Here is a 57,671-nt window from a genome sequence, read left to right as displayed (position 1 = left end):
CCGCCGTCGAGCTCATCATCTTCTGCTATTGCGCGCTCGCGCCGCGCTTTGGCATGCGCGGCAAGCAGTGGAGGGAAATGCAGCACCGGCTCGCCGTCGAGCAGAGCGAAAAAGACCGCTCGGCACAAATTGCAGGCGTTGTTGGCACGCAGGCCGCCGCGCGTCTGCTCAAGAACAGCGACAATGAGACCGCACGCAACCTGGGCGGTGCGGCAGAAGTCGCCGCTGCCGTAGGCGCCGTCGCCACCGCGGCAGACGTGCTTGCCGAAAGCTTTGCCAACGCAAAGGCCATGGCAGAGGCCTGTGGCGTGCCTATCCCCCGTGCAAAAAAGTGGATCGTCGCGCTTGTGGCACTGCCCCTCGCAATCGTGTGCGGTGCCTATATCCCGCAGCTGGCGCAGGGAAACATCGAGATGCAACAGAACGCCGCGGCCGCGGCCGAGCAGATCGCCATCGCCCGCAAGACGCTAGAGCCCGCATGCGAGTACGTATCCGCCGATGACCCTTACGAGCGATATCAAGATTACGGCTATCACGTCCGCGGCTACCTTCACGACGGCGACTCCGATACCCAGAAGACCTATACGTACCTGGATTTCGACAACAAGGGAACGCTCAAGGAAGTGAGTTACATAGCAGAGATCGACCCCGACGCGAGCCTTGAGGACAACCTCGCCCGCATCGAGCTCGACTTGGACGAACTTTCCTCTGTCGTCCAAACCGTAGACGTCAAGACCGTGAGTCCCGAGCTCCTAGCACCGCAAAAGCTCCCCGAAGAGTTTAGGCAGGCATTTTTGAACGGCTCACTCTACGAGAGAATCTCTATCAGGACGAGTGACGACCCCATCAAGGTGTATTACTCGTTTGATACGGATCCCGAGGACGAGTTTGACGAGTACACCCATCCAAGCATCCGTATCACGTTGATGGGCAAAACGAGCTAGGCGCCCAATGTGACAAAAGGACTGTCCCTTTGTCACATTCCATGAAAAAGGGCACCGGCGTTAGCCGATGCCCTAAAGCTGCTGCAGATTAACTCCTACAGCGTATGACTAAGACGAATCGAACTATTCGTCCCAAGAGAGGCTCTTACCAGTCTTCTTTGCCAGCAGCAAGAACAGACCGATGATGACGTTGCATGCAATACAGAAGATGAAAACGCCCTGGAAGGAGCCGACAAGCTCGTATACCTTCATCATGACGGGCATGCCAAAGGCGCCGACGATATAGCCCACGGAGCAGATGAGCGCGAAGATGCGACCAAAGTCACGGGAGCCAAAGACGTCCATCACCAAAACGGTCAGAGCGGTGCCGGCGATGACGTACATGACGTCGTTAACACCGGCAGCAAGAATGCTGAGCGTCGAGTTGCCGCTGCTCATCATGAGCATGACAAAGGAGAGAATCGAGACGGCGAGCCAGCTCAGAATGGCCTTGGTGCTGCCAAACTTATCGCAAGTGGTACCGACGATCGGGTTGAGGAACAGGTCGAACAGCGATGCGGCGGAAACCATGAAGCCACCCACCATGGGGCTAAAGCCGACCTCGGCGGCATAGGTGGGGAACAGCTGGTTCATGCAGCAAGTAAGCTGAACGAGGCAGAGGAAGCCGATGCAGAAAAAGAATGCAGGCGACTTAATAGCGCGTGCGTAGCTAACGCCACGTGCACTATCCTCGGTCGTCTCCTCGGTCTCGGCGACCGTCTCGCCTTCGACATAGCCATAGGGCAGCATGCCCTTGTCCTGGGGCTTATAGCGGATAATCAGGATGGAAGCGGGAAGAATGAGCACGGCGGAGACGCCAGCGAGCACCAGATAACCAGTCCTCCAGCCAGCAGCCTCAATGACAGAGGTGATGACGGGACTCATGATGAGCATGTAAATCGAGTTCACTGCCCAAGCGAGACCAATTGCCAGGCCGCCAGATTTTTTGAACCACTGGTCAATAACATCGGACATGGCGACACCGGTAGTGAAGGCGAAGCAAACGCCAATCAAAGCACCAGCTGCGATGAACATCCAGACTTCGGTGTAGAAGGCCATGCCTGCGCCAGCGGCGAGCAGAATAAGCTCGACGACGGGGAGCCAAAACTTGCCAACAACCTTGGGGATGAGTTTTCCGACAAACGGAAGAGCCGCTGCAAGACCAATGAGCGTTGCAGTGAAGTAATACGAGAAGATGGAGTAGTCAAATCCGAACTCCTCGCACACGGGCGCGACGAAGGAGCCAGCGATTACGCTATAGGATCCGGTCGTACCGGCAGACATGAGGCCGAGCGCGATCACGAGAACCCATGCGTAAACCTTGCTGCTCTTTAACTTTGCATTTTCCATTGATACAGCTCCTAGAGACCCAGAAGGGCGCACATAACGGCCTTGATGGTGTGCTGACGGTTCTCTGCCTCACGGAAGATGACCGACGCGTTGGCCTCAAAGCACTCGTCCGCAATCTCAAAGCCCTCGGTGATGATTTCACGATGCAGGTCGTTCTTGCACTGGTCGAGCAACATCTTGCCAACGCGGTGATTTGCGTTGTGAACAGAGGGGAGCTCGTGCATGCAGAAGATGTCGGGGTTGTTGGTGCGCTTGCACAGCTCACTGGTGACGCGATAGGGGTACAGGGACTCGGCGTCGCCAAGCCAAGAGTTGTAGTCGTCAGGGTCCAGAACCTCGTCGCCGCACTCGGGGTTGATGTAGCGCCACTCCTCGGTAACGATTACGTCGACACCGTCCAGAGCATCAAGGTCAGAGGTGATGGTGAAGGTCCTGTTAGGCGCGTACTTGGCGTAGCAGGCCTCAACCTCCTCGATCATTTCCTTGCACATCTGGTGACGGAGGTCGTCGGGGCCGATGGCGAGGAAGTCCATGTCGAGCATCGCGCACAGACGGCCATACCACACGGGGGCGCCGGCGCAGTTGCCAACGAAGGCCATCTTCTTGCCACGGCTCGTGCGCAGACCACCCCACTGCTCCTCCATCGTGAGAGCGTCAGCGAGCATCTGGGTCGGGTGATCGCCGAGGGTGAGGGCATTGATGACTGGAATATCGACCAAGTCGGCGACATCATAGAGGAACTGCTCGTCCTTTTGTGCACGATAGACAATGAGATCATACATGCCGTTGAAGACGCGCATGGCATCCTCGATGGTCTCGCAATCGCCCATGTGGGAGTTGGTCAGATAGGTGAAGCCCATGCCCAGGTCGTTGCAAGAGGTCTCAAAGGCGCAACGAGTGCGGGTCGAGCCCCACTCAAAGTTGGCGAGAACGTTCTTGCCGGGGAAGTAGCGCTGGTCGACACCGGACTTTTTCTGGGCCTTGAGGTTCCAGGCAAGATCGATGAGGTAACGGAAATCCTCAGAGGAAAGATCGTGGATGTTGAGGTAGTCGCGACCGCGAAGGCTGTTGTTCATGCCTATTTCCTTTCAATTGTTTGATGGGTAAGTGTCGAATGCGCCCCCGAGGGAAACACGGATATCCCTCGGGGACTGTAAGTGTGGCGCTTGGATCAGGCAGCGCAAGTTTAAGAACTTGCTAGCAGCTGGCGGCCACGTCCTTGGTCCAGCAGTGCACGCCGCCGCCGGACAGGTTAAGCGCGAGAGAGTCGATCATGATGACCTTGCGATCGGGGAAGCAGCTCTCAAGAACCGCCTTGGCCTGCTCGTCCTTCTCCTTCACGACTTCGCTCATGCCTTCGTGGTAATAACGCTGGCCAAGAACGACGCCGTTGCAGATGAGGAAGTTGCAGTAGCTTGCTGCGGCATAAAAGTGAACGGGGCCTTCGGGCCAAGGGGTGCCATCCATGAACTTGCCGCCCATTTCGTCGATGAAGCCCTTATACAGCTCGTAGTCCTCGTCGCCGGGAGCGATGACAACCTCGATCGGCTCGGCAGTGGGCATGCGGACGATTTCGAAGGGCTTGCCCTCCCAGTCCGTCTCGGCGCGTAGAATCTCGTAGGCGGCGTCGATGCGACGATGCGATTCCGCGCCCGCCTTGCTCGAGGCGGCCTCCTCATCGGATACCTCGGCAAGAAGAATCTTGTTCGGGGTGATAAAGCGGCACATCTCATCGATGTGGGCGGCGAAGCTCATGCCGAAGACAGGAGTTCCATCTTCCTTCTCGTCGAGGATGCCCAGTCGATAGTCGTCGTCCTCAAGCATAGGCTGCGGCAGCCAGATAACCTTGTTGAGGTTGTAGATGCGCTTGTACTCGGCCTCCACTTCCTCTTTTGAGAACTCGGGATTGCGCTTGCGGCATTCCGTGTCCTCGATGGCGATCAGGGTGCCGTGACCGTCAAACTCGCGGTCGCCGCCCTCCGAAACCATTTCGGAATTGACGATATCGAAGCACCCGAGCGCAACCGCCATGTGAACAGCTGCCCTGCGTGCGGACTGGCACTCTGGGGAGTTCTTGTCCCACACGCCATAATAGGTCCAAGCGGGGTTGACCATATAGGAATGGCCTTCGTCGTCGACCATGATGCTGGGGCCGTTGTCGCGAACGTAGAAGTTGGAGTCTTCGAACTGCGTAATCTGGATACGGTCGAGATCCACCCCTTCTTCTTTAAGGCGCGAGCAGGCTTCCTCGTAGGAGCCGGGGGTGCCACAGTTGAGATTGACCGTAACGTCGCCATACTCAAGCAAAGCTTTAATTACGTCAACGCAGGGCTGGCGATTATCGAAGCCCTCTGCGCGAATGTAATCGGGAAGCCATGTCACATAGACGTTGGAGCGCTTCTCAAACTCGCCCGGCATACGATAGTTCTCGTACATGGTTGGTCCTTCCGTCGGGTTTCCCGCAATGCTGTCCGGCCGCGACAATAGCGGGGTTGCACCAGCTATAGTACTACTATACCTACCGTTCGGTAGGTGTTTTTGTATAATTGCCATTCGCCTGTCGATACCTACCGTTCACCGTTTATAGTGGTCGTGTTTGGACACGAATTGATGTTCCGTTGCCATTCTTAATAATGTTGGCAATGCGGAAGTGATTTGCAATGGAGAAGTGAAGCGTGAGCACAAAGGGAAAAATATTGGACGCAATGTATGATCTTGTGGCAGAAGTCGGTTACGACAAGGCGTCCATTGGAAAAATCTGCGACCGTGTCGGTATATCCAAGCCATCGGTGTACTACTACTTTCCCTCTAAAGAGGATATTTTCACCACGCTCTTAGATAGTATGTTTCCGACTATCGACTATCAGCGCGACTACTCGCTAATAGTCGATAGGGACGGATTCAAGGCGGCGCTTATCGAGCTCGGCAATTCGGTTATAGGTGGCTATCGTAGTGATGAAAAGCGCCGTCGCGTGCTGGCCGAGGTCAGTATTCAGGCAAATCGAATCCCTGCAGTTCAGGAACGTCAGGCAACGGCGATCAACCGAACTATGGACGCGCTTAAAGACATCCTTCTCCATGGCCTAGAAATTGGCGCGTTTTCCGATGAAACAGACGTCATGCTGTACGTGCAGATTCTTTACACCGTACTTGAGGGAGCGAGCAATACCGTTGCTCAAGATGAAGACATCGATGAAAAGGCTGTTTGGGCAGGGATCGTCGAACTCATGTTTAAATAGGCGCGTAATAACAGAGGCACCTTGGCAAGCGCGATGCGACGACTTGCGGGGTCGCGGAATGGTTCGAAACCCGTGTTCGCGATGATTGCAAAAGTTGTTGAATAGAAATTGGGGCCGATTCCAGCTATGTTGGAATCGGCCCCAATTTCGTTTTAACTTGCGGAGACAAATGACAGGGCTGAAGGGCAGTTCGTTGGTCAGGTTATTTCGCGGTAGTCTTATTGAGGATACCGGAAACTAAAGCAAATGTCGCAATCAGAAGGTTGCAGATGATACAGAAGACGAATACTCCTTGGAAAGACCCTGCCATACCGTAAACCTTCATCATGACTGGCATTCCGAAAGCTCCGACAACATAGCCCGCTGAGCAAATAATCGAATAGATCCTTCCAAAATCGCGTGATCCGAAGAGCGAGAGGAGAATCATCGGCATTGCAGTTCCAACGATGGCGAACATGACGTCGTTTACGCCGGCCGCGATGATGGAAACGGTCTCGTTGCTTCCGCCAAAGATGAGAAGTAGGAATGAAAGAATGCTGACTCCCGTCCATGCGACCGTTGCTTTAATAGCACCGAGCTTGTCGCATGTTTTGCCTACGAAGGGATTTAGGAAAATATCGGAGAGCGAAGCCGCCGAAACCATTAGGCTTCCCACGATGGGATTGAAGCCGACCTCGCTTGCATAGGTCGGGAACAGCTGGTTCATGCAGCAGGTGAGTTGCGCCACGCAGAGCAGAAGGGCGCAGAGAATAAAAGATGGCGTTTTCGCGGCATCGCGGAGCGCCATGCCCGAAGAGACATCTTCCTTTTCATCGGCGCTGTAGCTCTCATGGGTTTCGGAGGTAGTCTCTCCGTACGGAAGCATATTGCGATCAGAAGGCTTAAGGCGAATGATAAATGCGCTTGTGGGCAATATCATGGCTGCAGAAACGGCCGCAAGTACGATGTAACCCGTACGCCAGCCTTGCTGCTCGATGACCAGTGTAATGACAGGACTCAATAGCAGCGTGCAGAGAGAATTAACGCCCCACGCAAGGCCGATGGCAAGACCAGACGATTTACTGAACCATTGGTCAATGACATCGGACATGCAGACACCCGTTGTGAACGAAAAGCAGATGCCGATCACTGCGGCGGAGACGATGAACATCCAGACCTCGGTGTAGAACGCCATTGCGGCGCCGGCGGCAATAAGGACGAGTTCAACGCAAATATGCCATGGTTTGCCGATTACTTTTGGAATGAAACGACTCAAAAGCGGAAGCCCAAGCGCAAGGCCAAGAAGAACCGCGGTGAAATAGAAAGAGAAAGAAGTGTAGTCAAAGCCCAGGTCTTCACATACAGGAGCGATGAATGAGCCGGCAATGATGCTGTAGGTGCCGGTTGTTCCCGCAGACATTAAACCGAGCGCAATAACGACAATCCAAGCAAATGCGCCGCTCTCACGGGGGCGGTCCTTTTCGGCTGGTGCGATAAGAGTCATGGTTACTCCGTTTCTATCGGCAATGCAACCTATATGCCTACCGATAGGTATATAAAGATGGAGATTCTTCGTCAAGTGTTAAGCGGGGAGCGGGGACCCTTAACGTGCCGAACGGTAATTGGGCCCCCAATGCGACAAAGGGACTGTCCCTTTGTCGCATTATTCGGAGCGCAGGGCCTCCACGGGATCCTTCTTGGATGCGCTGCGAGCCGGCAGCAGGCCGGCAACGACCGTCAGCAGCACCGAAATTACAATGAGCATCAGCGCGTCTTGAACGGGCAGGCTCATCAGGTTGGGCACCTGCTTGGCCGCAAGCGCCCAGGCATTAACCGGAAAGCTCACGGCCACCACGACGACAATGGCAAAGACGCCGGCAATGAGGCCTTCGATAAAGGTCTCGGCATTAAATACGTTTGCCACGTTGCGCTTTGACGCGCCGATCGCGCGCAGGATGCCAATCTCCTTTTTGCGCTCCAGCACGCTGATGTAGGTGATGATGCCGATCATGATGGAGCTCACCACCAAACTGATACTCACGAATGCGATGAGCACCAAGCTGATGGTGTTCACGATGTCGGTCACCGAGCCCATGATGATGCCCATGTAGTCGGTATACGAGATTGCCTGCTCATCGTGGCCGGCAGCTTTGACCTGCTTGTTGTACGCATCGATGTGATCGAGCGCACGCTCCTTGGCCTCAAAGTCGCGCGGGAAAATCTTAACCGAAATGGGGTCCGCCTCGTCCGCATAGCCCAACGTGGTCAGATTGTTGTCGTAGGTGAGCTTCGACGCCTTGGCATAGCTCATCATGAGCGAACTCAGGTCCTCAACGTCCATGTTAAAGTGGATAGCGCGAGCAAAGGCGTTCGCATCCACGCGCATGGCGCTCGCCAAGTTGGCAAAACTCGAAGACATCTGCGTCGCCATTTGGTCCGTGAGCCCTGCCGCACCCGCCTTGAGCTGGGTTGATACCGTCGTCGCAATCTGCTCGCTGACCGCCTTCATCACCTGATCCATAGACTGCTGCAAATACGGAGCCAGCTGCTTTTGCACATAGTCGCCCATCACCTGCTGCAGACGCTCGGCCAAGGCATCGCCGCCCAACGCCTTGAGCTGAGCCAGGCATTGCTGGGCTGCGGCATCATGCTCAAGATACGCCGAGAATGCGGCAGCAAGCTTTGACGCGTCCTTAAGATCTTCGGGCGACAGCGCCTTAAACTGATCAGACTGCAGAAAGCCCTCAAACAGCTGGTTGGCAAGCGTTCCTACCTGCTGCATCTGCTCGGGCGTGAGTTCCAGACCGTCAAAGATGCCCGAGAAATCTGGGGCCGGCGCTTTGGCCATGATGTCGCTGAAGTCGATGTCCTTCCCAACGCCCGAAAGGTCAAGGTCCAGCCCGGACAAATCAAGGCTAGAAAGGTCCATGCCGCCGGCCGCACCCGAGAGCGCAGACGAATCGAGAGAGAACGCGCTCTTCAGCGCCGCCTCGTCCACACTGAACATGCTGCTCAGATCCACGCCTTGCTTGGCCTCGCCCTGCAGCTCGTCGAAGGTTTTACCCGTAAAGACATCCGTCTCGGGGTGGGCAAGCTGCTCCTGCACGATCTGCGAATCGGCGGCGCGCTTCATAAGCTGGCAAGTCAGCGCATGCGTATAGGCAATGCCCGGAGTCAATGCGCTCGCGTTTGCCGCCTCGTTGGGTCGCACCACGCCCACAATGCGCACGTCAATACCGTCGGCAACCTTGGCTTTCATAAAGTCGGCGTCGCCAGACATGTCAGCCCACATGCCGGTCTCTTCGTTTTTGCGATAGGCATCGGCCGGCGACAACACCTTAAACATCGTGGACAGCGCATCGTCGTAGGTAAAGTCAGTGCCGGTCTTGGGCGTCTTGACCTTGCCGTCGGCCGTCATGGCACTGTTAACCAGGTCGTTGAGCTCATCGATATCCAGCGCACCGATGCTGTAGAGCGTGTAGTCGCCCACCGTTCCGCGGCTCGAAAGCACCATCACGGCCTCGTTGGCTGACGTAGGCCAATGGCCGGCAACGACATCGTACTGGCTGTCGAGCAGGCTCTGGTCGTCAATCATCTCGTTGAAGACCGACGTTCCCATAGATTCCATGCTCACCGTTGCCGCCGAGCTCGCGCCCCCGCTCATGGCCTCAGTCATAGCGTTGGGCACCAGCCGGACAGGCTTCCCATCGCCATTCCCGGCACGATAGACAACCGGCGTCACGCCATAGCCGTACTGGATGGCATTGACCTCTTTATCGATGCCATCGCCACCGGCATCGAGCCATGCCTTAAAGCTCGTCATGTCGTTGGACTTAACGCTCGCAAACATATCCTTTACGGCCGTGACCACGGGGATCTTATCGGTTCCCCGAGCCTTGCCGTCAGTGCTGCCGTCGGACGAGCCCTCGTTCTTGGACGTATCGTCATCCGTGGTCCCCTGTCCGCCCATCATGGACGACAGGTCGTAATCCTGCTTGGAAATGGTGAGCGGGTAGCTTGAGAGCGTGTCCTCCTCGACCTTTTTGATGTAGCCGTTTACGCCGTTGGAGAGCGCCAGAATCGCCGCGATGCCAATAATGCCAATCGAACCTGCAAAGGCCGTCATGGCCGTGCGGCCCTTCTTGGTCATGAGGTTTCGGGCAGAAAGCCCCAGGGCCGTCATAAAGCTCATCGAGGTTTTGCGCGTGGGCTTGGCCTCGCGACGCGCGGCCTCGGCAGCATCAAAGGGATCTGAATCGTCGGTGACCTTGCCGTCCGCCAGGTTGACAATGCGCGTGGCGTACTTGTACGCCAGCTCGGGATTGTGCGTGACCATGATGACCAGACGGTCGCGCGCAACGTCCTTGAGCAAATCCATGACCTGGACGGACGTCGTTGAGTCCAAGGCGCCGGTCGGCTCGTCAGCCAGCACAATCTCGGGGTCATTGATCAGGGCGCGGGCAATGGCCACGCGCTGCATCTGCCCGCCCGAAAGCTGGCTCGGGCGCTTGTCAACGTGCTCGCCCAGACCGACTGCCTCGAGCGCCTTGCGCGCACGTTGGCGGCGCTCGGCATGCCCCACGCCCGTGAGCGTAAGCGCCAACTCCACGTTTTCCAAAATGCTCTGGTGCGGAATGAGGTTATAGCTCTGGAACACAAAGCCGATGCGATTATTGCGATAGGCATCCCAATCGCGGTCGCTGAAGTCCTTGGTCGAGATGCCATCGATCAGCAGGTCGCCGGAATCGAAATGGTCGAGTCCACCAATGACGTTGAGCATCGTAGTTTTACCCGAGCCCGAAGGACCCAGGATGGCTACGAACTCGTTATCGCGAAAAGACAGGCTTACGCTGTCGAGCGCTACCTGCGTAAACGACTGCGTAACGTACCTTTTGCAAATAACTCTGAGATCCAGCATGGACGGCAACCTCTCTCGCGCGGGCGCGCTCGCCCGCTCCCCCGCCGTTCACGTTCGGCGCGTTTGTCCTACTCTATCCTCATTTTTGGCCGATACCAGTGAGGAATGTAACGAACCGCGCCAAAAAACGAACGGGACAGCACGCCGCATGGCGCACCATCCCGCATATAACATCCCCGATGCGACAAAGAGGCTGTCACTTTGTCACATTCCAATGCGCGCTACTTTTCGAGCCCGCACGGCATAACGTTAGCGCTGCCGCGGCGAGCCTCAGTCACGGCTGCAAAGAAGCGATAGCCGCCCGAGAAGTTAAAGCACTCAAAGCCATGCTGCGCCAAAATACGGCAAGCAATGTAGCTGCGAATGCCGCTTTGGCAAATCACGTAGACCGGCTTGGCCCGGTCGAGCTCGCCCAGGCGATTGCGTAGATCATCGACGGGAATGTTTACGAAACCATCGATATGCCCGCGCTCATACTCCCCTTCCGTACGAACATCGAGCAGCTGCACGCTGCCATCGCGTGGCAAGTTGGGCTCATCCTCCCAATGCCACTGCGCCAGTATGCCGCGATTGAGGTTCTCGATCATAAAGCCCGCCATATTGACGGGATCCTTCGCCGATGAATACGGCGGCGCGTATGCTAGGTCCAAATCCTTAAGCCTATCGCCGCGCATGCCTGCCTGGATGGCAGTCGCCAGAACGTCGATACGCTTGTCCACACCATCGATGCCCACGATTTGCGCACCCAGCAGGCGCAATCCCTGCTTCTCGAAGACAACCTTCATGGTCATGGGCGTTGCACCCGGATAATAACCCGCATGCGAACCGGGCGACAGGACCACGCTGTCGCAGTCAATTCCCGCCGCGTGTGCTGCCTTTTCGGATAGTCCCGTGCTTGCCGCCGTCAAGTCGAATACCTTGATAACCGATGAGCCCAACGATCCGAGGTAGCAGCTGTCCATGCCGGCTATGACATCGGCGACGACACGCCCCTGCTTGTTGGCGGGGCCGGCGAGCGAAATGACCGCGTCCTCGCCGGTCACCTGATGCGTGACCTGCACGGCATCGCCCACGGCATACACGTCGGCAGCAGAGGTCTCCATGCGGTCGTTGACCACAATAGCCCCCTTGATGCCCAGTTCGAGCCCCGCCTCTTGCGCCAGATGGCTCTCAGGTGCCACGCCAATGGCAAGCAGCACCATATCGGCTCCGATAGGGTCATCGCCCGCAACATGGGTGACAACGCGGCCATCAACTTCCTCAAAACCTGTCACATCGGCCTTGAGGCGCAGATCGATACCGTGCTCACGCACCTCGGTATGCAAAAGGGTCGCCATGTCGTAATCCAGGTTGTTCATAAGCTGGACGGGACGCTGCAGAAGGGTCACCTGGAGCCCCAGCTCGCACAGATTCTCCGCCGTCTCGACGCCAATGAAGCCGCCGCCGATCACGACGGCACTGCTCGGTCGCCGCTCTCGAACATAGCTGTGAATACGCAGCGTGTCCTCAACGGTGCGTAGGCTAAAGATTTTATCCGAGTCGATGCCCGGCAACGCAGGGCGAATCGGCTTTGCACCCGGCGACAGGATGAGCTTGTCATACGTCTCGACAAATTCCTCGCCCGTCAGCATATTGCGAACCTCGACCGTATGCGAATCGGGATGGATGGCAAACACCTCGTGACTCGTCTTGACCGCAATGCGAAAGCGATCCCAAAAGCCCTTGGGAGACTGCAGCGTCAATGCGCTCTCTTCTTCTATCACGCCGCCAATGTAGTACGGAAGCCCACAATTGGCATACGATACAAAACCCGTGCGCTCAAAGATGACAATTTGGGCCTGCTCGTCGAGTCTGCGCAAACGTGCCGCCGCCGATGCGCCGCCCGCGACGCCTCCAACGATAACCACCTTCATAGCTAACGCACCACCTTTCCCGTGTAGCCGCTTATGCCGCCGATATTCTTGACACTGCCATACCCAGAACGCTTAAGAAAACTCACAGCTTGGTTGCTTCGCGCACCGCTCAGGCAATGCACGAAAAGCTGCGTGCCCTTTCGACGTATACCCATGATGCTACCCCGAAGCAGAAAAAAGAGTCGCTGTTTCCAGCGACTCCCCTTCAGTTGTCTGTCCCACGGACTTACTGTTCGCTCTTCGCGAGTGCCTGATCGATCAGTTTGTTGAGCGCCTCGCGCTGCTCAGCGGAGTTGATGCCGCCCATGATCGGCTCTCCCACAATGTTACCGTTCTGGTCGATCACGTAGGTGGTCGGGAACGAGTACAGGTTGGAGGTGAACTTTCCGGCCTCGCTGTCCGACTTAAACCAGATGTTCTTATACGTCACGCCCTTCTTGGAAAGCACGTCCTTGGCATCGGCCACCGCGTCTTTGTTGCCATCGAGCGTAAAGGAATTAACGCCCACGACCTGGCCGCCCTTCTCGGCAAGCTCCTTGTTGAGCTTCTCCAGATCGCCCAGCTCTCCCACGCACGGCTTGCAGGTGGTAAACCAGAAGTTCATGACGGTGACCTTGTTCTTGGAGAACAGCTCGTCGCTGTTTACATCGTTGCCGTCCAAGTCCTTGCCCTTAAAGCTGGGGAACTTCGTCTCCCCGCTCTCGCCGTTGGTCATGCCTGCGGTCGAGGCATCAACGCTCTCCCCCTCGCCGGGCGTGCTGCCGCATCCGGGGAACTCCTTCTCCAGCGCCATGAGCTTGTCCTCGATCTCCTTGACCTGCTGCGCGCCGGCCTTAAGCGTCTTAAGCTCGTCAGCCGCAAACTGATCCTTGGCGCCCTCGATGGTATCGAGCAAGAAGTCACCGTAGTTCTTGCCGTCCTCAATCATGGGAGTGTCTTTGTTGGCCGCAAGGAACACCTTTTCCCATAGGGCGTTATCGCTCGCAAAGATCTCGTTTTCCTTTTGCAGCAGCTGCTGGTACAGCTTGGCCGCCTCCTCGGCGCTCGACGGCTTTTGTGCCACAAGCTCGGCAATCTGCGCATCGCCGCTCGTGGCATCCTTCGCGTCGCCCTTGGGGGCAGAGCACGCCGCGAGAGTCAGCGCCAGCACGGGCAGCATCAACAGAGCCGCAATTTTTGACAGTTTCATGGTTCCTCCGTTTATATCGAAACTTATATAGGTACCTATTTGTTTTCGCGGGCTTGCGTGGACTGCGCGGGTTTGTCGCCCGTCACACCCAGCCCGTAGCGAAAGCTAATAGCATCGACGGGGCACGCGCCCACGCATTTGCCGCAACGAATGCACTCGGCATGGTCGGGCGTACGCGTAACGTCCACGTCCATCTGGCACACCTTGGCGCACTTGCCGCACGAGACGCATTTACAATGATCGACCTGAATCCCCAGCAACGACACCTTGTTCATGAGTGCATAAAATGCGCCGAGGGGGCAAATCCATTTACAGAAGGGGCGGTAGAACAGCACGCTCAGCACCGCAACCACAATGAGGATCGCGAGCTTCCAGGTAAAGAGCTTTCCCAGCGCAGAGCGGATTCCCATGTTCATGATGGACAGCGGAATCGCGCCCTCGAGCACACCCTGCGGGCAGATGTACTTGCAAAAGAACGGGTCGCCCATGCCCACATCGTTGACCACCAAGACGGGCAGCAGCACCACGGCAAACAGCAGCACGGCATACTTGATGTACGTGAGCGGCTTGAGCTTTTTCGTGGAGAGCTTTTTGCTGGGAATCTTATGCAGAAGCTCTTGCAGCCATCCAAACGGGCACAAAAAGCCGCATACAAAACGTCCCAGCAGCACGCCGATCAGAATGAGCGTTCCGGTGACGTAATACGAAAAGCTAAACTTAGACGAGCCCACCACCGACTGAAACGACCCGATGGGGCACGCACCCGAGGCCGCCGGACACGAGTAGCAGTTAAGCCCCGGCACGCAGACGGCTTTGCCGGCTCCCTGGTAGATACCGCCCTTGGCAAAGTTAGGCAGGTGAATATTGGTCGCAAGCGTCGCCGCCGCCTGAATCAATCCACGAAATCGCGCTAAAAGATGCGATGCAGTGTTTTTTCTTTTATCCAATTCCGATACACTCCAAGCACAGCCTGATTGCCTTGGCCAGCACGGCATCTGCCTCGCCGCGCATAATTCCAAAGCCAACCATGGCTACCCCAACGATCAGCAAAGCCACCTGCGCCACAGGCTTAATCGCTTTGAACAATCTGACCACTCCTTTCGTTTCGCGACCCATTGGACCATACCGACTATAAAATCCGTGTTAAGCGTGAATGACTATGCAAGGAGAACGTTATGCGCATCTTGGTCGTCGAGGACGAGCGGGCGCTGTGCGATGCGATCGCACGCAGCCTGCGCAACTTGGCCTATAGCGTCGACTGCTGCTACGACGGGCAGCAGGCCCTCGATCTGCTCGATGTCGAGACCTTTGATCTTGTCGTGCTTGACCTCAATCTCCCCCATGTCGACGGCATGACCGTGCTCAGGCAACTCAGGACAACTGATTGTGAGACCAAGGTGCTTGTGCTCTCGGCACGTGGCGAGGTCTCCGACAAGGTAGCGGGGCTCGATGCGGGCGCCAACGACTACCTCACCAAGCCGTTCCATCTTGACGAGCTGGCGGCACGCATACGCAGTCTCACGCTCAGGCGCTTTACGCAAAACGACGTTGTTCTAGCCTGTGGATTGTTGAGCTTTGACACCAAGGCGCGCCTCGCCTCCGTGGGCGGCGAGACCCTATCCCTCACGCGCAAGGAGACCGGCATCTTGGAATACCTGATGCTTAACCAGGGGCGGCCGGTGAGCCAGGAAGAGCTTATCGAGCATGTATGGGACAGCAGCGTCAACAGCTTTAGCAACGCGACCCGCGTGCATATCTCGTCGCTGCGAAAAAAGCTGCGCGGTGCGTTGGGGCACGACCCCATCCGCAACCGAATCGGCGAAGGCTACGTTATGGAGGACGGCAAATGAAGCGGCTGTCGCTGCAGTGGCGCATCACGTTGATGACGGCACTGCTGATATGTTCGACCTGCGTACTTATGAATTGCCTGGTTGGCTACTCCGGCATGCGCTACATGGACTCGATCGGCAATGAACTATCGGCGCACGGCAAGGTGGAGGCGGCCTCGCCCAGCTCATTTGACCCGACAAACAAAGAGCTCGACGATGCGCTGACCATCGTCGTGAACGACGCCCAAGAATCGTTTGGCGCGACGAGCTGGTATATAACTGCGGCGGTGACGCTGCTCGGAGGCGTCCTGGCCTACTTTGTGAGCGGGCATGCGTTGCAGCCGTTGCGCTCCTTTGCGGCACAAGTCGAGAGCGTGCGGCCCGACAACCTCGCCGACACAAAAATCAGCGAGGACGTGCCCTCTGAACTCAGGCGCTGCAGCGCGTCGTTTAACGACATGATTGCCCGCCTTGACGAGGGATTTTCCGCACAAAGACAGTTTACGGGCAATGCGGCGCACGAGCTGCGCACGCCACTTGCGCTCATGCAGGCCCAGGTTGAGCTGTTTTGCGCCGAGCACCCCGACGTCGACGCCGATACAGCGAGCCTGCTCGGGCTGCTGCAGGAGCAGACCGAGCGGATGACGCACATGACAAAGACCCTGCTCGAGATGAGCGAGCTGCGCAGTGTCCCTTGCAACGATGCGATTGACCTGGCGCCGATGATCGAAGAAGTGCTCACGGACCTGGCGCCCCTTGCCGAGCAAAAAGACATCACGCTTACAAGTGAGGGCGACGCGCAAACGATCGGCAGCGATACGCTAATCTATCGGCTGCTGTTCAACTTGGCCGAAAACGCCATACGTTACAGCGCGCCCAACTCGACCGTGCAAATCAACGCCTGCGCCGAAGGCGACCGCGTGCTGCTACGCGTGCGCGACCAGGGGCCGGGCATTCCCGAGCAATACCAGACGAGCATCTTCCAGCCCTTCTTTCGCGTCGACAAATCGCGCAGCAGGGCATATGGCGGCGTGGGGCTGGGGCTTGCACTGGTCTGGGAGATTGCCGCACTCCACGGCGGCTCCATCGAGGTCGAAGAAAGCTCGCCATGCGGAACGACCATGCTCGTGACTCTTCCCACTCGCGCACTCGGCTCATTAAAATAACGAACGGGATGGCACGCCGCGTGGCGTACCATCCCGCACATAATATCGAGGATGTGACAAAGGGACTGTCCCTTTGTCACATCTGCTAGTTCTCGTCGCCTACCAGCTGAGTTAGCTTACTCCCACTCGACCGTGCCGACAGGCTTAGGCGTGAGGTCGTAGCACACGCGGCAGATACCGGGGACCTCGGCGGTGACGCGGGCGGTAATGCGCTTGAGCAGCGCCCAGTCGAGCTCGGGCACCTCGGCGGTCATGACGTCAACGGTGTTGATGCAGCGGATGATGCAGGGCCAGTCGTAGGCGCGCTTACCCTCGCGCACGCCGGTGGCGCGGAAGTCGGGCACGACGGCAAAATACTGCCAGATTGTCAGACCTGCCTTGTCAATCTCCTCGCGCACGATGGCGTCGGCTTCGCGCAGCGCCTCAAGACGGTCGCGGGTGATGGCGCCAAGGCAGCGAACGCCCAAGCCGGGGCCGGGGAACGGTTGGCGCTCAACCATGTTCTCGGGCAGGCCGAGCTCGCGACCCACGACGCGCACCTCGTCCTTGTACAGCAGCTTAACGGGCTCGCAGAGCTCAAACTGCAGGTCCTCGGGTAGACCACCCACGTTGTGGTGAGCCTTCACGCCGTCCTGGGACTCCAGAATGTCGGGGTAGATGGTGCCCTGGGCGAGGAAACTGACCTCGTCACCGACCTTGCGGGCCTCCTCCTCGAACACGCGAATGAACTCGGCGCCGATAATCTTACGCTTGGCCTCGGGCTCCTCGACGTCCACGAGCTTATCCAGGAAGCGATCAGTCGCGTCAACATAGACCAGGTTGGCGTCCATCTGATTCTGGAACACGTCGATGACCTGCTCGCTCTCGCCCTTGCGCATGAGTCCATGGTTCACATGCACGCAGATAAGCTGCTTGCCGATGGCCTTGATCAGCAGCGCCGCGACAACAGAGCTGTCGACGCCGCCAGAAAGGGCCAGCAGAACCTTCTTGTCACCGATCTGCTCGCGGATTGCGGTGACCTGCTCGTCGATGAACGCCTGAGCAAGTTCGGGAGTGGTGATACGCACCATATCGTCGGGACGCTTGTTGGGATCCATGCAGGGCTCCTTTTCGGGTCGATGGAACGCGCCGCACATATGCAAACGCGCTGTCATATGACCTCATTATATGCAGAGCGAGGTTCGTTTCCCATCGCTTCGGCAGAGCTTTTTGCAGGGGCGGCAGTTTTTCCTTATGCCAAGGTCAGCCATGCCTCGACAACCACCTTAAGAGCATCGCCAATAGACTCTTCCTTTATACGTTCGGCATAATCGTAGGCGATACCCACAAATTCCAGTCCCGAGCAACAGGAGTACAATTGCTGCTAGTGTTGCCACCTGATGGGAGATGGAAGATGGACTGCGATGGCTACCCGCGCATCCCCATGCCGTTGATGTGCACCGCCTTTGTGCCGGGGCAGATTGACGCTGCGGTTGCAGGCATTTCCGACCCCGATTCACGCACCATCGCCACGGCAGAAGCGCTGTACTTTCGCGGACAGGCCACACTCGCCGCCGAAACAGCACGCCCCTATCTTGACGCCACCGATCCCGCGCTGCGCTATTCCGCATGCTTTATCTGCGGATACGCCAGTCTGTCGCTCAACCGTATCGCCGACGCACGCCGGTGCCTTGCTGGCATCCTCGATACGCCGGCCGACGAGGAATCGTCCGCCATCCACGCCATGCATATCCTGTTCGCCTCCGCCGCGAGCGTCCTGTTGCACTTGCCTTCCCCGTATTCTGCCGAAGAGTTTTATCCGCTTGCGGCACATCTGCCCGAAGGCCTGCGCCTGTTCGCCAGCTACGTGATGGCGCATGCCCTGTACCTGCGCGGCGAATATGGCCGCAGTCTAGGTATGGCGGAAAACGCCCTGATCATGAAACAGGGAAGCTATCCGATCTCGGAACTGTTCCTGCACCTGTCGGCTTCCATGGCCTGCATGAGTCTCAAAGACGTCGACGCCGCAAAGGCACACTTCGGAGCCGCTTGGGACATTGCGCGTCCCGACGGCCTTATCGAGCTCATTGGCGAGCACCACGGCCTTTTGCAGGGGCTTATCGAGGCATGCTTAAAATCGCAATACCCCGACGATTTCGCTCGCATCATCGAGATCACGTATCGATTCAGCTACGGCTGGCGGCGCATCCACAACCCCGATTCGGGCGAGGACGTGGCCGACGATCTAACGACCACGGAGTTCACCATGGCCATGCTCGCCTGCCGTGGGTGGACCAACGCCGAAATCGCACGCCATATGGGCGTGTCGCCGGGCACCGTTAAAAACCGCCTATCCGGCGTATACGCAAAGCTTGGCATCGGCACACGCGCCGAGCTGGTCGCGCATATGTTGCGTTAGCGACCGGGCTGGCAAGCGCATCGAACGCGTTCTGGAACCCGGCGCTTCGCTCGATCAATTTGGACATTTTGGCCATCGAACGGCACTACCGCCACGAAGCGCCTTCTCGCAAAATTGGATTATTTCCACCGATATTTGCGGGATGGGAGTCCAAGATGCTTGATCGCCGTTCGTTACTTGTTGCCGGAGCGTCCTCGCTAGCGAGCATTATGTTGCCTCGCATGCCGGGAAGCGAAAATGCCTTCCTGCTGCCGTTCGCGCCCACCGCGGCCTATGCCGACGAAGAAGGTCCCTTTAAGGTGCTCGTTCTCTCGCGCACCATGTTTGGTGTGGTCGTGGTCGACGTCGCCAACAAGAATGCGCCCATCGCAGGTGCCCAGGTCACGCTCACATCACGCTATGCCGCAGGCAAGCAGCTCACCGCCACGACCGACGACGAAGGCACGGCCATCTTTGAGGTCGCGCCGCTTTCGGAAGGCTACGTGGACGAGGCAACGCTCCTTGACGCGTACGACTTTAACGGCGGCATCTCCATTAGTATGGCGGGCTACCGTGATGTCGAGATTCCCCTTGCGCGCATTCAGGGCGGCACCGCCATAACCGCGCCCACGCGTCCGCTTTCCGACGGCGAGCCGTACTTCCGCCAGCTCACATTCGACGAATGGGACATCCAGTACGCTGAAGCCACGTTTATGGCATTGCCGAAAGACGACACGGCAAACGAGCAGCCCGATACGCACGCCTTTACCGTTCAGGCACATCTGCCACAGGGCGGACAGGCAACGCTGCGCATCAACAAAGTGACGTCTGCCGCGGGCAGCTCACCCGAAACCGTCACGCAGATCGGTCAGATCAAGGCCAGCGCATCGGGCGCGGATAATCTGGCGACGTTCACACTCGAAGACATGTTTCTCGACGCGGCATCGGGCCTTCTGGAAGAAGGGTGCAAACTGCGCTTTGTCCTCGACTATCAGGGCAAAACCTACACGCTTTCATCCCCTATGGCCGTTGTCACCGCGCCGGCCGCAAAGGCGGAATCGGGCTCGACCACCATCATTCCCACCACCATGGACCAAGAGATCACTCCGTTTGATTTCCCCGCGGCGTTTCCCGGCATCGGCGGCAATAAGTTCACGTGCTGGATACCCACATTTCCGATCCTCTTTGATTTCTCGTTTGCTGGATACGTGCTGTTTGGCGGAGGATACAAACCAGCCAGCTATATGAACGATTCGGGCAATCCAGATCCAGAGTACTGGAAGAAATCACCGCGCGAGTCGGGTGCCAAGCAGGCAAACCACTACCTCGACGAGATGGAGGGGAAGTGGAATCAGTACAAGAGCATGAGTGCCGGTTCGGGCACCGACCCAAGAAACACCAAGCTCCTTCGCCACCATTGCACGCTGCTGTTCACGATGGATATCGCCACACAGCTGTACGGCTCGCTCGCCTACGATTGGGTGGGCAAAACCTGGAGTGACAACAACGGCCCCGCATACGGCAATATTAAGGCCCTCTTCCAGGTAAGAACCGACCTCAACTGGACCGAACAGTTTACCCTAGGACCGGTGCCGTTTTTCCTAAACGTCAACCCCTGGGTGCTGGCAAAACTGGCGCTCGCCGTGGGCGCCCACACACACGGTAGCGGCGCAGCGTTTTTCAAAAACATATCGCTCGACTATTCCAACACCTCGGGCTCATTCACCATCCAGATCGGGCTTGCCGTCACCTTTGGCGCCGGCGTTGCAGGCGTCGCCTCGTCTGCCGTGCGCGGCGCCGCGTCCCTCACGTTGTTCATTGGGTACGAGAAGGCGGATGGACACCAGCTTCCGCGACTGCGCGTAGGTGCAGACGTCGATGTCGATGTGATACTCCAGTTCGTAATGTTCAAGTGGACCACCAAGGCTTGGTCGGGGTCGTGGCCCACGCTCCTCGATTCGTGGAATATGTCGGTGAACAATGGCAACCAGTATGTGCTCCAGCGCTCTGAGCTCGCATTGGGTGGAGATACGCCTTACACATTGGATGCCCGCTTCGGCACGGCCGGCGACATCAAGGCGGGCGGCGTGCCGCAATTTATCGCATCGGCCACCATCGTCACCAACGCCGAGCTGCTCGCACGCGCCGAGGTTAAGGCCACTGCCGTAAACGCCGCGCCTGTCGTGCGCGATTGGGACCGGGCGGTCACGCGCATTGAGCTCGAGGCAGACGCGGAGAGCGACGACACGGGACAGGTTGAGCATTTCGTCCACGCACTGATGGAAAACGACGAGAACGCTGCGCCGATGTACGAGTACACCTACATCGGTCAGGCAACGAACGCCGTTGCAGACCCCAACGCCAATTCTGCCGGCGTGTCGGAGGACGAGCGTGGCGGCATAAAACCCTCGAGCGACAACGTGCTGTTTTCCGGCGTGCTCAGCGAAGCCCACATGAAGCTGGCAATGATTGCCGGCGTAGAATGCCTGTTCCGTATCGCCTCGGTGTGCTACGGCGACAATGGCCGCTCGCGCCTGGTGGTGCACACAAGGGCAAACGGCACGTGGTCCGCCCCCACGCCCGTGGACTTCCCCCTTGGGTTTGGCGAGGGCGACGTGGAGCGCGACGGCATATACGATTACGACTTCGACGTGGTGGAATATACGGACGGGAGGGGAAACCAGGAAGCCTACGTGCTGCTGGTCTCGGGCGAGCGCCCCGACGGCGACAGCACCCTTTTCGATACGGCAAGCACAGCCGGCATACTGTCCGTCGTGCGCCTGCGCATAAGTAATGACGAGATCCGCGTGGTGTCGCATACGTCATGGCGCAGCATCTCGCGCGGCCGCCTGCAAGAGGATGGCTACCATTGCCTGCAGTGCCCACGCATCACGGTGGGCAAGACACTTGTCGACGGACGTCTGTCGGGCGCCTACCTCCACCGCCGCGGAACCACCGCAGAAAAGGCGCTCGGCAGCGAGGCTGAGGTTGCGCTGGAGTGCTTTACCCTGTGGTCGGACGTTTCGGGCGACAGCCTGACGTTCCGCCAAGTTCTCCGCTTTCCGCAAGCACCGTCGAGTATCGAGCTGGGCGAGCCCGAAAATATCAACGGCAAAATGGTGGTGCCCGTTACGTACGAGACCGCAGACGGCTGCGGCTGCGCATCGTACGCCGTGATCGGCCAGTCCATTGCGGGCTGGGGCGTTATGTCACCTGACGCCACAGTACCCCGTGCGGTGCCGTGGCCACAACATTCGGGCTTTTTGGCAACCGTCAACGAGCAACTGCAGCATATTACTTGGACGCGAGGCGCATCGGCATTTGCAACGCAGCCCGTGGGTGCCGCAGGCTGTGGCCCGGCATCGTTTAGCGTGAGCAACAACGGCAGGTGCGTGCTCTATGTAGAGAACACTGATGGCAAGGTGGGACAAACCTACGACGAAGAAGGCAACCCGGTAGCAGTGATGGGCAAGCACTTCCGCATCTTCGCCAGCACCTTGGCAGGTGATCTGTTCACGGAGCCGTTCGTGATGTGCGAGCTGGACCATCCCGTCGATCAGATAACGACATTTTTGACGTCGGGAGGCATGCTCTCCGCGCTCGCCACGCACATTGTGAGTGCCGAGCAGAGCGAGGCAGAGCTGCACGGCATCGAAGTGCCTTTGGTGGCATGTGCCACTCCGACGGGCGCGGTCGCTACCTCGGGCGCGGTGGTGCCCGGAGCAGCAGGCGAATCCTTCATGGTCACGGTTCGAAACGACGGCAACACCTTGCTGACCGCCGGCACGATCGATCTGTACCGAGAGGGCTCCAGCCAGCCGTTCTCCAGCGCATCCATCGGATTCGGAGCGAACGCGCGCATGGCTTCGATCTACGATCCAGAGCTTGCCGAGGACGCTTCGGCCAACGACATGGCACACGTGAAGTACGCGCTCGAGGCGCTGGGCGCACGTTTTGCGACGCACCCGCTGGTTGCCGACAATGGAAACGCCGTGCTGGCACCAGGCTGCACGGCACAGTTCCGCATGAGCTTCGCCATCCCCGAGTGTTGGAGCGACGAAGTGGGCAAACGCGTAACGCTGTATGCGAAAGCGCGTGATCTGGTGGCGCTCGATCCCGTAACGCTCGAGGAAATTCGACCAGGCGCAAACTCGGCGCTGAGTGCCGTACTGCACGAGCTTCATGTGCCCGACGCGGCATGCGAACGCTCAGAAGTTCAGGTCGGCGTATGCGATAGCGCGGATGCGACAGGACTTCACGACGCCCCGATGACGGCAGACGGCGATGGTGACTCGAGTGGCGGCGGTACCGACAAGGGCGGCGGCTCCGGCGGAAGTAACTCCGGCAGTGGCAAGGACCACGGCAATAACAAGCGCTCCGGAAAAGCGGGCGCGCTTGCGGGCACGGGCGATGTCAACGCTCCCCTTACGGCAGCCGCTGCAGCACTCGCCGCGGCAGGCGCCGGCCTCGTCGCCTACAGCGCCCGCCGCACGGCGCTCGAAACCGACACCGCCAATGAGGTCAAATCGGATAGGCCTCGCTAGCTCCTAGTTACTTTTGTGAGAGACGCCGACTCGGCTCATCGAACATCAAAATGGGCTGGTTCTGGATACCCAGAGCCAGCCCATTACGCATTAGATATCATCAGGGGAGTCGAGTTCAGCCTCGAGCTTGGCGCGGCGTCTTTTCGCCGTGAAAAACGTTGCGCACAGGACGGCAAACGTGGCCGCGAAAATCGTCGCTCCGCAGAACACGCCCGTGGCCAGGTTCGCCAACCAAAAGACGTTTTCGAGCGGCACGATCTGCGCCTCAGCGATACAGCGCATTGCGGCAATAACAAGCGCGAACGCGGCGCTTATGGAAACCATGTTCGCCATCGCCATGTGGACATAACAATTTCGATTCGCTATTCAAACTTACTCGGACAGAACCGACTCGGTTTTGTCCGAGTAAACTCGAGCATAAACTTGTTCATGCGATACAATTAACTCGGACAAAACCGAGTCGGAAGGAACCGAGTAAGTGGAATTCATTGGCAGGGAGCTTGAACTCGCCCGTATTAAGAAAACACTCAATGCGCCCGAGCAGCGCAATGTTCTCATTTACGGAAGGCGTCGCGTCGGCAAAAGTGAGCTCATCAAGCAGGCGCTAACCGATTTATCGGACGTCGCAACGATCTATTACGAGTGCCGCCAAACCTCCGAGGCAGACAACCTCGAGAGTCTGTCCGCCCTTGCTGCTGAAGCGCTAAGCTTTCCTCCGCTCGCCTTCACGGGCATCCGCGAGCTCATCGAATTTCTGTTTGCCCAAGCCAAAGACAAGAACATTACCCTCGTTCTCGACGAATACCCCTACTTGAGAGATGCGGTTAAAGGCTTAGACAGCATTCTCCAGACCTCAATCGACGCTCACAGGGAAGACTCACGTTTAAACATTGTCCTGTGCGGCTCCTATGTTGAGATTATGAAATCTCTCATCGAGCATGAAAGCCCCCTCTACGGGCGAATTGATCTCGCGCTTGAGCTTAAGCCCATGGATTACTTTGACGCTGCAAAGTTCTATCCCGCGTTCTCACCCGAGGACAAGGTGCGGCTCTATAGCGTTTTTGGCGGCATCCCCTTTTACAATCGCCTCATCGATCAGTCCCAAAGCGTACGCGACAATATCATCGAGCTCGTCACAGAACCTGGCGCCCGCTTAGAAAGCGAAGTACCGTCCTATCTCAACGCCGAGATCTCGAAGATGACCAACGCCAACGAAGTTTTCGGGGCTCTCGCACAAGGTTACTCCCGTTGGGGGGACGTGCTGGCACAGTCGCACGTCTCGAGCGGTCCGGCCATGGCAGACGTACTCGACAAGCTCATGTCACTCGAAATCGTCCAAAAGCGTGCACCCATCAACGACCCTACGAATAAGCGCAAGTCTGGCTACTTTGTGGTGGACCCACTTTCGCTCTTTTACTATCGCTACGTCTTCCGCAATGCTTCTGCGCGTCAGCTGCTCGACCCGGAAGTCTTCTATGATCGTCACGTCTCCCAAGACTTCGAGGAAAACTACACTCCACATATGTTCGAGGAGATCTGCCGTCAATACCTCGTACGGCAAAACAGGACTGGCAAGATCGAACCGGCTTTCGATGCCATAGGCAAGTACTGGTACGACGATCCCGCAAACAAAACGAGCGGCGAATTCGATGTGGTAACGCAAGACCCCGAGGGCTACGCATTCTACGAAGCAAAGTTCCGCAAATCCCCCGTCACGCAAAAAATGGTCGACGAGGAAATCACCCAAGTCGAGGCAACGGGGCTCAAGTGCCATCGCTACGGATTCTTCTCCCGTTCGGGCTTCGAAGCTGACGAAAGCGATCGAACCGTCTTCATCGACCTGCCGCAGATGTTTGAATAGGACAGACCCCACCCGCATCCCAAGCATCCATTATCTAATCGAACTATTGTTCGATGGAATTCGTGTTGGTTGGAATCGCCCAAGGCCTGGGCTATGCTACCTTGACTATCTATATGACTAAAACGCAGCAAAGGAGCACCGAGAGAGCGAGTATGGCAAAAAACACCGCAAACTATGGTAACGACAGTATCCGCCAGCTCAAGGACGAGGAGCGCGTACGCCTGCGCCCCGCCGTCATCTTTGGCTCGGACGGACTCGACGGTTGCGCGCATGCCGCCTTCGAGATCCTGTCCAACGCCGTTGACGAGGCGCGCCAGGGCTACGGCAAGCTCATCACCCTCACCGCCTTTCGCGATGGCTCTATTCAGGTAGAGGACAATGGCCGTGGCTGCCCGCTCGACTGGAACCCTTCCGAGAAGCGCTTTAACTGGGAGCTCGTCTTCTGCGAGCTCTACGCCGGCGGCAAGTACAACAACAACCAGGGCGGCGACTACGACTTCTCGCTCGGCACCAACGGCCTGGGCTCGTGCGCGACCCAGTACGCTTCCGAGTACATGGACGTCACCGTCTGGCGCGACGGCAACAAGTACTCCCTGCACTTTAAGAAAGGCAAGGTCGTCGGCGCCAAGAAGAAGGCACTCGAGATTGAGCCCAGCGACGAGAACCGCACCGGCACCACCATCAAGTGGCGCCCCGATCTTGAGGTCTTTACCTCGATTAGCATTCCCCACGACTGGTATCGCGAGACCATGCGCCGTCAGGCCGTGGTCAACGCCAACGTGACCTTCCGCCTGCGCATCGAGGGCGACGATGGCGAGTTTTCCGAAGAGGATTTTTGCTATCCCAAGGGCATCGAGGACTACGTGCTCGAGAAGGTCGGTACCGACTACCTTACCGAGCCCTTCTTTATCGAGGCCGACCGTCGCGGTCGCGATCGCGAGGACCTGCCCGATTACAACGTAAAAATCACTGCTTGCATGTGCTTCTCGCGCACTTTCATGATGCAGGAGTACTACCACAATTCCTCCTGGCTCGAGAACGGCGGTTCGCCCGAGAAGGCGGCCCGCAGTGCTCTGACCAGCGCCATCGACGCCTACATCAAGCAACAGGGCAAGTACAACAAAAACGAGAGCGGCATCAAATGGCAGGACGTCCAGGACTGCCTGGTACTGGTGACCAACTGCTTCTCCACCCAGACGTCCTACGAAAACCAGACCAAGAAGGCTATCAATAACCGCTTTATCCAGCAGGCCATGACCGCCTTCTTTAAGGAGCGTCTCTCGACCTATTTGATCGAGAACAAAGACGCCGCCAACAAGATTGTGGAGCAGGTGCTCATCAACAAGCGCTCGCGTGAGAACGCCGAGAAGACCCGCCAGAGCATCAAAACCAACCTGCAGCAGAAGACCGACATGGCCAACCGCGTGCAGAAGTTCATCGACTGCCGTTCCAAGGACAAAAACCGTCGCGAGATCTACATCGTAGAGGGCGACTCGGCAGCTGGCGCCATCCGAACGTCGCGCGACGCCGAGTTCCAGGGCGTTATGCCCGTCCGCGGCAAGATCCTCAACTGCCTAAAGGAGGACTACCCGCGCATCTTTAAGTCCGACATCATCATGGACCTTATGCGCGTGCTGGGCTGCGGCGTGGAGATCAAGGACAAGCGCATCAAGAACCTTGGTGCCTTTGACCTGGACAACCTCAACTGGAACAAGGTCATCATCTGTACGGACGCCGACGTCGACGGCTATCACATCCGCACGCTCGTGCTCACCATGCTCTACCGCCTGGTGCCCACGCTTATCGACGAAGGTTATGTGTATATCGCCGAATCGCCGCTCTACGAGATCAACTGCAAAGAGAAGACCTACTTTGCCTACACCGAGCTCGAGAAAAACGGCATCCTCAAAGAAATCGGCGACCAGAAGTGCTCTATCAACCGCTCCAAGGGTCTTGGTGAGAACGACCCGGACATGATGTGGCTCACCACTATGAATCCCGAGACGCGCCGCCTGATCAAGGTGGAGCCCGAGGACGTCACCAAGATGGAAACCATGTTCAACCTTTTGCTGGGCAACGACGAGGCGGGCCGCAAGCGCCATATCTCCGAGCACGGCAAGGAATACCTGGACCAGCTGGACCTGCAGTAGCAGCAAATCGATAACGACGGCCCATAAGAAGTTCAAGAGGAAATCGTGGCAAAGAAGAAGACGAAGAACCAGCCCAAGAAAAAGCAGGTCAACGCCGAGAACGTCATCGGCCTGCACTCCGAGGTCACCGATCAGCCGATCACGCAGACGCTCGAGGTCAACTACATGCCCTACGCTATGAGCGTCAACGTCTCGCGTGCGTTCCCCGAGATTGACGGCTTTAAGCCCTCGCACCGCAAGCTGCTCTACACCATGTACAAGATGGGTCTGCTCAAGGGCGAGCGCCAGAAGAGCGCCAACATCGTGGGCCAGACCATGAAGCTCAACCCGCACGGCGACGCCGCGATCTACGAGACGATGGTGCGCCTGGCCACCGGCAACGAGGCGTTGCTCGCCCCCTTCGTTGAGTCGAAGGGCAACTTTGGCAAGTACTATTCGGGCGACCTGAGCTACGCCGCCTCGCGCTATACCGAGGCCAAGCTCTCCCCCATTAGCGCCGAGATCTTCAAGGACATCGACAAGGACCCGGTCGACTTCGTCGACAGCTACGACGGCGCCATGAAGGAGCCACGCCTGCTGCCCACCACGTTCCCCAACATCCTCGTCTCGGCCAACAAGGGCATCGGCGTCGCCATGGCATCCGATATCTGCGGTTTCAACCTCAACGAGGTCTGTACCGCCACAATGCATTACCTGCAGGATCCCGACTGCGACCTGCTCGAATACATGCCCATGCCCGACTTCTCGACCGGCGGCGAAATTATCTACCGCCGCGAGGAGATGGAAAAGATAATCGAGACCGGCCTTGGCAGCTTCCAGATCCGCTCCCGCTGGCGCTGGATTCCCGAAGAGCGCATCATCGAGGTCTACGAGATCCCCTACACCACCAAAACCGATGTCATCATCGAGCGCATCGTCAAGCTCTCCAAAGAGGGCAAGGTCAAGGAGATTGCCGACATCCGCGACGAGACCGACCTCTCGGGTCTGCGCATCGCCATCGACCTTAAGCGCGGTGTCGACCCCGACAAGCTCATGGCGAAGCTCTATCGCTCGACCACGCTGCAGGATTCGTTCTCGTGCAACTTTAACGTGCTGGTCGACGGCTATCCCCGCGTTATGGGCGTGCGCCAGATCCTGCACGAGTGGGTCAAGTGGCGTATTGAGTCCACGCGTCGCCGCATTAACTTTGACCTGGGCAAAAAGTCCGAGCGTCTGCACCTGCTGCACGGCCTCGAGGCAATTCTGCTCGACATCGACAAGGCCATCGCCATCATCCGCGGCACTAAGCTCGAGGCCGAGGTCGTGCCCAACCTTATGAAGGGTTTCGACATCGACGAGACCCAGGCCGAGTTTGTTGCCGAGCTCAAGCTCCGCAACATCAACGAAGAGTACATTCTCAACCGCACCAAGGACATCGCCAAGCTCGAGGGCGAGATTGCCGAGCTTGAGGAGATCCTCTCCAGCGAGGAGAACATCAAGAAGGTCATCAGCGACGAGCTAGCAGCGGTCAACAAGAAGTACGTGATGCCGCGCCGCACGGGCAGGATCGAGCCCCATGAGGTTATCGAGGTAAGCTTGGAGCCCGAGGTCGAGGAGTACCCGGTCACCATCATGCTCTCGCGCGATGGCTACCTAAAGAAGATGACGGACCGCGTGCTCAAGAAGGCGACCACGCTCAAGTACAAGGACGGCGACAAACCCTTTATCGAGTTCCCGTCCTCCAACACCCACGAGCTGCTGGTCTTTACCAACAAGAGCCAGGTGTACAAGTGCAAGGTCGCGGCGTTTGAGGACACCAAGTCGGCCCAGCTGGGCTCGTACCTTCCGACCGATCTTGAGATGGAACCCGACGAGAGCGTCATCTGGGTCATCGACCCCGAGGACTACAAGGCCGACGTGCTGTTCGTCTTTGAGAACGGCCGCGTGGTGCGTGTCGCGCTTTCTGGATACGCTACCAAGACCAACCGCAAGCGCCTTAAGAACGCCATCTACGGCGGCAGCAAGCTGCTGTATGCGCAGGTGCTCAAGGAAGACCGCGACCTCGCGCTGGTCTCGAGCGACTACCGCCTGATGAACTTCAACACGTCGCTGCTCAAGACCAAGACGACCACCAACACGCAGGGCGTCCAGGCTTTCACGGCCAAGAAGGGCCGCTCGGTCACCACTGTCGGCACGACCGAGGAGATTCTTGGCGCCGGCGTCTCGGCCGAGAAGTTCACCGCGCAGAGCCTGCCCTCTGCCGGTGCCCTCATGAAGGAAAACGACATGCCGAGTTTGTTTGACTAGGACGACGGCGACCAAACCGTCATGGTTTAACTAAGCAGCGGGGCCCGGAGCGCAGTAAACGCTGCGCCCTGGGCCCCATGCATTACACCAGCATCATCCCTATAGACAAAATGCCGCATAAAGTGGAACAGACATAAGCCCATCATTCATTCCAAAGGGCTTAGTCGATAGCCTGATAAGGCGTACGCCCGGATGGGTCTTTTTAAGTGAGGACAGGCTTCGAGATCTTGTGTTCTCTCCCGCCTTGACTTCAATCGCAGACAAGCATCCCTGCTTCTCTACTACAAAGTCGATTTCCGCACGATTATCTCGCGCCCAATAATGCAGCGGATAGCCCATGGCTGAAAGCTGTTGGGCGACGTAGTTTTCGGTAAGTGCACCCATGAATGTGCCGCCGATGCCGGCAAGAATATCGGCGCGTTGAGCACCGGCCTTGGAGACGAGCAGCCCTGTATCCGCCTGATAGATTTTAAAAGCAGAAGGGTTAACGAAGGCCTCTAAAGGGCTTTCGATCTGCCCGACTAGGCTGCAGCGCGCCACCGTACCCGACAATACAAGCCAGTCGAGAGCATCTCCAAAGAGAGACGCATTGCCCCCCGCTCGCACTACCTTGTATTGAAATTTGCGATTCTCTTTGGCAAGCTGCTGTGGAATGGAATCGAAGCACGCACGCGTCTTTGCGCTCAAGCGTTCATCAGCATATTTATTGGTGTCGGCGGAATATCCGTCGAGAATAATCCGATGCTTTTCGGCCACATCAATGATTGACTGATCATCGATATACGTTTGGACCGCCTCGGGCATTCCGCCAACAACAAGATACTGTCGATAGAGCCTAAGCGCCTTTTCATGAAGGCTTGGCGCAAGAGGACCCATTAACTCGAATGACGAGCGTATCTCATCGACCAGCTGATCGTGCCCCATTGCCCAGAGAAACTCCTCGAAATCGAGTGGAGTCATCTCGATCAAGTCGGTCTTTCCGACGGGGAACGAATACGACTGATGGTTAATGGCAACCCCAAGAAGCGACCCAGCAGCCGCAACGTAATACTCGGGAGCATCTTCGCAAAAGTATTTAAGGGAAGTGAGCGCTTCCTCGCATGCCTGGATCTCGTCAATGAACAGTAAGGTTTTGCCAGGCACGATACGCTGTCCCGTACGAGCCTCGATCGCGCGCACAATCGAATGAGGGTCAAGACCGCCCGAAAAATCCGCTCGCGCCGACCGGTCGTTCTCAAGATTAACGTAGACAACCGATTCGAAAAGATCCTGGGCGTACGTTCTGAGCAGATAGGTCTTGCCACACTGGCGCACGCCTTTGACCAGCAAAGGTTTTCTATCAGCCCTGTCTCGCCATTCCCTAAGGAGCTCGTCTGCCTTGCGACGCATACGCAACCTTCCCTCATGAACTTCTGTTTGACAATATTTTAACGCGGATTAATTTGTTTTCAGTTATTTTTCTGCGTTTAAAAATTGTTCTATACGGCGCTTGAGGGAATGCGCCCCTATTCATATACTCGCGCTACATTCGATTGCACGAGACGCCAGCGAAGGGGCCCAATGCAGAACGATAAAAACGTCATTGCACAGCTCACCCCGGAGCAGAACACGCTCTTCAACGCCATGTTCGGTATGCAGAGCTAGCCAAAATGGATGCAAGCGGTGGCTGACGGAATTGTCTGCGGTAGCATCAACGCATGGCAATCAGCACTCCTCTTGGTAAGGGCAGCAAGCATTTCCGCTAGTGCTGATTGCCATGCGCTCTTCTTGTTCATAGCTGCGCCGCCTGCCTGAAATGACCCGCAGTCAAGATGAACTGCAGGAATCATGGCGAGTCGTAACCGCTCGCAAGCCTCCTTCGGAATAGGCGCTGAGCAGCTCCTGAGCGTGGGCAAACTCGGGCCCTCGCCTCCAACCGAGCAGGCGGTTGACCGCGAGATTTCCCTGGACGTTGTGGACGAAGAGCAGATAGGTATCCTCGCGCGAAAGCCCAGTCTCCTCCATGATCGAGGGAACCATCTGCTCGGCGCCGCGCTCGACGACGCGCTGTGCCACCCGGGCGTACGCGTCGTCATCCGAGTAGAGCAGATAATAGTCATCGTTTGCCGGCGGACGCTGGCAGAGGGCACCCGCCTCCGTTCCCTCGAGCGGCGGCACCGCCGCCAAGGCCTCGTCGATAAGCGCGTCGAGCAGGGCGAACTTGTCCTCGTAGTGCAGATAGAACGTGCCACGGTTGATATCGGCGCGGCGGCAGATATCCGCTACCGTCATCTTCGCGAAGCCGACCTCGGCCAGCAGCGCGAAGAACGCCTCCCGTATGACCGAGAGTGTATAGCGTCGGCGACGATCGATCTTCCCCGCTTCCATTACCCCTCCAATTGCAACGCTCGACAATGCCCGGCAAACGCTCGTTTATCGACAGCAGGCCGAAGCTGTTCATTGCTCTTAAGCAAATCGACATGGATACTTTTTATAGACACGTGTTTATAATAGCTGAAAGAAGGTATCCAGTGACCCTGTACGAGCAGCTCGTTATCGAGCTCACCAACCAATCGTTTTCCCTTCAGGCCGCCTACCGCAGCGGCGGCACGCCCTATGAGCTGAGTGACCGCGAGCCCGAGCCCTACGACCAGCAAATCGAGGACTTCGCCCGCATGATCGAGGAAGCCGATTGCGTGCTGGCGGGCGGGGCCTCCGGGCTCTCCGCGGCGGGCGGCGGCGACTTCTACTACGAGGACAACGCGACCCATCGCAAGCATTTCGGCAAATTCGCCGAGCGTTACGGTTTCAAGGGCGCTTTCGAGGGGTCGTTCTACCGCTGGCCCACCGCCGAGGCGCGCTGGGGATACCTCGCCACCTTCCTCGACACCACGCTCAACGCCCCGCTGCGCAAGCCCTACAGGGACCTCGACGCCATTCTCGCCGAGAAGGATTTCTTCGTGCTCACCACCAACCAGGACACGCAGTTTGTGAAGCTCTATCCCTGGGAGAAAGTGGCAGAGATCCAAGGCGACCACCGCTTCTTTCAGTGCTCCCGCTGTTGCACCGACGCGGTGTGGGATGCGGTCGAGCCGGTCTCCAACATGGTAGAGGCCATGGGAGACGGCCTTGAGGTTCCGACAGAGCTCGTGCCGCGCTGCCCGCACTGCGGGGCAGAGGCGTTCCCCTGGGTTCGCGGCTACGGCAACTTCCTGCAGGGCGAACTCTACGAGGAGCAGTACCGCAAGGTGTCCGACTGGCTCGACGCGCACGCACGGCAGAGGATCCTCTTCCTCGAGCTGGGTGTGGGCCGCATGACGCCCGCGTTTATCCAGGAGCCGTTCTGGGCCCTCACGGCGCAGTTACCGCAGGCCAGCTACATCGCCGTAAACAACAAGACGCAGTTTCTCCCCCGCGCGATCGAGGATCGGGGGCTCGCCGTTCGCGCCGACATCGCCGACGTGCTTGCCGACGTGCGCAAGACGCTGGGGAGGTAGCGCATGGAGACGGCGAAAGCAGTTCGCATAGGCAGGGCGCTAGCCGAAGCGGATCTTGTCATCATCGGCGCTAGCAACGGACTCGACATGGCGGAGGGGCTCAACCTTTTCTGCGCCGATGCTCATTTCCGAGAGGCGTACGGCGACCTCGCTCAGGCCGACGGCATCGGCTGCATACTGCAGGGGCTCGCCTCCCCGGATGCCAGCGTGCGACGCCGATGGGCCGAGCGGTTTCATCAAAAGGAATATCTCGAATATGAGCCCAGCCCGCTCATGAACGAGCTGCGGCGTCTTACAGAGCACGCTGACACCTTCGTGATCACGTGCAATATCGACGGGCACTTCGTACGCGCAGGGTTCAACGAGAACCGCGTGCTCGAGACGGAGGGGGGCATACGCACGTCGATCGACGAGCGGCGTCTCGCCCATCCAGACGCCCTCGCCACGGCCCAGCTCGAGGAGCTCGAGCGCCTTGTGCAAGCCCATCGCAACGGCAGGGTCGCCATCCTCGAACTTGGCGTGGGACTGCGCAACGGCATCATAAAGCACATGCTCGCCCAGATCGCGAACGTCTGCGAGCACGCCACCTACATCGTGTTCAACTACAGCCAGGCCATGGCGCCCGACGCCTCGTGCGAGACGATTCTCGTTGACGGCGATATGACCCCGGCTTTCGAGGAGATTGCCCAATGCCGTCTCTAGAGAGGGAAGCGTATAGGCTTCGAAGCCTTATCGACGATGCCGACGCCATCATCGTCGGCATCGGCTCGGGCATGTCAAGCGCCGCCGGGTTCAACCATTACAACCGCGCAGGCATGGCGCGCGCCGGAATGACGGACTGGCAGCAAGCCTTTGGCTTCAAGAGCCTTTTCGACGGCTTTTACCACCTCTACCCCAGCCTCGAGCAGCAATGGGCCTACTACGCGCGATACATCGACTTCATGCTGCGCGAGCTGGCCTCGCAGCCCTATCTCGACCTACGGTCCCTCATCGGCCATAAGGACTACTTCATCCTGAGCACCAATGTAGACACCCAAGTCGAGAAGACGTTTCCCACCGAGAGGATCTGCAACTATCAGGGAAGCTTCGCGCACCTTCAGTGCAAGCAGCCATGCTGCGACGAGCTCTTCGAGGCGAGCCCCTACGTCGAGCGCATGCTCGCGGGCATGGCGGGGTTCGAGATCCGCAGCGAGGACGTCCCCCGATACCCGCATTGCGGCTGGCAGCTCGTGCCGTGGGTGCGCGACGACACGTTTCTGCAGGGTGCGGCATGGCGCGAGAGCCTCGGACGATATGAGCGCTTCGTGCGCGAGCGCAGCGATCGCCGCGTGCTGTTGCTGGAGCTCGGCGTGGGCGAGATGACCCCGGGCATCATCACGCTCCCGTTCTGGAGCATGACCGCGAAGCTGCCGGATGCGCACCTGCTGAGCGTAAACATCTCGGGCGGCTCGGCTCCGCTGCAGCTTGGAAGCAAGGCAGGGGCGATCCAGGCCGATTTGGGCGCCCTGCTCTCGGTGGCGCGGGCAGGTGGCGAGTAACGCGGAGCGGTAGACGCGCAATGAGGTTTTAGCCGCAGCCTCCGAACGAGAGGGCTCGGAGGCTGGTATTCCTGAATCGCAGGTCACGATGGGTTATCGGAATCGCGAAGAGCGGATACCGCCAGTAAGCCCCCTTCGGAATAGGCGTTGAGCAGCTCCTGGGCATGGGCGAACTCGGGGCCTCGTCGATAAGCGCATCGAGCAGCGCGTACTTATCCTCGTAATGCAGATAGAACGTTCCCCGGTTGATCTCGGCGCGGCGGCAGATGTCCGCCACCGTCATCTTCGCGAAGCCGACCTCGGCCAGCAGCGCGAAGAACGCCTCCTGTATGACCGAGAGGGTGTAGCGCCGCCGGCGGTCGATCTTGGTTTCTCCCATCGCCTCTCCAATCTGAGTCGTTTGACAATGTCCAGTAGCTGTTCGTTTATCGACAGGTGCACGCGTTTGTTCATTGCCCCTGCGAAAATCAACAAGGATACTGTTTATAGACACCTGTTTTTTATAGCTGAAAGGGAGCACGGATGACCCTGTGCGAGAAGCTCGGCATCGGGCTTGTCAGCCGATCGTTTTCCCATCGGGCCGTCTATCGAAACGGCGGCACGTCATACGATTTGAGCGATTGCGAGCCTGCTGCTTGCAAGCAAGATATCGAGGCTTTTGCCCGAAAGGTGGGGGAAGCTGATTGCGTGTTTACGGGAGAGGCAGGTAGGCAGGCGTTATGAGCATCTGCATCAAAAATCAGATTCAGAATATGAATATCGTCATCGGCTGCACGGTGGGGTGTCCATATTGCTATGCCCGTAACAATGTGAAACGTTGGCATATGATTGACGACTTCGCTGATCCTGCGTTCTTCCCGAGCAAGCTCAAGATGATGGAAAAGAAACGCCCGCAGAACTTTCTCCTTACCGGCATGAGCGATCTCTCCGGGTGGAAGCTGGAATGGCGAGACGAGGTATTTGCAAAGATCCATGAGAATCCACAGCATCAGTTCCTGTTCCTGACCAAGAGACCCGATTTGCTGGATTTAGATACCGACCTGGAAAACGCATGGTTCGGCGTTACGGTGACGAGGAAAGCGGAGCTGTGGCGTATCGACGCCCTTCGGAAAAACGTCAAAGCAAATCACTTCTTCGTTACTTTTGAGCCGCTATTCGACGATCCCGGTACGGTCGACCTTTCCGGAATCAACTGGATCGTCGTCGGTACTATGACCGGGGCGCAGAGCAGGAAGGTTCATACGGAACCGGAGTGGGCATGGTCTTTGACGGACCAGGCGCACGCGCTTGGCATTCCAATGTTTATGAAGGAAGACCTCGTCTCTGTCATAGGGGACGAAAACATGATTCAGGAATTGCCGGAAGAATTCGAAAGAGTGCTGGAGGTGCAGAGAACATGGCAGAAGTGATCGATGGAATCCTCATCAATGAGGTGGAAGCAAAGAACATCATGACCAAGTCCAGCCTGCCGGTAGGCGGCTACTCGGTCAATCCCTATGTAGGCTGCACGCATGCCTGCAAGTATTGCTATGCCTCCTTTATGAAGCGCTTTACCGGACACAAGGAGGAATGGGGCACCTTTCTTGATGTGAAGCATTGGCCGGAAATCAAGAATCCGAAGAAATACGCTGGACAGCGGGTGGTTATCGGTTCTGTGACGGATGGCTACAATCCACAGGAGGAGCGATTCGGGAATACCAGGAAACTCCTGGAGCAGCTGATTGGCAGCGATGCAGATATTCTGATCTGCACAAAGTCCGATCTTGTGGTACGGGATATCGATCTGCTGAAGAGGCTTGGACGAGTGACCGTTTCATGGTCGATCAACACGCTGGATGAGAACTTCAAGAACGATATGGACTCCGCGTCGAGCATCGAGCGTCGTATCGCTGCTATGAAGCAGGTGTATGACGAAGGTATCCGTACGGTCTGCTTCGTGTCCCCGGTATTTCCCGGCATCACGGATTTTGAGATGATTTTTGAGCGAGTAAAAGATCGGTGCGATTTGTTTTGGCTCGAAAATCTCAATCTTCGGGGTGGTTTCAAAAAAGCGATCCTGGATTATATCGCCGAGAAACATCCCAATCTCGTACCGCTTTACGATGAGATCTATAACAAGCGCAACCGTAGCTATTTTGAAGCGCTTGAAGTAAAAGCCGAGGAAATGGCCAAGAAGTACGATTGCCCCTTTGTGGACAACGAAATGCCTTATGGCAGAGTCCCCCAGGGGCATCCGGTGATCGTGGACTACTTCTATCACGAGGAAGTCCGAGGGTCAGATAATAGCGGAAAAAGAAATCGTTAAACGGAAACCGACGACGATTCGCTCGAGCGATTAGCGTCCACGCGTGGCTTCTGCCGATTGGCGCAACGGGCGACGGATTAAGGGACCGCTCGGGCGGATGATCCCGCTGCAGTACAGGCGGTCGCTCAATTTAGCGGCATGAGCGTTTTCGCACGGAAAACCAGTACCCCCTGTGCCGAGTTTAATCGTAGCGAATACAATGGGCACTGAGCATCAATCGAAAGTAGTCAAGAGCCTTTTCGACGGCTTTTACCACCTCTACCCCAGCCTCGAGCAGCAATGGGCCTACTACGCGCGATACATCGACTTCATGCTGCGCGAGCTGGCCTCGCAGCCCTATCTCGACCTACGGTCCCTCATCGGCCATAAGGACTACTTCATCCTGAGCACCAATGTGGACACCCAGGTCGAGAAGACGTTTCCCGACGAGAGAATCTGCAACTATCAGGGAAGCTTCGCGCACCTTCAGTGCAAGCAGCCATGCTGCGACGAGCTCTTCGAGGCGAGCCCCTACGTCGAGCGCATGCTCGCGGGCATGGCGGGGTTCGAGATCCGCAGCGAGGACGTCCCCCGATACCCGCATTGCGGCTGGCAGCTCGTGCCGTGGGTGCGCGACGACACGTTTCTGCAGGGTGCGGCATGGCGCGAGAGCCTCGGACGATATGAGCGCTTCGTGCGCGAGCGCAGCGATCGCCGCGTGCTGTTGCTGGAGCTCGGCGTGGGCGAGATGACCCCGGGCATCATCACGCTCCCGTTCTGGAGCATGACCGCGAAGCTGCCGGATGCGCACCTGCTGAGCGTAAACATCTCGGGCGACTCGGCTCCGCTGCAGCTTGGAAGCAAGGCAGAGGCGATTCTGGCCGATTTGAGCATGCTGCTCTCGGCGGCGCGAACGGGCGACGAGCAGCGCAGTTCATCGCGCCGTGTTTCATGCGTGGACGCTTAATGAGTAGTCTCGGGTGGCTTGCCCATGAGTTGACGAATAAGTTGGAGCTTCGCCATTGGCTCAATCGCTTCGCGCGCTCGATAAACTTGTTTAGTAAAAGGCGGATCGGTCACCGATGGACGCACGACGAGAAACACGTACCTCCAGTGGTTCAAGCACGGCGCGCGTGAGGATCTCTGCAAGCAACCGCCTGGTACGCTACTGTTGCCAGCGTGGCTTAGCGGACTGGCGAATCCCGCCCCGTGCGCGTCATCATCCAATCAAATGCCCCGGCAAGCAGCAGCACCGCCAATCACACTACGTTCTTACGGTGCCCTCTGCGATAATATTAGCGAATTGTGTTTTCACCTCGCAGCTACGGAGACATTAGATGATTACGCTGGACAATCTTCGCGACGCACTTAGGGCTCTGTGCTACGAGCCGTCGGGCGACGGCACCGTTTATCAGAAATCCTGGGAAGAGACCAGCGCACAAATCACGGTCGATTTTTCCAAGAAACGCATCGGCTACCCGAAAGACCTGGGGTTCAAGGTCAACAAAGACACAACTTGTAACTTCTCCGATAACGAGAACTTCGTCGTACTCGCCTGCGTAACCATGCTCCTCGACAAAGGATATCGCCCCGAATCACTCGAGCTGGAGCGCGAATGGGCCCTTGGGCACGAACAAAAGAGCGGCCGCGCTGATATCTGCATTAATGACGAGAGGGGCGACACACTCGCAATCGTCGAATGCAAGACCCCTGGAACCGAGTTCAAAAACGAATTCAAGAACATGCAGTCAGACGGAGGGCAACTCCTCTCCTATTGGCAACAAGAGCGCGCGACTCGCTGGTTGGTACTCTTTGCATGCGATTTCATCAACAACGAAATTGTGTTAGACCAGGTTTCAATTAACTGCAGCGATGACGAGAACTTCATCGCGCTCGCCAAACGCGATGACACCATTGCGCTCTACCGCGACGCCCATACAGTGGAACAGCTCCATCAAGTTTGGACGGAAACGTACAACCAACAAGTCGAGGGAAACATCCTCTTTGGCGATAGGTCGACGGCATACCACCCGATGGTTCCTCCCCTTCTCAAGAAGGACCTTGTCGACTTCAGGGCCGAAGACAGCATCGTCAACCGCTTCGAGGAAATCCTCCGCCACAACAACGTCTCCGATAAAGAGAACGCCTTCAATCGCCTTATTGCGCTCTTTATCGCGAAGCTCCAAGACGAGCTCTCGAAAATGCCAACCCAGGAGATTGAGTTCCAATACCGCCAAGGACGAGACACCTACGAAACGCTCCAGGACAGACTCCAGAGACTCCACTCAGACGGCATGAGAAAGCTCATGCGGGAAGAGGTCCTGTACGTTCCCAACAACTACGCCGAAAACCTCATAAGCAACTATACGGGCCAGCACCGCAAGCAGCTCATCGAGGAGCTGAACGGCACGCTGCGCAAGCTTAAATTTTATACCAACAATGACTTTGCGTTCAAAGACGTCCACAACGAGGAACTCTTTCTTCAGAACGGCAAGGTACTCGTAGAGACGGTGCAACTTCTACAGCCGTATCGCATCGTAGGAACTCAAGACATTCAATTCTTGGGCGACCTCTTCGAACAGCTCCTTAATCAGGGCTTTAAGCAAAACGAGGGCCAATTCTTCACACCTGTGCCCATCACCCGTTTTATTTGGAAGTCACTCCCACTCGACAGCATCGTGCAGGACGAGGCTGGTGCCGTGCACTATCCACGCGTTATCGATTACGCCTGCGGCGCGGGGCACTTTCTCACAGAAGGGTTCGAAGAAATCTCCGACGCCGCATGCCAATATGATCCGACCATAGAGGATGACCTCGGAGACGCCGACTGGGTCAGAGACAATCTCGTCGGCATCGAGAAGGACTATCGACTCGCTCGCGTTTCCAAGGTCTCGTTCTACATGCATGGCGCAGGGCAGGGCAACGTGGTCTTCGGCGACGGACTTGAAAATTATCCCGACAAGGGAATCGACAGCCGAACCGACAGGGGACGCTTCGACATTCTTGTCGCCAATCCCCCGTACTCTGTCGCGGCCTTCAAACCGCATCTCAAGCTTCACAACAACGAACTCAAAGTGCTGGAAACCATCAGCGATAGCGGCTCGGAAATCGAGACCCTCTTTGTCGAGCGTGCGGCACAGCTTGTTCGGCCCGGAGGCTACGCCGCCATTGTCCTCCCCACCTCGATCCTCGACAAGAGCACGAGCTCGAGTTTCATGGCCGCACGCGATGTGCTTTTGAGCTCCTTCGAGATCGTCTCCATCGCCAGGTTTGGATCAGGCACATTCGCGGCCACAGGAACAAACGTCGCAATTATGTTCCTACGTCGCTTTGACGAGATCCCGCCCCGCAATGCGAACGCACTTGATTTCGTTGACGCTGTTTTTGAGCGCAGGAAGCTCACTGGTTGGAAAGACGAAAGCGCTTTCAACGCTTATCTCGACACAATTAATGTAGACGGAGATACTTACCGGGCTTTTCTCGCAGGAGAGGCTGGCTGGAACGAATGGGCAAACACTCGCCACTTCAACGTTTATTGCCATCTTTTCGAATCATCGAAGGAGCTCAAGACCCTTCGAAAGAGCAAGACTTGGAAGGCGGCCGACAAGAACTCACAGCTCAAAGCAGAGAACGAGCTGTTCTATCGCTATGCGCACAAGGAAGAGCGCAAACGCCTGCGCGTTTGGGGTCTCGTCTGCGGCGAACAGACGCTCATCATCAACTCACCTAACACGACCAAGGAAATCGCCTCTTTCCTTGGCTACAAATGGAGCAATCGCAAAGGCAACGAGGGGATACAGCCCATCGATGGTGAGGGCGTGCTCTATTCGGACGACGAATCGGACGACACGAACTCGCTAAGCGGCATCATCAGAGCATGGTTCTCCGGCGAGCAGGTTGAGCCCGGCGACCTTGCCCAGTACTACTACTATGCCAAGACCACCGATTTCATCGACTTTGATGCCGAGAAGTTCGACGAGACTCTTACGATTCCCCGCTCTTTCTACAAGCCCCGCTCGTTCGCCCAGGGCACCGTAGTCAAGACGCTTAGAGACATCACATCCTACGTTACCAACAGCGTGGCCCAGAGTTCCATCACCACCGACACTTACGTAACAACGGAGAACATGGTCAAGGATCGTGGCGGCATAACCGCCTATAGCGGAGAGCTTCCGGCAAGTGCTGGCACCGCATACAAGAAGGGAGACACGCTCGTCTCCAATATTCGCCCCTATCTGCAGAAGATTTGGCTCGCAGACCGCGATGGGGCGTGCTCCAAGGACGTTTTGGTATTCCGAAGCATAAATACCGACAGCCTATTGCCCGAGTTCCTCCATCTGCTCCTGTGGCAGAAGGACTTCTTCGACTACGATATGTCCACCTTCACGGGAACCGGCAGGCCTCGCGGAGACAAGAATGAGCTGCTCAAATACCCCATCCCAGTCCCGACGCTCTCCGAGCAGAGAGCCCTCATCGACGGTTTCAATCGCTTAACAGATGAAATCAATAGCAAAAGACAGCAAATCGCCGCTCTCAAGGAAAGCGTCAAATCACGGTTTGTAGAGGTATTTGGCGATCCGGTCGATGGTAAAAAATGGCCTTTCGTTAGGCTTGAAGACCTCTGTACCAAGTTGGGTTCCGGAGCAACACCACGAGGCGGCAAAACGGCATACAAGGCCGAAGGTGTTCCGCTGGTCAGAAGTATGAATGTTCACAACGGTCGTTTCGTGTGGAAGGACCTTGCTTGTATTGATGATGAACAAGCCGCAAAACTAGAAGGCGTCACGCTGATGAAGGGTGACGTGCTTCTGAATATTACTGGCGCTTCGGTTGCTCGTTCATGTCTTTTGCCGGATGAATTGGCTGGTGGACGTGTTAATCAGCATGTCTCAATTGTCAGAGTCGACCAAAAACGGATGCTACCGGTGCTATTGAACACGGTGCTGATCAGTGATTCGTATCAGAGACTCCTGCTAAACGGCTCAAGAGCGGCTGGAGCAACAAGGGAGGCAATTACCAAAGAAGATCTAAAGAGAATGACGGTTCCCTTGCCTCCCCTTGAGCTTCAGCAAGAGTTCGCCGACTTCGTCGCCCAGGTCGACAAATCGCAATTTGCACTTGAGCAAGAGGTCGACGCCCTTTCCGCAGAGCGCGACGCCCTTCTAAACCGATTCCTCGCGTGATACGTTCCTCCCATCCATATCGGGATGGGAGGAACTGATGCACACGACGGTCGAAATAGCAAACGCGGTTCTCACAAAAATGCAGGCACTCGTTAGCGGCGAAGTGCTTTCGTATCTCGAGAGCGTCCTTATGAGCGAACTCAGGGGCATCGAACTTGAAGTGAACGCGCTCAGCAATGTCGAAGACGAGGCCTCAAAGTACATGGAGCGATTCCTCGCAGCCAAAACCATCGAGGGATGCTCGCCTAAGACCATCAGGTACTACAAGGCCACACTTACAAGGGCGCTCGAAGCAATCAAAAAACCAATTATCCGGATTAGTTCAGATGACTTACGAACATACCTGAGCGAATATCCCATAGGTAATAACGCGGGGAGCATCACCGTCGACAACGTCAGGCGCATCCTGTCGTCATTCTTCTCTTGGCTTGAAGACGAGAACCATATACTCAAAAGCCCTGCACGACGCATTAAAAAGATTCGCTCAAAGAGAACGGTCAAGTCCGTATATTCTGATGAAGAACTTATAGCCCTCACAGACGCCTGTTCTTGCAAGAGGGATCTGGCAATCATCAACCTTCTTAGTTCAACAGGGATGAGAATAGGCGAACTCGTCTCGCTCAATCGAGAAGACGTTGATCTAAATCGGCGAGAGTGCATTGTACTCGGAAAGGGCAACAAAGAGAGAGTCGTCTATTTTGATGCAACTACAAAGCTGCACCTAAACAACTACCTGCAAGAACGCAGCGATAACGTCGCCGCGCTATTCTGTAGTCTCACAAAGCCGAGTTCCAGGCTGCAAGTAAGCGGAGTCGAGCTCCGCCTTCGCTCCTTGGGAACAAAAGCAGGCGTCAAACACGTCCACCCACATAAGTTCAGGAGAACGCTGGCCACCAAAGCAATTGGAAAAGGAATGCCCATCGAGCAGGTGCAGAAGCTGCTTGGCCATCAAAAGATTGACACAACGTTGATGTACGCAATGGTCGATCAGGACAACGTAAGGGACTCTCATAGAAGGTATATCTGTTAAGTCAAATCACGGTTTGTCGAGATGTTTAGAACCAAGACGCACGCATCATGGCCAATCGAAACAATTGGCAACTACAGCATAGAAATGCACTACGGCACTTCAGCAAAAGCCGGCGCCGATGGCGATTATGTCTACATCCGAATGAACAATATCACCGACGACGGCATCCTTGACCTAACCGATACAAAGCGAATCACCCTAAAGGGCCAAGCTCTCGAAAATGCTACCGTCCGCTATGGCGATTTGCTTTTTAATCGAACCAACAGCATTGACAAGGTTGGGAAAACTTGCGTTTTTCATCAGTCAGAGACCATGGTTATTGCTGGGTACATCGTGTGCGTAAGGTTCGCTGACCACAGCTCTGCCGAATATGTATCTGGTTACCTGAATTCAAAGGAAGGAAAGCGAGTCCTTCGTAATATAGCGAAGGGAAGTGTCCATCAGGCAAATATCAGCGCAGCAGACTTGGCCGCTATTCCCATTGCAATTCCCCCGTTGTCCCTCCAACAGGAGTTCGCCGACTTCGCTGCCGAGGCGGACAAATCGCAATTTATCATCCACCAAGATCTTCACGGCTTTTGAAAAGACAGATAGTTACATGTCCAACGCTACAGAAGCCCGAGGACCGTCGCCTTTGATAGCATCTCGTAGGCTCGCGGATATGTCTCTTTGTCGCGCTCGGCCATAAATGCCCAGTTCGCCGTCACGTCAGCCGCCCTCACCATAGCCACCTTGGAGGAGTCGACATAGGAGACTGGAATCTTGGGCAGCCAGTCGCTAAATACAGGAGGGTAGGAGGTCTGCCACGTTGGGTTGAACATGCCGCAGCGCAGCTCCTCATCAACCGATTCTGCCAGGTTGTACTTTCCGTCGATCGAAGTCGAATGCTCGTCAACCACAACAGAAACTGCATCAACCTCGCTCGCGGCAATTCCCTGAAGCCTCAGCGCGTCAACGATGCCGGACTTCACGCCACGCTTTAGAGCGTAGTCAAGATACCTTTGCTTGCGCCTTTTCGAGCTTGAATTCTCAGAGCAACTGCAACACCCCTGAGTAGTGGACCTCGTAGGGCGTCCTGAACCCCAGGCGCTTGTGGGGCCTGCGGTTGATGGCATCGTACACCCGCTCGACCTCCTCGTCCGAGACCGCAGAGAAGCCGGTCCCCTTCGGGAAGTACTCGCGCAGCAGACCGTCTGTGTTTAGTCAAGCCTGATTTTCGGGTTGGGGCTGCGGTGGAAATCCCGGTCCTCTTTTGGTCCAGGATTTCCACCGCAGCCCCAACCCGTAAATTGAACGCTATCAAACACAGATGCCGTCGCGAAGTCGATGTCGCGCGTGACGCGGCCGTCGGGGATGCGCGCGAGCAGCCCGCTTCCGCCCTTGAGGATAAACCGGCCGTCGGGGTTGCTGAACACCCTGCGCAGGAACCGGTCGCGCAAAGCCCGACGACAGCCGTCCCCGGGGTCACCGCCCCTGTCGCGAACGGCCCTCTTCAGGGCCCTGTCGAGCTGACCGCCGTTCTCGTACGTCATTCTTCCCGCCTCCTAGCTAACGAATCGTACAGGCTGGCCCCCGCCGACATCCCGGCTTTTGCCCCCCGGCGTCGATTTTCTCCCTCAGCGCGCCCTCGTCTTCGACGAGGCCCCTTTCGAGCGCGTCCGCGAGCACGTTCGCGACCAGGCTCAGTTCCTCCCCGGAGTCTATCAGGTCCACCACCGTGAGCCAGGGCCTCGTCGCCGGGATGTCCGAGACGATCGCCACGTCCTTCGGGTCGAGGCGGCGCTTCCTGATGAATCAGGTTCGGGCGCTTAGTCTGCTTTCTCTCGGGCGTGCAGAACTCGTAGGGCGAGGGGCTGACCTCGCCGATGCCGTAGAGCCATGCAGCCGTCGCCCCCATGGCGACGGGGCGCCTCCCCGGGTCGATCGACAGTCAGGCCGCGAGGACGTCCTCCTCCCGCGTGCTCGGCGAGCCGCCCATGCGGTAGACGCCCTTCGCGAGCCTCTCTATGTTGCCGAGCCCTTCCCGCCTCGAGAGCGCGTACCGCTCGACGCCGAGCACCTTCGCCTGCACAGATGTGAAGAGCCCCCTTTGGGAAGAGGCGATGTCGTTGGTGGCTCGTATGACTTCGATTTATTCCATGCTTGCATTGTGGAAAATAATGCAACAATGCAAGCAATACGCTCAGAATACACGGCGTTATTCGGCGGCATTCGGGGTCACTGAAACTGCGGAAACCGATTTTCGCATTTCTTTATTCCCATTTGTTGACCTGGGCGAATGCAATTGAAGAGGGCTTGAATCCGCCTCGCAGTTTCAAGTCAGTTTCATCCGCTCGAAATCGGCCTTCGGGGGACCCGAATTGTGAATTATTCCCGCAGGGCCTAATTATTCCCGTACCGCCGAGTACTCCGTTGTACCGCCCAGTAGGGACACACGGGAATAATTGGGTCGTTTTCCCAGGTAGAGATGCAAAAAGAAAGCCCTCGAACCAAAGGGTTCGAGGGCTGTTATTCCCACTATTTCGCTGGTGGCTTCGGTTCTGCCGTCCCGTCATTCCAGTTGCACCCAGTTTTCGGCATCGACACGGAACGCGTGCCGCCGAATGACGCGATGTCGCGTTTCGTCGGCTTCGGGGACAAAAGTTGGGACAACCTCAAAAACTTTTTTCAAACTCAGGGCATTGAGTTTTTGTTTTTGTCCCAAAGGAGCTTCCGACCGTGATTCGGGTGCCCAATTGGGCGGAATCGCCCGTTTCTGAAACTCAACCGCAGCATCACGCGCAAGCCACTCGCAACAACTGCAAATGATTGGTCGCGAGCGGCTTCCAACGAGATTCCAAAGCCGCAGGTCAGGCGACTGCACTACTGACAGGGAAAGGGAGTCGTATCGGGCGGCTTGCCCATGAGTCGACGATGAGGCTTCCACCGAATGTCGAGGACATGCTGGTAAAATAGGCAATACTTTTTATGACAGGAGAACGAGCATGGCCGAACCCCACGATAGGAAGCCGATCCTCACGATCGAGCAGCAGATAGAGCACCTCAAGCAGAAGGGCGTAGCCTTCGAGCTGTGTTCCGAGGAAGAGGCCGCGGACTACCTGCGCGACAAGTGCAACTTCTTCAAGCTCGCATCCTACCGCAAACTCTTCTCGAAATACGAGGGAGGCCCGCGCGACGGCCGCTACGTAGACCTCGACTTCGGCCAGCTGCGCCTGCTCGCGGCGCTCGACCAGGAGCTGCGCCACGCCCTGCTCGGCATGACGCTCGACATCGAGCATTTCCAGAAGGTGACACTGCTTCGCGAGATGGAGGACCGCGGAGAGGACGGCTACGCCATCGTGGCCGACTACATGGCATCGCTTACCACTGCAAACAGGGAGTACCGCCTGCGCGAGCTCAAGATGAGCGGCCGCAGCCCCTACAGCTCGAGCCTCTACGCGAAGTACTCCGGCGACATGCCTGCCTGGGCCTTCCTTGAGCTCACCTCGTTCGGCACCCTCATCGACTTCGTGCGCTTCTGCGCCAGGCGATGGGGCGACAGGCGCCTCGAGGCCTCCCACTACGACCTCAAGCGCGTGAAGTCCGTCCGCAACTGCGCCGCGCACGGCTCGTGCCTGATCAACTGCTTCGCCGAGAGGGGCGCCGCCCGGGGCTCGGCGTCCAGCGGCGTCTCCCGAAGGGTCGCCGCCGTGGGAATTCCCAAGGCGACCAGGAGGAAGTGGATGGGGAATACGGCCATGCAGGAGGTCGCGACCGTGCTCGTGGCGCACTCCGGCTTGGTACCCGAGGGCTCCTCGCGCTCGCGCGCCGCATCCGAGCTCGCCGAGATGTTCGCCAGGGCCGACGGCGAAACCGAGGCGCTGCCCGACAAGGGGCCCGACGCCGCAGCTCGCTCCGCGCTCGAGTTCCTTCGCAGGTTGACAGAATCGCTCGGGTTGGTAAAATAGCGTGCAGATAGCAAAACCTTCACGGTTTTAGGGGCGGACTTGCGCAAGCGACTCTGCCCTATTTTTATATTCACTCGCTATAGGAGACGGGTGATACCTGGGTCAATGACAGAACTGAGAAGCCCGGAATAATGGAGCCAGTTAGAAACCCTCGGGTTTGCGGGGCGGGATCGTGAGAGCGATTCTGCCCTATTTTTTCCTCCGTCTGCCCCAAACCAAGTAGTTCGAAGATAGCCTGTAGGTGTCCTCGTGGGCGCCTTTTATTTTCAGGGAATCGGCCGCTTCATGAATGAGCGACCGGCTTGACCTAGATCGAACCGCCTTCATCTCCGTCTAGGCGCCGGCAATCAACATCGTGAATCCGCACGTGCTACAATCCAACCATCAGAGATGAAAACACAGTCCCCGTCGGGTAGTCGTGGGCGTGCGGGAGTCCGCATCAGTAACCTGCCTCCTTGGTTGTCCCTTCTCTGCATGGTCATCTACATAAAGGAGGAACCAGCCATGCAGATCAGCGTGTCATCCACCCTGACCGTATATCACGACGGCCAATTCTGGGTCGGGCTGGCGGAGCATGTCGAGGACGGCAGATACGGCGCCGCCCGCATCGTCTTCGGCGCAGAACCGTCCAATGAGGAGATCCTGCGATTCGTTGTCAACAAATGGGCGAAGCTCTCGTTCTTCGGTCACGATTCGACCGAGGCGAGCAAGCCCGCGAAGAACCCCAAGCGACGCGCCCGCGAGGCGGCGAAAGCACTTAAGCAGCCGGCGATGAGCACCAAGGCGCAGCAGGCGCTCGCGAATCAGCGGGAGACGATGAAGCGGGAATCGGCTCAAGCAAGAAGCCAGCGTCGCGCGGATGAGGCGGAGGCGCGCTTCGAGCAGCGAAAACTGAAGCGCAAACAGAAGCATCGCGGTCATTGATACCACCATCAACCCATATATAGCAGCAGGCGTAGCTTCGATTGAAACTACGCCTGCCACCTGGTGCTATAACGTTATACAGAACGTATGTTCTATACCCACTCGATGACTAACCCAGTCCGAGCACTACCGATGCGTGTCGCGTCATACCGCCTAAGAGCTGATTCGTTCAGAAAAGGTTCAGGGGGATCGTCGAGTTTATTGCGCCCTCGCGTTTTACAAAAGAGAGTACAAGGCCCTTTAGCTCGAATTATTGCATTTAGAACCCCGCCGCTCATCCATCCTAGCTTGCCCAAACAGCCCTCCCGCGATGTCCATGTCCCAACGGATGGGTACCATTTATCCGGGTGCACCTGGGGCAACGGGCCAGCAGGCCCGCGCAAGGTCGCTCGCATAACACGCAACATCAAACACGACAGAAGAGGCGAACGACAGATGCCGGACCCCGGACGACAGCACCGCGGAAGACGAGCATTCCGACCACAACCGAACAACTCCAGCTACTAGGCAGGCGCCCGCATGGGCGCCTTTTACTTTTCAGGGACATAGCTGCGAGCTAAGGCACGCGGCTCATAGCCGTTTCGTGAAGGCACGACCAGCTCGACCCAGCTCGACCCGTCTCCGCTCCTGCCGTGCTTACCAATCGACATCAGGCGGTTCAATCGTCGCGCAGACGAAAAGGCACACGGTGTCGTGCGGTGTCCTCGCGCGGTGCCGCACGGGAAGATTGGAGGAACCATGGCACGCACAGCCGAATGCGCCGCGCCCGAGGGAAGCCAAGATCGGGACGAATGGATGACGGTGATCGAGATGCAGGAGTACATGGGGGCGAGCCGGAGCAAGGCATACGACCTCGTCTGGTCGGGAGAGATCGACTCGTACAGGCTCGGAAGGAAGCTCCTGGTGTCGAGGGCGTCAGTGGACGCCTACATCGAGTCGAGGAGCGGCAGGAAATGACGGCGGCGACCGCCCCGGGAGCCGCCCGCGGCCGGGCACGCGAGGGAGCCTCGAGACGAAAGGAGCTCGAGGACGACCATGACCAAGAGCATTAGCAGGAGCCAGGTGAGGCTCATCGCATCGACCAACGCGATATTCGGCGCCGACGAGGCGTGCGCGATGCTGCGCATCAGCCGCGACGCCATGTACCGGCTCGCCAAGGACCCCGACGACCCGTTCCCGATCCGCTACATCGGCGGCAAGACTCGCGACGGCATCGTGCTGCACGACGAGCTCGTCGCATGGGTCGAGCGGAACAGCATCGTCGGCTCGCCCAGAAGGGGCTAGCGCCGATGGCAGCCGCAGGCCCGAAGGGGCGCGACGGCCCCTCCCCGCGCGAGTTCACGACGGTACGGCACTTCATGATGGCGGACCTGGGCCTCTCCGGCCTTCCCCTGCTCGTCTACGCACGCATCTTCGGTTTCTGCGACGCCGGGTGCGGCTACTTCGAGAGCAAGGGCGGCCTGGCCCGCTTCCTCAACGTGCAGGAGCGCAGCGTCCACCGCGCCATCCGCGACCTGCTCGATCGGGGCCTCATCGAGGAGTGCGGCGTGCACGCCCCGGCGCGCGGGCACGCCACCAAGCGGTACCGCATCGTGCGCGAGAGACTGCCGCCCGGAGCGCTGGCAACCCCTGACGGTTCGTCAGGGTTCCCGGCCCGAAAGGGTGACGAAATGACAGGGTTCGCCGAGAGCAAGGGTGACGAACCGTCAGGGTTCGCAGCCCGAACCCCTGACGAGATGACAGGGAAACCCCTGACGATATGCCACCCAATAAGCAAAAGGGACAACAAGGACTTCAGAAGATAAGGAAGGGGCGCCCGATGGACCGAGCGGGACTCATCACCCTGGAGCAGGCCCGTGCGGCCGGGCTCTCCTTCGACGAGCCGGAGCCGAGGGCGTGCCCGCACTGCGGCGCCGCCCTCGATCCGCTCGGCGCGGCGCTGGCGGGCAGGGTCGCCTGGGTCTCCGCCGCCCCCTGCCCGTGCGAGGGCGCAGCCAGCGAGCGGGAGTCCGAGGCGCGAAGGCGCGCGGCCCTCGCCGCCAAGGAGGAGGCCGCCCGCCGGGAGAAGGCGCTCTCGCGCGCGGGCATCCCCAGGCGCTACTGGGCCGCCGAGGCCGACCGCCCCGAGTTCGCCGAGTACATCGCCTCGTTCGCCGGCAACGGGGGCGCCGGGCTCTACATACACGGGGGCGTCGGCGCCGGCAAGACGCACGCCGCCTCCGCCATGGCCAGGCTGTTCGCCGAGGCCGGCTACGACGTCGCCTTCACGACGGCCAAGGGCATGCTCGAGCGCGTGAAGGCCACGTTCGACGAGGGCGGCACCGAGGCCGCCGTCGCGCGGTACGCCAAGTGCGACGTCCTCGTGCTCGACGACCTCGGCAAGGAGGACGCGACGGAATGGTCCGTCGGCACCGTGTTCAGCGTGCTCGATGCGCGCTACGAGGACATGCGCCCGACCATCGTCACGTCGAACTACGCGCCGGGCGCGCTGGCGGACAGGCTCGCAAGGCGCGGCGAGCGCGTCACGGCAGAGGCGATCGCGAGCAGGATCTCCCAGACCTGCAGGACCGTCTACCTGGGCGGAAGGGACAGGCGCCGCCTCGGCTAGCTTGTGCGCTTCCCGTGGAGGCGCGGACGGCTCGACCCAGCTCGACCCATCGCGGGCGGCCCCGATGCCCGCCGCAATCGAAATCGCTATACACGTCTTGGGCGGCGCCGGCGCGCCGGCACGCACGCCTGCTCCGACTCGCACCGTGCCCCCATCGCGAGGACGCCGCCCGCCAAGCAACAAACGAAAGGCGGAGGGCCCATGGACGGCTTCGAGAGGATAACCGGCCGCGAGCACGACGGGCTCGTGGAGAAGTGCCAGGAGAACGGCTGGCTCAAGGTCGGCGGCTTCGACTGGCAGGACGACCCGTTCCTCGAGGAGTACCCCTACGAGTTCTCCCGCACGGACAGCGTCGACAGGCTCCGCGAGGCGCTCGGCTCGGGCAACTGGGCCATACGCCAGGGGTTCTGCTACCGCGACCTCGCGTTCATCCAGCAGGTGAACGGCGGCGACGAGTGGTGGACGCTCAAGCGCGACGGCGACGCGTGGACCGGCTTCGAGAGCTGGAGCTTCGGCGCCATCGCCCAGGAGCCCGAGCGGTTCGAGCGCGCCATGCGCGACATGTGCGAGGCGACGCCGGAGCAGTGCCGCAGCGGCGAGTGGGCCCATCTGCACGAGAAGGCTCCCGAGCCGCTGGCGCAGCGCGCCGCGTCCGCCCGCGAGGCGAGCCGCGCGCACGCCGGGCAGGAAGCCCGCGCCCCAATGGCGCGCGAGAGGGCCGTCGGGGCCGAATAGGGACGACCGGGGCGCGAAGGCGCCCTTTTTCATCTCGACTGGAAGGGAGGCGCGGGATGGCGAGCGACTACGGGGACGAGGCGGGCGGCAAGCTGCTCGACTGGATGCTGAGGATCGGCCAGGAGGCCGGCGCCGAGGCAATGGCGCGCAGCGCGAGGGAGCTCTCCGAGCGCCTCGCGGGAATCCGCGGGACCATCGCCGGCGGGCGCGCCGAGCCCATCGCGGCCGACGGCGTGCCGGCCTACGCGAAGCTCAGCCTCGAGGAGCTCTCTGGGCTTCCCGAGTACGCGACGATCAAGGAGGTCGTCTCCGACAAGCTGCGCGCCGCGTCGGTCGAGCACCACATCATCCCCGGCGAGGGCCGCGACTGGCTGCTCTTCAAGGTGGAGGACGCCCCCGAGGTCGACGAGGCCTTCCGCCAGCTGGAGCAAGAGACGGGAAAGGCCGCCGATCGCGCAAGGGAGCGGCTCTCCGAGATCGCCGAGAGGCGCCGGGCGCCCGAGCGGCTGGCGGAGCGCGCCGAGCGGGCGCGCGAGGCGTCGAGGGCCCACAGCCAGGGCATCGGCCGGGACCGCGGCCCGCGCCAGATCGAGGGGCCCGAGAGATGAGGTGGCAGGCGGCGGCCGCGCTGGCCGCGGCGGCGTTCGCCGCGGGAGACTTCGCGGCCGCGGCAATCGCGGCGTCGGGCGCGAGCCCGATCCTCGACCCGGAGGCCGCCATGGCGGCGATCCCCGCGGCGCTCCGCGCGGGGCGCGTCTTCTCCGCGGAGGCGGTTCCCCTGTGCGCCGGGACCGCCTGCGCGTGCGGCGCGCTCCTCGCCTGGGCCCGCTCACTGGGGACCAAGGGGGCCCGGCGCGACGGCGAGGAGCACGGTAGCTCCAGGTGGGCCACGCGCAAGGACATCGCGCCCTTCGGCGACCCCAAGGACCCCGACAACAACATCATCCTCACCGACAACGCGCGCATCCGCCTCGTGAGCCGCAGGTTCGACCTCTCCACCGACACCAACGACAACGTGCTCGTGGTGGGAGGACCCGGCACCGGCAAGACGCGCTACTACGTCAAGCCGAACCTCCTGCAGGCCAACGCCAGCTTCTTCGTGACCGACCCGAAGGGCACGCTCATCCGCGAGATGGGCGGCGCGCTGGCGGAGCTCGGCTACGAGATCCGCGCGTTCGACACCATCGACTTCACGCGCTCCATGCGCTTCAACCCCATAGCCTACATACGCGACGAGGCGGGCGTCATCCGCTTCGCCCGCGGCATCGTCGCCAACACCGAGGGCGACGCCGACCACAAGGGCGACCCCTACTGGGAGAAGGCCGAGCGCCTGGTCTACACCGCGCTCACGGCCTACCTCGTCATGCACTGCGAGCCCGCCGACCGAAACCTCGACGGGCTGCTCACGCTGCTCTCGCTCGCCGACGCCCGCGACGACCCGGGCTACATGAGCCCGCTCGACATGGTGTTCCGCGAGCTGGAGACCGGCGAGCGCTACGTCAGGCGCGGCGGCGCCTCGGCGGCGGGCGGATCGCTGCGCGGCTTTTCCGAGGAGGACGGCGCGTGGGAGTGGGTCAAGGTCCGCGAGCCCGCGCCGCCCGACGACTTCGCGCTCGCGAGCTACCGCGAGTTCCGCGTGGCCGCCGGCGACACCATGAAGTCGATGCTCTCGAGCTGCAACGTCCGCCTGAAGCCGCTTTCCATCCGCGCCGTGCGCGACCTCACCTCCAAAGACGAGCTCGACCTCGCCCACATGGGCGACGAGGGCGCCAAGGTCGCGCTCTTCGCGTCTATGAGCGACACCGACTCGACCTTCGACTTCCTGTTCGCCCTGCTCATGGATACGGCCGTGAGCGCGCTTTGCGCCGAGGCGCTCGAGGCGCACGGCGGCTCGCTGCCCACGACGGTGCACTTCGTCTTCGACGAGTTCGCCAACATCGGGCGCATACCCGACTTCGAGCGGACCATCGCCGTCACCCGCAGCAGGAACATCGCCGTCTCGATGATCGCCCAGTCGCTCTCGCAGCTGAAGGAGACCTACGGCGACAACAACGCCGAGACCATCGTGAACGCCTGCGACACGCTGCTCTACCTGGGCGGCAAGGCGAACGAGACCAACGAGGAGATCAGCAAGATGGCCGGCAAGCAGACGGTGGCGAGCGAGACGCAGAGCGACTCGCGGGGCGCCGGCTGGACCCGGACCGTGAACCGCGGCATCTCCGAGCGCGACCTCATACAGCCCGCCGAGGTGGCGCGCATGCCGCGCGAGGACGCGCTCGTGCTCGTGAACGGCTGCATGCCGCTCATGGACCGGAAGTACCGGCTCGAGCGCCACCCGCGCTCGCGCCTGCTCGAGGAGGCCACGCGCCGCGGCCCGTTCGACTTCGCGGAGTACCGCAGGCGGAAGGACGGCGCCTCGTGACGGGGCCGCGGAGGGCGCGGGCCTCCCCCGCCGCGGGGGAGGAGCAGCAAGGAACATCGTCAACCGAAAGCAAAGGAGAGCAGCATGCTCGCAAACGTCATCAAGCTCGTGTCGGGCTGCGTGACCTTCCTCGGCGGCTTCCTGGTCGTGTGGGGAGCGGTCTCGCTCGGCCTGGCCATCAGGGAGCAGCAGGGCGGCCCGCAGATCGCGACCGCCATTTCCACCATCGCCGGCGGCGCGATCATCATCGCCGCGTCGGTCTACTTCGGGCAGCTGGACACGTCCTGGCTGCCGGCATAGGGGGCGTCGCGGATGGCGCTCCGGATACCGGTGCAGAAGGACATCGGGGAGTACGAGGAGAAGATCGTCGGGAAGATGAGCCTGCGCACGCTCGCATGCGTGTCGCTCGGCTTCGGCAGCGCGGTCGGGGCGGCGGCCTTCGTCCACCTGGGCCTGCGCGCAGACGTCGCGGACGCGGCCTTCCCGATCATGCTCTGCAGCATGCCGTTCTGGCTCGCCGGGTTCTGGCGGCCCTTCGGCATGCGCGCCGAGGAGCTGCTGCCGCTTTTGGCGGCCCACGAGCTCTCCCCGCAGCTGCTCGCGTACGAGCCCTGCCTCGCCGGGAGCCTCCCCGAGGGCTCGCCGCGCCCGGGCCGCCCGGGACGTCGCGCGAGGCGCAGGGCAAGGAAGAAAGGAGCCGAGCTCTATGAGCCGAGCAAGAAGCAACAAGGAGAATAGGCCGAAGCGCCCGAGCACCCTCGGGCTGCTCCTCGGCGGCACGGGCGGGCGCAAGGACGCCTCGAAGGGCGCGGAGGCCGAGCGGCAGAGGCGCCGCCGGGAGCGCGACCGCTCGCGCGAGATGGCCGCCTACGTCGGCTACGACGCCATGTACAGGGACGGCATCGCCCAGGTGATGCCCGGGGTGTTCAGCCAGACGGTCGAGTTCTCCGACATCAGCTACCAGTCCGCGCGCAAGGAGGCGCGCGAGACGGCCTTCACCGTGATGAGCTCGCTGTTCAACTACTTCCCGGCGGACTCCCACGTGCAGCTCCAGGTAGTGAACGCGCCCATCCCCGCCGACGAGGTCGGCCGCAAGGTCTTCTTCGAGCCCGGAGAGCGCGCCACCGCCGGGCTCGCCGAAGAGTACAACCGGATCCTCAACGACAAGATGCGCGAGGGCGTCTCGAACCTCGTGCGCCACCGCTACCTGACCTACGCCGTGGGCGCCGACGACGTCGACGCCGCGGTGCCCAAGCTCGCGCGCATCCGGGGCGACGTGGAGCAGACGCTCGCGCGCATACGCTGCTCGTCGCGCGCCCTCGACGGCGTCGAGAGGCTCGAGCTTTTGCAGGGGCAGCTGCGCCCGGGGTCGCGCTTCGAGTTCTCCTGGGACAAATTGTCCCCGACGTCGGGCGCGCGCACGAAGGACTTCGTCATGCCCTCCACGCTCGACTTCAAGCCCGAGGGCAGGTCCGACTGCTTCCGCAGCGACGGGCGCTACGGCGCGGTGCTCGCGGTGCGCAGCTTCGGGTCGGTCATCGAGGAGACCTACCTCGCCTCCATCATCGACCTGCCGCTGCCGCTCAACGTGACGCTGCACGTGCAGCCCATCGCGCAGAGCGAGGCGCTCGCGCTCGTGAAGCGCCAGATCGACTGGATGGACAAGGAGATCATCGACGAGCAGATGAGCGCCGTGAAGAAGGGCTACGACTACCAGATCCTGCCGCCCGAGCTGCGCTTCTCGAAGGAGGAGGCCGAGGAGCTGCTCGACTTCCTGCGCAACAAGTCCGAGCGCCTGTTCGTCTACACGGGCCTCGTCTACACCTGGGCCGACAGCCTCGAGGAGCTCGACCGCCGCGTCCAGCAGGTGACGAGCGTCGCGCAGGGCTGCACGATCGGCCTCGAGCCGCTCCACTTCCGGCAGCGCCAGGCTCTCAACTCGGTGCTCCCGCTCGGGGACAACCACGTCACCGTGAGCCGCTACCTCACCACGGGGCAGGTGGCCATGCAGATGCCCTTCGCGAGCCAGAGCCTCGACGAGGCGGGCGGAGGCTACTACGGGCAGTCCAGGGAGAGCGGGAACCTGGTGCTGTGCGACCGCAAGCGCCTGGCGAGCCCCATGGGCTTCGTGTGCGGCAAGCCCGGATCGGGCAAGAGCTTCTCGGTGAAGCGCGAGATAACCAACACCGTGCTCGCGCACCCCGAGGACGAGGTCGTGATCTTCGACCCGGCCGGCGAGTACGGCAACCTCGTCGGCGCGCTCGGCGGTGCGAACGTCGAGCTCGCCCCGGGATGCTCGGCGGTGCTCAACCCCCTCGACACCGCCGACGTCGCGGACCGCGCCGACGCCGCCAAGCTCGCGTACAAGACCGACGCGGTGCTCGCGCTCTCGAGCGCGCTCATGGCCGAGGGCCGCGAGGGCCTGCCGGAGCGCGACCGCTCGATCATCGCCCGCTGCGTCGGCGAGGCGTACCGGGAGTGCGCGAGGGACGGCCGCCTGCCCACGCTCGGCGACTTCCACGCGGCGCTGCTCGCTCAGCCCGAGCCCGAGGCCGCCGACATCGCGCTGCGCTACGAGCGCTACGTGAAGGGCGCGTTCTCCTTCTTCAACGGCCAGAGCAACGTGGCGCTCGACAACCGCATCACCAACATCGACATGCACGGCCTCGGCCAGAACATGCGCGTGTTCGGCATGATCACGGCGCTCGAGATGGTGCGCAACCGCGTGATGGTAACGCCGCCGCGCCCCAACTACACCTGGCTCTACATCGACGAGGTGCAGAGCCTCTTCGCGCACCCGACGGTGGTCGAGTACTTCGCCCGCCTGTGGCGCGAGGGGCGCAAGTTCGGCCTCATCTGCACCGGCATCAGCCAGAACACGAGCCACATGCTGGCCAACGCCGAGGCCCGCGACATGGTGCTCAACTCCGAGTTCTTCCTGCTGCACAAGCAGTCCACCGCCGACCTCGACGCATGGGCGGAGATGCTCCAGCTCTCCGCCACGGAGCGCGGCTACATCGGCGACGCCGTCAAGCCCGGCGAGGGCCTGCTCATCAGCGCCGGGATCCGCGTGCCCATCACCGACGACTTCCCGAAAGGCCCGCTCTACGACCTGTGGAACACCAAGCCCGCAGAGGTCGCCGAGCGCGAGATGCGCCGGGCGGCGCGAGAGGCGGAGGAATAGGAATGGCCGGCCCGAGCGAGGGCGGCGGGATGCTCGAGGTGGTCGGGGCGCAGCGCCGCGACGTGCTCACCGCGGGCGACGTCGCGGAGACCGAGCGCGACGCCCTGGGAAACGTCTCGGAGGGTGCCGGCCCGCTCGACGAGGCGGGAGGCCCCGCCGCAACGGCGAAGGGGCGCCCTTCCAGGCCCGACGCGCGAGAAGGCGGGCTCGGGGACAAATTGTCCCAACCAGCCGGCGACCGGCGCGCGGCGGCCGCGATGCGCTCGCGCGTCGATGCGGCGAAGCTGGCGATCGCCCGGGAGGCCGTCTCCCAGCTCGACGACTCGGAGGAGCTCGAGGGCGCCTCGGGCATGTACGACGCGGGGCGTGCGGCCAAGAAGGCCGCGGGAAGGCTGCGGCAGAGGAAGGCGAAGAAAGCAGCCCAAGGCAGCCGCAAGGCGGCGACCGCGCTCGGCGCCCCAAAGGGAGGCGCGCGCGGCCCCGAGGCAGCCGGCGCGACCGCCCCGGCCAAGCACCAGGCGGCCCAGGCGGCCGCGCAGGCGTCGGGCGAGGCGGC

Annotated in this window: 49 protein-coding genes and 2 pseudogenes (1 of these 51 running past the window's edge); 32 read left to right on the top strand and 19 right to left on the bottom strand. The window is 59.3% G+C overall.

From position 1 onward, the window contains the following. Positions 1-944, top strand: the 3' portion of a protein-coding gene (locus DWV43_RS04830; protein ID WP_117817663.1) for a hypothetical protein. Its footprint begins 190 nt before the window's first position; only the last 944 of its 1,134 coding nucleotides appear in the window; its start codon lies beyond the left edge, outside the window; its stop codon occupies positions 942-944. A gap of 123 nt (positions 945-1,067) precedes the next feature. On the opposite strand, the gene DWV43_RS04825 is transcribed toward DWV43_RS04830, so the two are convergent. From DWV43_RS04825 to DWV43_RS04815, 3 genes are all read right to left on the bottom strand, one after another. Then, positions 1,068-2,333 (bottom strand): MFS transporter, encoded by a 1,266-nt coding sequence (locus tag DWV43_RS04825; RefSeq protein WP_117635842.1) that lies wholly within the window; start codon positions 2,331-2,333, stop codon positions 1,068-1,070. Positions 2,334-2,344: 11 nt separating this feature from the next. Further along, positions 2,345-3,409, bottom strand: a complete 1,065-nt coding sequence (locus tag DWV43_RS04820) for an ornithine carbamoyltransferase (RefSeq protein WP_117635843.1) — start codon at positions 3,407-3,409, stop codon at positions 2,345-2,347. A 121-nt stretch (positions 3,410-3,530) separates the two neighbouring features. Continuing rightward, the gene (locus tag DWV43_RS04815; protein WP_117635844.1) at positions 3,531-4,769 is read right to left on the bottom strand and encodes an agmatine/peptidylarginine deiminase; all 1,239 of its coding nucleotides are present in this window, start codon (positions 4,767-4,769) and stop codon (positions 3,531-3,533) included. Between the two features lie 269 nt (positions 4,770-5,038). Between DWV43_RS04815 and DWV43_RS04810 the strand changes: the two genes are divergently transcribed. Then, positions 5,039-5,572 (top strand): TetR/AcrR family transcriptional regulator, encoded by a 534-nt coding sequence (locus DWV43_RS04810; protein WP_233539224.1) that lies wholly within the window; start codon positions 5,039-5,041, stop codon positions 5,570-5,572. Between the two features lie 202 nt (positions 5,573-5,774). Here DWV43_RS04810 and DWV43_RS04805 read toward each other — a convergent pair whose 3' ends face one another. The 6 genes from DWV43_RS04805 to DWV43_RS04780 all read right to left on the bottom strand — a co-directional run bounded on the left by DWV43_RS04805 (position 5,775) and on the right by DWV43_RS04780 (position 14,657). Beyond that, the gene (locus DWV43_RS04805) at positions 5,775-7,055 is read right to left on the bottom strand and encodes an MFS transporter (protein ID WP_117817661.1); all 1,281 of its coding nucleotides are present in this window, start codon (positions 7,053-7,055) and stop codon (positions 5,775-5,777) included. Positions 7,056-7,214: 159 nt separating this feature from the next. Continuing rightward, complete coding sequence (locus DWV43_RS04800) at positions 7,215-10,469, bottom strand: ABC transporter ATP-binding protein/permease (RefSeq protein ID WP_117817659.1); 3,255 nt, start codon at positions 10,467-10,469, stop codon at positions 7,215-7,217. A gap of 221 nt (positions 10,470-10,690) precedes the next feature. After that, a complete protein-coding gene (locus DWV43_RS04795) occupies positions 10,691-12,382 on the bottom strand; it encodes an FAD-dependent oxidoreductase (RefSeq protein ID WP_117743321.1) in 1,692 nt (563 codons plus the stop codon). 226 nt (positions 12,383-12,608) lie between these two features. After that, a complete protein-coding gene (locus tag DWV43_RS04790) occupies positions 12,609-13,571 on the bottom strand; it encodes a redoxin domain-containing protein (protein WP_117817658.1) in 963 nt (320 codons plus the stop codon). A gap of 35 nt (positions 13,572-13,606) precedes the next feature. After that, on the bottom strand, positions 13,607-14,566 hold the full coding sequence (locus tag DWV43_RS04785; protein ID WP_117817656.1) for a 4Fe-4S binding protein: 960 nt from the start codon (positions 14,564-14,566) through the stop codon (positions 13,607-13,609). Further along, positions 14,511-14,657, bottom strand: a complete 147-nt coding sequence (locus DWV43_RS04780) for a CD1871A family CXXC motif-containing protein (protein WP_197032826.1) — start codon at positions 14,655-14,657, stop codon at positions 14,511-14,513. Before DWV43_RS04780 ends, DWV43_RS04785 begins: the two co-directional genes overlap by 56 nt. A gap of 89 nt (positions 14,658-14,746) precedes the next feature. On the opposite strand from DWV43_RS04780, the gene DWV43_RS04775 reads away from it, so the two are divergent. Both DWV43_RS04775 and DWV43_RS04770 read left to right on the top strand, forming a co-directional pair. After that, positions 14,747-15,421 (top strand): response regulator transcription factor, encoded by a 675-nt coding sequence (locus tag DWV43_RS04775; protein ID WP_117563590.1) that lies wholly within the window; start codon positions 14,747-14,749, stop codon positions 15,419-15,421. Then, positions 15,418-16,566 (top strand): ATP-binding protein, encoded by a 1,149-nt coding sequence (locus DWV43_RS04770; RefSeq protein ID WP_117817654.1) that lies wholly within the window; start codon positions 15,418-15,420, stop codon positions 16,564-16,566. Before DWV43_RS04775 ends, DWV43_RS04770 begins: the two co-directional genes overlap by 4 nt. Positions 16,567-16,682: 116 nt before the next feature. Here DWV43_RS04770 and guaA read toward each other — a convergent pair whose 3' ends face one another. Then, a complete protein-coding gene (gene guaA / locus DWV43_RS04765) occupies positions 16,683-17,663 on the bottom strand; it encodes a glutamine-hydrolyzing GMP synthase (RefSeq protein WP_117817652.1) in 981 nt (326 codons plus the stop codon). A gap of 296 nt (positions 17,664-17,959) precedes the next feature. Here guaA and DWV43_RS04760 point away from each other — a divergent pair, with 296 nt between their 5' ends. Continuing rightward, positions 17,960-18,964 carry a helix-turn-helix transcriptional regulator gene (locus DWV43_RS04760; protein ID WP_199411399.1) on the top strand — a complete coding sequence of 335 codons (1,005 nt, stop codon included), beginning with the start codon at positions 17,960-17,962 and terminating at the stop codon, positions 18,962-18,964. A 155-nt stretch (positions 18,965-19,119) separates the two neighbouring features. Further along, positions 19,120-23,487 carry a carboxypeptidase-like regulatory domain-containing protein gene (locus DWV43_RS04755; protein WP_117817650.1) on the top strand — a complete coding sequence of 1,456 codons (4,368 nt, stop codon included), beginning with the start codon at positions 19,120-19,122 and terminating at the stop codon, positions 23,485-23,487. Between the two features lie 90 nt (positions 23,488-23,577). Here the strand turns inward: DWV43_RS04755 and DWV43_RS04750 are convergent, their stop codons facing one another. Beyond that, on the bottom strand, positions 23,578-23,811 hold the full coding sequence (locus tag DWV43_RS04750; protein ID WP_147346264.1) for a hypothetical protein: 234 nt from the start codon (positions 23,809-23,811) through the stop codon (positions 23,578-23,580). A gap of 154 nt (positions 23,812-23,965) precedes the next feature. On the opposite strand from DWV43_RS04750, the gene DWV43_RS04745 reads away from it, so the two are divergent. The 3 genes from DWV43_RS04745 to DWV43_RS04735 all read left to right on the top strand — a co-directional run bounded on the left by DWV43_RS04745 (position 23,966) and on the right by DWV43_RS04735 (position 29,784). Next, positions 23,966-25,348 (top strand): ATP-binding protein, encoded by a 1,383-nt coding sequence (locus DWV43_RS04745; RefSeq protein WP_117655545.1) that lies wholly within the window; start codon positions 23,966-23,968, stop codon positions 25,346-25,348. 152 nt (positions 25,349-25,500) lie between these two features. Further along, positions 25,501-27,498 (top strand): type IIA DNA topoisomerase subunit B, encoded by a 1,998-nt coding sequence (locus DWV43_RS04740; protein WP_117817646.1) that lies wholly within the window; start codon positions 25,501-25,503, stop codon positions 27,496-27,498. 45 nt (positions 27,499-27,543) lie between these two features. Beyond that, positions 27,544-29,784 carry a DNA gyrase subunit A gene (locus DWV43_RS04735; protein WP_117628862.1) on the top strand — a complete coding sequence of 747 codons (2,241 nt, stop codon included), beginning with the start codon at positions 27,544-27,546 and terminating at the stop codon, positions 29,782-29,784. Between the two features lie 99 nt (positions 29,785-29,883). On the opposite strand, the gene DWV43_RS04730 is transcribed toward DWV43_RS04735, so the two are convergent. After that, positions 29,884-31,173, bottom strand: a complete 1,290-nt coding sequence (locus DWV43_RS04730) for an ATP-binding protein (protein ID WP_117583295.1) — start codon at positions 31,171-31,173, stop codon at positions 29,884-29,886. Between the two features lie 417 nt (positions 31,174-31,590). Further along, complete coding sequence (locus DWV43_RS04725; protein ID WP_117817644.1) at positions 31,591-32,151, bottom strand: TetR/AcrR family transcriptional regulator; 561 nt, start codon at positions 32,149-32,151, stop codon at positions 31,591-31,593. A 92-nt stretch (positions 32,152-32,243) separates the two neighbouring features. Here DWV43_RS04725 and DWV43_RS04720 point away from each other — a divergent pair, with 92 nt between their 5' ends. Genes DWV43_RS04720 through DWV43_RS04710 form a run of 3 tightly spaced genes read left to right on the top strand, consistent with a single transcriptional unit; the run spans position 32,244 to position 34,798 of the window. Next, a complete protein-coding gene (locus DWV43_RS04720; RefSeq protein ID WP_117817667.1) occupies positions 32,244-33,260 on the top strand; it encodes an NAD-dependent protein deacetylase in 1,017 nt (338 codons plus the stop codon). A gap of 3 nt (positions 33,261-33,263) precedes the next feature. Next, on the top strand, positions 33,264-33,962 hold the full coding sequence (locus DWV43_RS04715; RefSeq protein WP_117817642.1) for a hypothetical protein: 699 nt from the start codon (positions 33,264-33,266) through the stop codon (positions 33,960-33,962). Continuing rightward, a complete protein-coding gene (locus DWV43_RS04710; RefSeq protein ID WP_117856212.1) occupies positions 33,950-34,798 on the top strand; it encodes an NAD-dependent protein deacetylase, SIR2 family in 849 nt (282 codons plus the stop codon). The genes DWV43_RS04715 and DWV43_RS04710 overlap by 13 nt, the downstream gene beginning before the upstream one ends. A gap of 28 nt (positions 34,799-34,826) precedes the next feature. On the opposite strand, the gene DWV43_RS04705 is transcribed toward DWV43_RS04710, so the two are convergent. After that, positions 34,827-35,177, bottom strand: a complete 351-nt coding sequence (locus DWV43_RS04705) for a TetR/AcrR family transcriptional regulator (protein ID WP_089572809.1) — start codon at positions 35,175-35,177, stop codon at positions 34,827-34,829. Positions 35,178-35,320: 143 nt separating this feature from the next. Between DWV43_RS04705 and DWV43_RS04700 the strand changes: the two genes are divergently transcribed. From DWV43_RS04700 to DWV43_RS04670, 7 genes are all read left to right on the top strand, one after another. Further along, positions 35,321-35,521: a hypothetical protein gene (locus tag DWV43_RS04700; protein WP_089572807.1), complete on the top strand. Its 201-nt coding sequence runs from the start codon at positions 35,321-35,323 to the stop codon at positions 35,519-35,521. Further along, positions 35,518-36,207, top strand: coding sequence for a radical SAM mobile pair protein A (locus DWV43_RS04695; RefSeq protein WP_117818010.1), 690 nt, complete (start codon positions 35,518-35,520; stop codon positions 36,205-36,207). Before DWV43_RS04700 ends, DWV43_RS04695 begins: the two co-directional genes overlap by 4 nt. Then, positions 36,195-37,103, top strand: coding sequence for a radical SAM mobile pair protein B (locus tag DWV43_RS04690; RefSeq protein WP_055252675.1), 909 nt, complete (start codon positions 36,195-36,197; stop codon positions 37,101-37,103). Before DWV43_RS04695 ends, DWV43_RS04690 begins: the two co-directional genes overlap by 13 nt. 199 nt (positions 37,104-37,302) lie before the next feature. After that, positions 37,303-38,049, top strand: coding sequence for an NAD-dependent protein deacetylase, SIR2 family (locus DWV43_RS04685; protein ID WP_117856211.1), 747 nt, complete (start codon positions 37,303-37,305; stop codon positions 38,047-38,049). Positions 38,050-38,419: 370 nt separating this feature from the next. Then, on the top strand, positions 38,420-42,265 hold the full coding sequence (locus DWV43_RS04680) for an N-6 DNA methylase (protein WP_117818004.1): 3,846 nt from the start codon (positions 38,420-38,422) through the stop codon (positions 42,263-42,265). 37 nt (positions 42,266-42,302) lie between these two features. Next, positions 42,303-43,295, top strand: coding sequence for a site-specific tyrosine recombinase/integron integrase (gene xerA, locus DWV43_RS04675; protein WP_117818001.1), 993 nt, complete (start codon positions 42,303-42,305; stop codon positions 43,293-43,295). Positions 43,296-43,316: 21 nt separating this feature from the next. Next, positions 43,317-43,877, top strand: a complete 561-nt coding sequence (locus DWV43_RS04670) for a restriction endonuclease subunit S (RefSeq protein WP_117817998.1) — start codon at positions 43,317-43,319, stop codon at positions 43,875-43,877. Positions 43,878-43,903: 26 nt separating this feature from the next. On the opposite strand, the gene DWV43_RS04665 is transcribed toward DWV43_RS04670, so the two are convergent. The 5 genes and pseudogenes from DWV43_RS04665 to DWV43_RS04650 form a co-directional block, all read right to left on the bottom strand. Beyond that, the gene (locus DWV43_RS04665) at positions 43,904-44,266 is read right to left on the bottom strand and encodes a hypothetical protein (RefSeq protein ID WP_117583307.1); all 363 of its coding nucleotides are present in this window, start codon (positions 44,264-44,266) and stop codon (positions 43,904-43,906) included. 58 nt (positions 44,267-44,324) lie between these two features. Further along, a pseudogene (locus DWV43_RS10335) lies at positions 44,325-44,495 on the bottom strand (IS30 family transposase); the annotation flags it as partial. Continuing rightward, positions 44,495-44,827 (bottom strand): nucleotidyl transferase AbiEii/AbiGii toxin family protein, encoded by a 333-nt coding sequence (locus DWV43_RS04660; RefSeq protein ID WP_117817995.1) that lies wholly within the window; start codon positions 44,825-44,827, stop codon positions 44,495-44,497. The gene DWV43_RS04660 and the pseudogene DWV43_RS10335, both read right to left, overlap by 1 nt. Before the next feature lie 16 nt (positions 44,828-44,843). Next, the gene (locus tag DWV43_RS04655) at positions 44,844-45,056 is read right to left on the bottom strand and encodes a hypothetical protein (protein WP_117583309.1); all 213 of its coding nucleotides are present in this window, start codon (positions 45,054-45,056) and stop codon (positions 44,844-44,846) included. A 169-nt stretch (positions 45,057-45,225) separates the two neighbouring features. After that, entirely contained in the window at positions 45,226-45,399 is a 174-nt protein-coding gene (locus DWV43_RS04650; RefSeq protein ID WP_255413609.1) for a type IV toxin-antitoxin system AbiEi family antitoxin domain-containing protein, read from the bottom strand. A gap of 880 nt (positions 45,400-46,279) precedes the next feature. On the opposite strand from DWV43_RS04650, the gene DWV43_RS04640 reads away from it, so the two are divergent. The 13 genes and pseudogenes from DWV43_RS04640 to DWV43_RS04575 form a co-directional block, all read left to right on the top strand. Then, positions 46,280-47,242, top strand: a complete 963-nt coding sequence (locus DWV43_RS04640; protein WP_117817984.1) for an Abi family protein — start codon at positions 46,280-46,282, stop codon at positions 47,240-47,242. A gap of 504 nt (positions 47,243-47,746) precedes the next feature. Continuing rightward, positions 47,747-48,166, top strand: a complete 420-nt coding sequence (locus DWV43_RS04635; protein ID WP_233539241.1) for a YjdF family protein — start codon at positions 47,747-47,749, stop codon at positions 48,164-48,166. Between the two features lie 738 nt (positions 48,167-48,904). Beyond that, complete coding sequence (locus DWV43_RS04630; protein ID WP_117817940.1) at positions 48,905-49,123, top strand: helix-turn-helix domain-containing protein; 219 nt, start codon at positions 48,905-48,907, stop codon at positions 49,121-49,123. 78 nt (positions 49,124-49,201) lie between these two features. Continuing rightward, positions 49,202-49,450: an AlpA family transcriptional regulator gene (locus tag DWV43_RS04620; protein ID WP_101677788.1), complete on the top strand. Its 249-nt coding sequence runs from the start codon at positions 49,202-49,204 to the stop codon at positions 49,448-49,450. A gap of 5 nt (positions 49,451-49,455) precedes the next feature. Then, positions 49,456-49,971: a hypothetical protein gene (locus DWV43_RS04615; protein ID WP_117817937.1), complete on the top strand. Its 516-nt coding sequence runs from the start codon at positions 49,456-49,458 to the stop codon at positions 49,969-49,971. A 14-nt stretch (positions 49,972-49,985) separates the two neighbouring features. After that, on the top strand, positions 49,986-50,774 hold the full coding sequence (locus tag DWV43_RS04610; protein ID WP_033500214.1) for an ATP-binding protein: 789 nt from the start codon (positions 49,986-49,988) through the stop codon (positions 50,772-50,774). 201 nt (positions 50,775-50,975) lie between these two features. Next, positions 50,976-51,509, top strand: coding sequence for a hypothetical protein (locus DWV43_RS04605; RefSeq protein ID WP_033500213.1), 534 nt, complete (start codon positions 50,976-50,978; stop codon positions 51,507-51,509). Positions 51,510-51,565: 56 nt separating this feature from the next. Then, complete coding sequence (locus DWV43_RS04600) at positions 51,566-52,117, top strand: hypothetical protein (RefSeq protein ID WP_117817934.1); 552 nt, start codon at positions 51,566-51,568, stop codon at positions 52,115-52,117. Continuing rightward, positions 52,114-53,931 (top strand): VirD4-like conjugal transfer protein, CD1115 family, encoded by a 1,818-nt coding sequence (locus tag DWV43_RS04595; protein WP_117817931.1) that lies wholly within the window; start codon positions 52,114-52,116, stop codon positions 53,929-53,931. Before DWV43_RS04600 ends, DWV43_RS04595 begins: the two co-directional genes overlap by 4 nt. Before the next feature lie 84 nt (positions 53,932-54,015). Next, entirely contained in the window at positions 54,016-54,231 is a 216-nt protein-coding gene (locus tag DWV43_RS04590) for a hypothetical protein (RefSeq protein ID WP_006234636.1), read from the top strand. Positions 54,232-54,243: 12 nt separating this feature from the next. Then, positions 54,244-54,669, top strand: coding sequence for a PrgI family protein (locus DWV43_RS04585; RefSeq protein ID WP_099432729.1), 426 nt, complete (start codon positions 54,244-54,246; stop codon positions 54,667-54,669). After that, positions 54,638-57,115 carry a VirB4-like conjugal transfer ATPase, CD1110 family gene (locus tag DWV43_RS04580; protein WP_073293312.1) on the top strand — a complete coding sequence of 826 codons (2,478 nt, stop codon included), beginning with the start codon at positions 54,638-54,640 and terminating at the stop codon, positions 57,113-57,115. The genes DWV43_RS04585 and DWV43_RS04580 overlap by 32 nt, the downstream gene beginning before the upstream one ends. 2 nt (positions 57,116-57,117) lie before the next feature. Continuing rightward, a pseudogene (locus DWV43_RS04575) lies at positions 57,118-57,671 on the top strand (hydrolase Nlp/P60); the annotation flags it as partial.

Origin of the sequence: Collinsella sp. AF05-9, from assembly GCF_003465595.1 — a bacterium.
Taxonomy (GTDB): Bacteria; Actinomycetota; Coriobacteriia; order Coriobacteriales; family Coriobacteriaceae; genus Collinsella.
Note: the sequence above shows the minus strand (reverse complement) of the source record. Positions and strands in the feature narration are given on the sequence as shown.

Coding starts and splice junctions, on each gene's coding strand:
- DWV43_RS04775 (WP_117563590.1), top strand. CDS start 14,747: ATGCGCATCTTGGTCGTCGAGGACGAGCGGGCGCTGTGCGATGCGATC.
- DWV43_RS04640 (WP_117817984.1), top strand. CDS start 46,280: ATGGCCGAACCCCACGATAGGAAGCCGATCCTCACGATCGAGCAGCAG.
- DWV43_RS04595 (WP_117817931.1), top strand. CDS start 52,114: ATGAGGTGGCAGGCGGCGGCCGCGCTGGCCGCGGCGGCGTTCGCCGCG.
- DWV43_RS04815 (WP_117635844.1), bottom strand. CDS start 4,769: ATGTACGAGAACTATCGTATGCCGGGCGAGTTTGAGAAGCGCTCCAAC.
- DWV43_RS04635 (WP_233539241.1), top strand. CDS start 47,747: ATGCAGATCAGCGTGTCATCCACCCTGACCGTATATCACGACGGCCAA.
- DWV43_RS04795 (WP_117743321.1), bottom strand. CDS start 12,382: ATGAAGGTGGTTATCGTTGGAGGCGTCGCGGGCGGCGCATCGGCGGCG.
- DWV43_RS04695 (WP_117818010.1), top strand. CDS start 35,518: ATGAGCATCTGCATCAAAAATCAGATTCAGAATATGAATATCGTCATC.
- DWV43_RS04670 (WP_117817998.1), top strand. CDS start 43,317: ATGTTTAGAACCAAGACGCACGCATCATGGCCAATCGAAACAATTGGC.
- DWV43_RS04730 (WP_117583295.1), bottom strand. CDS start 31,173: ATGCGTCGCAAGGCAGACGAGCTCCTTAGGGAATGGCGAGACAGGGCT.
- DWV43_RS04725 (WP_117817644.1), bottom strand. CDS start 32,151: ATGGAAGCGGGGAAGATCGATCGTCGCCGACGCTATACACTCTCGGTC.
- DWV43_RS04690 (WP_055252675.1), top strand. CDS start 36,195: ATGGCAGAAGTGATCGATGGAATCCTCATCAATGAGGTGGAAGCAAAG.
- DWV43_RS04755 (WP_117817650.1), top strand. CDS start 19,120: ATGCTTGATCGCCGTTCGTTACTTGTTGCCGGAGCGTCCTCGCTAGCG.
- DWV43_RS04760 (WP_199411399.1), top strand. CDS start 17,960: ATGGACTGCGATGGCTACCCGCGCATCCCCATGCCGTTGATGTGCACC.
- DWV43_RS04680 (WP_117818004.1), top strand. CDS start 38,420: ATGATTACGCTGGACAATCTTCGCGACGCACTTAGGGCTCTGTGCTAC.
- DWV43_RS04810 (WP_233539224.1), top strand. CDS start 5,039: ATGTATGATCTTGTGGCAGAAGTCGGTTACGACAAGGCGTCCATTGGA.
- DWV43_RS04825 (WP_117635842.1), bottom strand. CDS start 2,333: ATGGAAAATGCAAAGTTAAAGAGCAGCAAGGTTTACGCATGGGTTCTC.
- DWV43_RS04610 (WP_033500214.1), top strand. CDS start 49,986: ATGGACCGAGCGGGACTCATCACCCTGGAGCAGGCCCGTGCGGCCGGG.
- DWV43_RS04800 (WP_117817659.1), bottom strand. CDS start 10,469: ATGCTGGATCTCAGAGTTATTTGCAAAAGGTACGTTACGCAGTCGTTT.
- DWV43_RS04750 (WP_147346264.1), bottom strand. CDS start 23,811: ATGGTTTCCATAAGCGCCGCGTTCGCGCTTGTTATTGCCGCAATGCGC.
- DWV43_RS04605 (WP_033500213.1), top strand. CDS start 50,976: ATGGACGGCTTCGAGAGGATAACCGGCCGCGAGCACGACGGGCTCGTG.
- DWV43_RS04600 (WP_117817934.1), top strand. CDS start 51,566: ATGGCGAGCGACTACGGGGACGAGGCGGGCGGCAAGCTGCTCGACTGG.
- DWV43_RS04790 (WP_117817658.1), bottom strand. CDS start 13,571: ATGAAACTGTCAAAAATTGCGGCTCTGTTGATGCTGCCCGTGCTGGCG.
- DWV43_RS04615 (WP_117817937.1), top strand. CDS start 49,456: ATGGCAGCCGCAGGCCCGAAGGGGCGCGACGGCCCCTCCCCGCGCGAG.
- DWV43_RS04585 (WP_099432729.1), top strand. CDS start 54,244: ATGGCGCTCCGGATACCGGTGCAGAAGGACATCGGGGAGTACGAGGAG.
- DWV43_RS04740 (WP_117817646.1), top strand. CDS start 25,501: ATGGCAAAAAACACCGCAAACTATGGTAACGACAGTATCCGCCAGCTC.
- xerA (WP_117818001.1), top strand. CDS start 42,303: ATGCACACGACGGTCGAAATAGCAAACGCGGTTCTCACAAAAATGCAG.
- DWV43_RS04685 (WP_117856211.1), top strand. CDS start 37,303: ATGGGCACTGAGCATCAATCGAAAGTAGTCAAGAGCCTTTTCGACGGC.
- DWV43_RS04720 (WP_117817667.1), top strand. CDS start 32,244: ATGGATACTTTTTATAGACACGTGTTTATAATAGCTGAAAGAAGGTAT.
- DWV43_RS04710 (WP_117856212.1), top strand. CDS start 33,950: ATGCCGTCTCTAGAGAGGGAAGCGTATAGGCTTCGAAGCCTTATCGAC.
- DWV43_RS04580 (WP_073293312.1), top strand. CDS start 54,638: ATGAGCCGAGCAAGAAGCAACAAGGAGAATAGGCCGAAGCGCCCGAGC.
- DWV43_RS04705 (WP_089572809.1), bottom strand. CDS start 35,177: ATGGGAGAAACCAAGATCGACCGCCGGCGGCGCTACACCCTCTCGGTC.
- DWV43_RS04715 (WP_117817642.1), top strand. CDS start 33,264: ATGGAGACGGCGAAAGCAGTTCGCATAGGCAGGGCGCTAGCCGAAGCG.
- DWV43_RS04590 (WP_006234636.1), top strand. CDS start 54,016: ATGCTCGCAAACGTCATCAAGCTCGTGTCGGGCTGCGTGACCTTCCTC.
- guaA (WP_117817652.1), bottom strand. CDS start 17,663: ATGGATCCCAACAAGCGTCCCGACGATATGGTGCGTATCACCACTCCC.
- DWV43_RS04620 (WP_101677788.1), top strand. CDS start 49,202: ATGACCAAGAGCATTAGCAGGAGCCAGGTGAGGCTCATCGCATCGACC.
- DWV43_RS04700 (WP_089572807.1), top strand. CDS start 35,321: ATGACCCTGTGCGAGAAGCTCGGCATCGGGCTTGTCAGCCGATCGTTT.
- DWV43_RS04770 (WP_117817654.1), top strand. CDS start 15,418: ATGAAGCGGCTGTCGCTGCAGTGGCGCATCACGTTGATGACGGCACTG.
- DWV43_RS04660 (WP_117817995.1), bottom strand. CDS start 44,827: ATGACGTACGAGAACGGCGGTCAGCTCGACAGGGCCCTGAAGAGGGCC.
- DWV43_RS04630 (WP_117817940.1), top strand. CDS start 48,905: ATGGCACGCACAGCCGAATGCGCCGCGCCCGAGGGAAGCCAAGATCGG.
- DWV43_RS04805 (WP_117817661.1), bottom strand. CDS start 7,055: ATGACTCTTATCGCACCAGCCGAAAAGGACCGCCCCCGTGAGAGCGGC.
- DWV43_RS04820 (WP_117635843.1), bottom strand. CDS start 3,409: ATGAACAACAGCCTTCGCGGTCGCGACTACCTCAACATCCACGATCTT.
- DWV43_RS04785 (WP_117817656.1), bottom strand. CDS start 14,566: ATGCCGTGCTGGCCAAGGCAATCAGGCTGTGCTTGGAGTGTATCGGAA.